The organism is Lysinibacillus sp. GbtcB16, assembly GCF_019091145.1.
In the GTDB taxonomy this organism is placed as follows: Bacteria; Bacillota; Bacilli; order Bacillales_A; family Planococcaceae; genus Lysinibacillus; species Lysinibacillus fusiformis.
Genome location: NZ_JAGXJV010000008.1, coordinates 1 through 57671, shown reverse-complemented (window position 1 = coordinate 57671; position 57671 = coordinate 1). Strand labels below are relative to the sequence as shown.

General features: G+C 37.8%; 55 protein-coding genes, 1 rRNA gene and 1 pseudogene (1 of these 57 running past the window's edge). 18 read left to right on the top strand and 39 right to left on the bottom strand.

The features are described 5' to 3' along the window. A protein-coding gene (locus KVT27_RS19745; RefSeq protein ID WP_036148188.1) for an ATP-binding protein crosses the window boundary here: on the top strand, positions 1-394 show its 3' end. Its footprint begins 2630 nt before the window's first position; 394 of the gene's 3024 nt are visible here — the last part of the coding sequence; its start codon lies beyond the left edge, outside the window; the stop codon is at positions 392-394. 4 nt (positions 395-398) lie between these two features. Further along, entirely contained in the window at positions 399-1103 is a 705-nt protein-coding gene (locus tag KVT27_RS19740; RefSeq protein WP_036122186.1) for a DNA-binding response regulator, read from the top strand. A 47-nt stretch (positions 1104-1150) separates the two neighbouring features. Here the strand turns inward: KVT27_RS19740 and KVT27_RS26760 are convergent, their stop codons facing one another. From KVT27_RS26760 to KVT27_RS27270, 8 genes are all read right to left on the bottom strand, one after another. Further along, complete coding sequence (locus KVT27_RS26760) at positions 1151-5266, bottom strand: InlB B-repeat-containing protein (protein WP_254636207.1); 4116 nt, start codon at positions 5264-5266, stop codon at positions 1151-1153. A gap of 5 nt (positions 5267-5271) precedes the next feature. Further along, a complete protein-coding gene (locus KVT27_RS19695; protein ID WP_036148190.1) occupies positions 5272-5811 on the bottom strand; it encodes a phage tail protein in 540 nt (179 codons plus the stop codon). A 13-nt stretch (positions 5812-5824) separates the two neighbouring features. Continuing rightward, the gene (locus tag KVT27_RS19690) at positions 5825-6325 is read right to left on the bottom strand and encodes a phage tail protein (RefSeq protein ID WP_036122184.1); all 501 of its coding nucleotides are present in this window, start codon (positions 6323-6325) and stop codon (positions 5825-5827) included. Positions 6326-6340: 15 nt separating this feature from the next. Beyond that, positions 6341-6853, bottom strand: a complete 513-nt coding sequence (locus KVT27_RS19685) for a phage tail protein (RefSeq protein WP_036148193.1) — start codon at positions 6851-6853, stop codon at positions 6341-6343. Between the two features lie 20 nt (positions 6854-6873). Beyond that, on the bottom strand, positions 6874-7335 hold the full coding sequence (locus KVT27_RS19680; RefSeq protein ID WP_036122178.1) for a GNAT family N-acetyltransferase: 462 nt from the start codon (positions 7333-7335) through the stop codon (positions 6874-6876). 20 nt (positions 7336-7355) lie between these two features. Next, a complete protein-coding gene (locus tag KVT27_RS19675; protein WP_036122176.1) occupies positions 7356-7751 on the bottom strand; it encodes a hypothetical protein in 396 nt (131 codons plus the stop codon). Position 7752: 1 nt separating this feature from the next. Further along, the gene (locus KVT27_RS19670; RefSeq protein WP_217581792.1) at positions 7753-8889 is read right to left on the bottom strand and encodes a hypothetical protein; all 1137 of its coding nucleotides are present in this window, start codon (positions 8887-8889) and stop codon (positions 7753-7755) included. A gap of 283 nt (positions 8890-9172) precedes the next feature. Next, positions 9173-10219 carry a helix-turn-helix transcriptional regulator gene (locus tag KVT27_RS27270; RefSeq protein WP_217581791.1) on the bottom strand — a complete coding sequence of 349 codons (1047 nt, stop codon included), beginning with the start codon at positions 10217-10219 and terminating at the stop codon, positions 9173-9175. 96 nt (positions 10220-10315) lie between these two features. Between KVT27_RS27270 and KVT27_RS19660 the strand changes: the two genes are divergently transcribed. Next, on the top strand, positions 10316-11017 hold the full coding sequence (locus KVT27_RS19660) for a class I SAM-dependent methyltransferase (protein ID WP_036122169.1): 702 nt from the start codon (positions 10316-10318) through the stop codon (positions 11015-11017). Then, complete coding sequence (locus KVT27_RS19655; RefSeq protein WP_217581790.1) at positions 11014-12078, top strand: saccharopine dehydrogenase family protein; 1065 nt, start codon at positions 11014-11016, stop codon at positions 12076-12078. Before KVT27_RS19660 ends, KVT27_RS19655 begins: the two co-directional genes overlap by 4 nt. Before the next feature lie 81 nt (positions 12079-12159). On the opposite strand, the gene KVT27_RS19650 is transcribed toward KVT27_RS19655, so the two are convergent. From KVT27_RS19650 to KVT27_RS19605, 10 genes are all read right to left on the bottom strand, one after another. After that, positions 12160-12882: an amino acid ABC transporter ATP-binding protein gene (locus tag KVT27_RS19650; protein WP_217581789.1), complete on the bottom strand. Its 723-nt coding sequence runs from the start codon at positions 12880-12882 to the stop codon at positions 12160-12162. Beyond that, the gene (locus KVT27_RS19645; RefSeq protein ID WP_031418079.1) at positions 12875-13534 is read right to left on the bottom strand and encodes an amino acid ABC transporter permease; all 660 of its coding nucleotides are present in this window, start codon (positions 13532-13534) and stop codon (positions 12875-12877) included. The genes KVT27_RS19650 and KVT27_RS19645 overlap by 8 nt, the downstream gene beginning before the upstream one ends. 215 nt (positions 13535-13749) lie before the next feature. Next, the gene (locus tag KVT27_RS19640) at positions 13750-14538 is read right to left on the bottom strand and encodes a transporter substrate-binding domain-containing protein (RefSeq protein WP_036122162.1); all 789 of its coding nucleotides are present in this window, start codon (positions 14536-14538) and stop codon (positions 13750-13752) included. Between the two features lie 312 nt (positions 14539-14850). Then, a complete protein-coding gene (locus tag KVT27_RS19635) occupies positions 14851-15210 on the bottom strand; it encodes a Na+/H+ antiporter subunit G (RefSeq protein WP_036122161.1) in 360 nt (119 codons plus the stop codon). Continuing rightward, positions 15188-15472, bottom strand: a complete 285-nt coding sequence (locus KVT27_RS19630) for a Na(+)/H(+) antiporter subunit F1 (RefSeq protein ID WP_025116881.1) — start codon at positions 15470-15472, stop codon at positions 15188-15190. Before KVT27_RS19630 ends, KVT27_RS19635 begins: the two co-directional genes overlap by 23 nt. Beyond that, positions 15472-15954, bottom strand: a complete 483-nt coding sequence (locus tag KVT27_RS19625; protein WP_012292439.1) for a Na+/H+ antiporter subunit E — start codon at positions 15952-15954, stop codon at positions 15472-15474. The genes KVT27_RS19630 and KVT27_RS19625 overlap by 1 nt, the downstream gene beginning before the upstream one ends. After that, complete coding sequence (locus KVT27_RS19620) at positions 15954-17459, bottom strand: Na+/H+ antiporter subunit D (RefSeq protein ID WP_150908418.1); 1506 nt, start codon at positions 17457-17459, stop codon at positions 15954-15956. Before KVT27_RS19620 ends, KVT27_RS19625 begins: the two co-directional genes overlap by 1 nt. Further along, on the bottom strand, positions 17452-17790 hold the full coding sequence (locus KVT27_RS19615; RefSeq protein WP_036122159.1) for a Na(+)/H(+) antiporter subunit C: 339 nt from the start codon (positions 17788-17790) through the stop codon (positions 17452-17454). Before KVT27_RS19615 ends, KVT27_RS19620 begins: the two co-directional genes overlap by 8 nt. 3 nt (positions 17791-17793) lie before the next feature. Next, positions 17794-18216, bottom strand: a complete 423-nt coding sequence (locus KVT27_RS19610; RefSeq protein WP_036122157.1) for a Na(+)/H(+) antiporter subunit B — start codon at positions 18214-18216, stop codon at positions 17794-17796. Continuing rightward, positions 18206-20617 carry a Na+/H+ antiporter subunit A gene (locus tag KVT27_RS19605; RefSeq protein WP_191967809.1) on the bottom strand — a complete coding sequence of 804 codons (2412 nt, stop codon included), beginning with the start codon at positions 20615-20617 and terminating at the stop codon, positions 18206-18208. Before KVT27_RS19605 ends, KVT27_RS19610 begins: the two co-directional genes overlap by 11 nt. Before the next feature lie 563 nt (positions 20618-21180). On the opposite strand from KVT27_RS19605, the gene KVT27_RS19600 reads away from it, so the two are divergent. Continuing rightward, positions 21181-21867: an adenine nucleotide alpha hydrolase family protein gene (locus KVT27_RS19600; RefSeq protein ID WP_012292434.1), complete on the top strand. Its 687-nt coding sequence runs from the start codon at positions 21181-21183 to the stop codon at positions 21865-21867. 204 nt (positions 21868-22071) lie between these two features. On the opposite strand, the gene KVT27_RS19595 is transcribed toward KVT27_RS19600, so the two are convergent. Next, positions 22072-23277 carry an MFS transporter gene (locus tag KVT27_RS19595; RefSeq protein WP_217581788.1) on the bottom strand — a complete coding sequence of 402 codons (1206 nt, stop codon included), beginning with the start codon at positions 23275-23277 and terminating at the stop codon, positions 22072-22074. Between the two features lie 105 nt (positions 23278-23382). Here KVT27_RS19595 and KVT27_RS19590 point away from each other — a divergent pair, with 105 nt between their 5' ends. Next, entirely contained in the window at positions 23383-24102 is a 720-nt protein-coding gene (locus KVT27_RS19590) for a DUF421 domain-containing protein (RefSeq protein ID WP_025116875.1), read from the top strand. Between the two features lie 18 nt (positions 24103-24120). On the opposite strand, the gene KVT27_RS19585 is transcribed toward KVT27_RS19590, so the two are convergent. Continuing rightward, positions 24121-24825, bottom strand: a complete 705-nt coding sequence (locus KVT27_RS19585) for a CBS domain-containing protein (RefSeq protein ID WP_036148203.1) — start codon at positions 24823-24825, stop codon at positions 24121-24123. Between the two features lie 992 nt (positions 24826-25817). On the opposite strand from KVT27_RS19585, the gene KVT27_RS19580 reads away from it, so the two are divergent. Both KVT27_RS19580 and KVT27_RS19575 read left to right on the top strand, forming a co-directional pair. Then, on the top strand, positions 25818-26537 hold the full coding sequence (locus KVT27_RS19580) for a hypothetical protein (protein ID WP_036122144.1): 720 nt from the start codon (positions 25818-25820) through the stop codon (positions 26535-26537). Positions 26538-27587: 1050 nt separating this feature from the next. Then, positions 27588-28034, top strand: coding sequence for a GNAT family N-acetyltransferase (locus KVT27_RS19575; protein ID WP_217581787.1), 447 nt, complete (start codon positions 27588-27590; stop codon positions 28032-28034). A 250-nt stretch (positions 28035-28284) separates the two neighbouring features. Here KVT27_RS19575 and KVT27_RS19570 read toward each other — a convergent pair whose 3' ends face one another. From KVT27_RS19570 to KVT27_RS19545, 6 genes and pseudogenes are all read right to left on the bottom strand, one after another. Further along, positions 28285-29067 (bottom strand): ABC transporter permease, encoded by a 783-nt coding sequence (locus KVT27_RS19570; RefSeq protein ID WP_036122140.1) that lies wholly within the window; start codon positions 29065-29067, stop codon positions 28285-28287. Continuing rightward, the gene (locus tag KVT27_RS19565) at positions 29064-29948 is read right to left on the bottom strand and encodes an ABC transporter ATP-binding protein (RefSeq protein WP_036122139.1); all 885 of its coding nucleotides are present in this window, start codon (positions 29946-29948) and stop codon (positions 29064-29066) included. Before KVT27_RS19565 ends, KVT27_RS19570 begins: the two co-directional genes overlap by 4 nt. Continuing rightward, complete coding sequence (locus tag KVT27_RS19560) at positions 29945-30148, bottom strand: PLDc N-terminal domain-containing protein (RefSeq protein ID WP_082011573.1); 204 nt, start codon at positions 30146-30148, stop codon at positions 29945-29947. Before KVT27_RS19560 ends, KVT27_RS19565 begins: the two co-directional genes overlap by 4 nt. Before the next feature lie 333 nt (positions 30149-30481). Further along, positions 30482-31574 (bottom strand): annotated as a pseudogene (locus KVT27_RS19555) (transposase). Between the two features lie 298 nt (positions 31575-31872). Then, complete coding sequence (locus KVT27_RS19550; RefSeq protein WP_217581786.1) at positions 31873-32304, bottom strand: protein-tyrosine phosphatase family protein; 432 nt, start codon at positions 32302-32304, stop codon at positions 31873-31875. Positions 32305-32324: 20 nt separating this feature from the next. Next, positions 32325-33272, bottom strand: a complete 948-nt coding sequence (locus tag KVT27_RS19545; protein WP_012292424.1) for a carbohydrate kinase family protein — start codon at positions 33270-33272, stop codon at positions 32325-32327. A 145-nt stretch (positions 33273-33417) separates the two neighbouring features. On the opposite strand from KVT27_RS19545, the gene KVT27_RS19540 reads away from it, so the two are divergent. From KVT27_RS19540 to KVT27_RS19510, 7 genes are all read left to right on the top strand, one after another. After that, positions 33418-33981, top strand: coding sequence for a GNAT family N-acetyltransferase (locus KVT27_RS19540; RefSeq protein ID WP_036148207.1), 564 nt, complete (start codon positions 33418-33420; stop codon positions 33979-33981). An 18-nt stretch (positions 33982-33999) separates the two neighbouring features. Further along, the gene (locus KVT27_RS19535; RefSeq protein ID WP_036127499.1) at positions 34000-34908 is read left to right on the top strand and encodes an EamA family transporter; all 909 of its coding nucleotides are present in this window, start codon (positions 34000-34002) and stop codon (positions 34906-34908) included. A gap of 205 nt (positions 34909-35113) precedes the next feature. Further along, positions 35114-36220 carry an extracellular solute-binding protein gene (locus tag KVT27_RS19530; RefSeq protein WP_036122131.1) on the top strand — a complete coding sequence of 369 codons (1107 nt, stop codon included), beginning with the start codon at positions 35114-35116 and terminating at the stop codon, positions 36218-36220. A gap of 95 nt (positions 36221-36315) precedes the next feature. Continuing rightward, positions 36316-37386, top strand: coding sequence for an ABC transporter ATP-binding protein (locus tag KVT27_RS19525; protein WP_036122129.1), 1071 nt, complete (start codon positions 36316-36318; stop codon positions 37384-37386). Between the two features lie 12 nt (positions 37387-37398). After that, positions 37399-39120, top strand: a complete 1722-nt coding sequence (locus tag KVT27_RS19520; protein WP_217581785.1) for an ABC transporter permease — start codon at positions 37399-37401, stop codon at positions 39118-39120. A gap of 27 nt (positions 39121-39147) precedes the next feature. Further along, positions 39148-40662 carry an argininosuccinate lyase gene (gene argH / locus KVT27_RS19515; protein WP_036148213.1) on the top strand — a complete coding sequence of 505 codons (1515 nt, stop codon included), beginning with the start codon at positions 39148-39150 and terminating at the stop codon, positions 40660-40662. Then, entirely contained in the window at positions 40659-41606 is a 948-nt protein-coding gene (locus tag KVT27_RS19510; protein ID WP_217581784.1) for an N-acetylglucosamine kinase, read from the top strand. The genes argH and KVT27_RS19510 overlap by 4 nt, the downstream gene beginning before the upstream one ends. Positions 41607-41631: 25 nt before the next feature. Here the strand turns inward: KVT27_RS19510 and KVT27_RS19505 are convergent, their stop codons facing one another. The 4 genes from KVT27_RS19505 to KVT27_RS19490 all read right to left on the bottom strand — a co-directional run bounded on the left by KVT27_RS19505 (position 41632) and on the right by KVT27_RS19490 (position 45441). After that, positions 41632-42936 (bottom strand): transglutaminase domain-containing protein, encoded by a 1305-nt coding sequence (locus tag KVT27_RS19505; protein ID WP_233301936.1) that lies wholly within the window; start codon positions 42934-42936, stop codon positions 41632-41634. 85 nt (positions 42937-43021) lie between these two features. Continuing rightward, complete coding sequence (locus tag KVT27_RS19500) at positions 43022-44161, bottom strand: transglutaminase domain-containing protein (protein WP_150908429.1); 1140 nt, start codon at positions 44159-44161, stop codon at positions 43022-43024. A 219-nt stretch (positions 44162-44380) separates the two neighbouring features. After that, positions 44381-44641 (bottom strand): metal-sensitive transcriptional regulator, encoded by a 261-nt coding sequence (locus KVT27_RS19495; RefSeq protein ID WP_004233098.1) that lies wholly within the window; start codon positions 44639-44641, stop codon positions 44381-44383. A gap of 92 nt (positions 44642-44733) precedes the next feature. Beyond that, positions 44734-45441, bottom strand: a complete 708-nt coding sequence (locus tag KVT27_RS19490) for a glycosyltransferase (RefSeq protein ID WP_036122112.1) — start codon at positions 45439-45441, stop codon at positions 44734-44736. 166 nt (positions 45442-45607) lie between these two features. Between KVT27_RS19490 and KVT27_RS19485 the strand changes: the two genes are divergently transcribed. Then, positions 45608-47527 (top strand): SEL1-like repeat protein, encoded by a 1920-nt coding sequence (locus KVT27_RS19485; protein WP_309140239.1) that lies wholly within the window; start codon positions 45608-45610, stop codon positions 47525-47527. Between the two features lie 47 nt (positions 47528-47574). Here the strand turns inward: KVT27_RS19485 and KVT27_RS19480 are convergent, their stop codons facing one another. The 6 genes from KVT27_RS19480 to KVT27_RS19455 form a co-directional block, all read right to left on the bottom strand. Next, a complete protein-coding gene (locus KVT27_RS19480) occupies positions 47575-47979 on the bottom strand; it encodes a hypothetical protein (protein ID WP_025116855.1) in 405 nt (134 codons plus the stop codon). 73 nt (positions 47980-48052) lie between these two features. After that, entirely contained in the window at positions 48053-49426 is a 1374-nt protein-coding gene (locus KVT27_RS19475) for a HAMP domain-containing sensor histidine kinase (protein WP_217581783.1), read from the bottom strand. Next, positions 49423-50094 (bottom strand): response regulator transcription factor, encoded by a 672-nt coding sequence (locus KVT27_RS19470; protein ID WP_036148215.1) that lies wholly within the window; start codon positions 50092-50094, stop codon positions 49423-49425. Before KVT27_RS19470 ends, KVT27_RS19475 begins: the two co-directional genes overlap by 4 nt. A gap of 73 nt (positions 50095-50167) precedes the next feature. Then, positions 50168-51229 (bottom strand): DUF1648 domain-containing protein, encoded by a 1062-nt coding sequence (locus tag KVT27_RS19465; protein WP_235213850.1) that lies wholly within the window; start codon positions 51227-51229, stop codon positions 50168-50170. Between the two features lie 37 nt (positions 51230-51266). Continuing rightward, positions 51267-51662, bottom strand: a complete 396-nt coding sequence (locus KVT27_RS19460) for a GntR family transcriptional regulator (RefSeq protein WP_036148217.1) — start codon at positions 51660-51662, stop codon at positions 51267-51269. 73 nt (positions 51663-51735) lie between these two features. Next, the gene (locus tag KVT27_RS19455; protein ID WP_036122103.1) at positions 51736-52626 is read right to left on the bottom strand and encodes a LysR family transcriptional regulator; all 891 of its coding nucleotides are present in this window, start codon (positions 52624-52626) and stop codon (positions 51736-51738) included. 130 nt (positions 52627-52756) lie between these two features. On the opposite strand from KVT27_RS19455, the gene KVT27_RS19450 reads away from it, so the two are divergent. Next, a complete protein-coding gene (locus tag KVT27_RS19450; protein WP_036122102.1) occupies positions 52757-53422 on the top strand; it encodes an O-methyltransferase in 666 nt (221 codons plus the stop codon). 210 nt (positions 53423-53632) lie between these two features. On the opposite strand, the gene aceB is transcribed toward KVT27_RS19450, so the two are convergent. Next, a complete protein-coding gene (gene aceB / locus KVT27_RS19445) occupies positions 53633-55231 on the bottom strand; it encodes a malate synthase A (RefSeq protein ID WP_036148220.1) in 1599 nt (532 codons plus the stop codon). A gap of 103 nt (positions 55232-55334) precedes the next feature. Then, a complete protein-coding gene (aceA, locus tag KVT27_RS19440) occupies positions 55335-56618 on the bottom strand; it encodes an isocitrate lyase (protein WP_036122096.1) in 1284 nt (427 codons plus the stop codon). Positions 56619-56832: 214 nt separating this feature from the next. Here aceA and KVT27_RS19435 point away from each other — a divergent pair, with 214 nt between their 5' ends. Further along, positions 56833-57504 (top strand): LytTR family DNA-binding domain-containing protein, encoded by a 672-nt coding sequence (locus tag KVT27_RS19435; RefSeq protein WP_036122093.1) that lies wholly within the window; start codon positions 56833-56835, stop codon positions 57502-57504. 91 nt (positions 57505-57595) lie between these two features. Here KVT27_RS19435 and rrf read toward each other — a convergent pair. Further along, positions 57596-57671 (bottom strand): 5S ribosomal RNA (gene rrf, locus KVT27_RS27550); the annotation flags it as partial.

Below are 57671 nucleotides of genomic sequence, written 5' to 3'. Positions count from 1 at the left end.
CCAGACGAGATATCCTGATCAACTTGAATGGGAAATTCAGATGGAGGAGCCATTACGTATACTGATTCCCCCTCTGCTACTTCAACCGTTAGTAGAAAACGCTCTTTTTCACGGTTTAAAAAACAAGCGAGCAAATGGAAAAGTAATAATGACTATTAAGAAAGATCAACAAATGATTGATATTCAAATTGAGGATAACGGTAACGGAATGACACAAGATTTAGTTGAAAAAATTTTATCGGAGGAGCCCTCCGTTCACCAGAGCGTCGGAATCCGCAATATTACCAAACGTCTAAGAAAATATGAAAATACCACTTTCCATATCGAAAGTATTGTCAATAAAGGAACGACTGTAAAATTAAGATTCCCACTATTTTTGGATGAAAAGAGGTGAAAGAATGTTAAAAGCAATCATTGTAGACGATGAAATATTAGCAATCAATTTATTAGAAGCTATGTTAAAGGACAATGGAGCGATTGATGTGATTGGAAAATTTCTCAATCCTTTAGAAGCTATCGCAAACATTCCTACGCTCAAACCCGATATTCTTTTTCTAGATATTGAAATGGCTGAGATGAGTGGTATTGATTTGGCTAGTAAGATAGAAGAATTAACGCATGTTTTGGACATCGTGTTTGTGACTGCCTACGAGCATTATGCGATTGAGGCGTTTTCTGTTCAAGCTATTGACTATATTTTAAAGCCTATTGAAAAAGACCGTTTAATGAAAACAATAGAAAGGATCTCTATACGAAGGGGGAAAATTCAGCAACTATCAGATGGAAGTATACGAAATGAAGATGTTCAAGTCATCGAAAATTTTCACTTCCACCTACACTCAGGAAAGATGTACATCGATGGAATGGCTTTAACCTTATCCACTAAAGAGTTTCATATTCTATACTTTCTAGCACAGCGACCAGGGCAAATTTTCCATCCATCTGACCTGTATAAGCTCATTTGGGCAGAAGATAGTTTAGGACAAACACAGGCATTAAAAGTTCACATAAGCAATTTACGAAAAAAGCTAGAGTCCATCCCTGGCCATCAAGCTAACATTGTAACGGTAAGAGGTTCTGGTTATCAATTCCTCTTTACATAAAGACAAAAAGGCACGACGATTAGTTAATAAAATCGTCGTGCCTCGTTTTATCTTTTTGCCGCTTCTTGAATCTCATTAAATGCCCAATGATTACTTGGAACATCTTTAAATATTGGAATTTGATTTTCCGTTGTTACTTGACGTTCAAATAAGTGATTAAGTATCTTCACTGCTTGTGCCCGTGTTAAATAACCCTCGGGGTCAAATGTGTCTGTCGTTGTACCAGCCATAATACCCCTCGCATTAACAGTATGAATGGCTTGAACAGCCCAATAATTATTACTAACATCCTTGAAAACGTTACTTTGTGAAGTTGGTTTACAAAAATCTGCGTTTGGATTGTTTACACAATGCTTTTCTATCCAACGAGCCGCTACTACAGCCATTTGGGCACGTGAAATAAAACCATTTGGTTGAAAGCTTGCCTCCGTAACACCGTTAAATAAACCTGTATGTTTCACAAATTCAATTGCATCTTTGGCATCATGCTGAACAATATCTGTAAATGTTGCCTTCGAAGTAGGAATTGCATTAACTGTTAATTGTCTAGCAAACATACTTGCCATTTGGGCGCGGGTTACAAAAGCATTCGGTCTGAATGTCCCGTCTGCATTGCCACGAATATAGGCTATATGTGTTGTTGGTTCCATCACATTTTCAGGCAAATAGAGCATAGAGAAGGTAGAGAATTTCTGAACTTCAAATTGCAAACCTTGTATATCTTTTTGATAATCTACCACTTCCCCACGCACTAACTCTTTTGTACCATCGCTATGCTCGATAAAAATAGCTAAATGATCAAGTTGTTCTTGAGTGATATTTTTTGGTAATGGCAGTGTTAAAGTAACAGGACGATTTTGCATATTCGTTTCAATTGTCATCGGACGACCAATTAAATGCACTTTGTCACCTTGTATGGAATTCTTAATTATATCTGCTTCTACTATTCTTTCTTCCACTCGGTGTTGCAGTTCCGATGACTTAATAGGAACTAAGCGGAAGTATAAATCATCGTAAAAGTTCAATAAATTTGGGATAGAAATCACCACATTCACAGTAGCCATTTCTAACTTTATGTTTCCAGAACTTAATTGCGCTATTGAAGATTTGGGAATCTCAATGACAATTTCACTAACTTTATCATTTGTATCAGGAATAATAATCCGAGCAATATCATTACGCAATTGTTTCGCTTTTTCTATTGTTTCCTTAGCAATATCCTCTGACATGGAAACATGATCCTTTATAACTCCATCTGGCATCGTTGTACGAGTAATCGGTGTTTTAGATAAATTTATCCCATCTTCTCCTTCAACCTCTACAACAATACGTTCTGTGTTTGTTGTAGGTGTAGAGCTACCACTAGTACTACTACTATTATTGCTGGTAGGTGGTGATACATTACTGATCCACTTGGCGTAAATAGTCATGTTTCTTGTAATAAAACTACTTTCGAAGTCAAATAGTTTTTCCAGTGTATTGCTTGAGTACCAACCTCCAAATGTGTAGTCTGCTTTCGTTGGCACTGACGTTGGTTTATTTGCTTTTCCTCCATGGGCTACGGATTGATGGGATACCGTACTTCCTCCATCCGTGTTAAAACTCACGGTATACGTCTGTGCTTTCCACTTAGCGTAAATTGTCGTGTTTTCTGTAATAACATTAGTAAAATCATAGGCTTGTGTATGACCAGCATCTTTATACCAGCCTCCAAATGTGTAGCCTGCTTTTGTCGGTGCTGGGGTTGGCGCACTCGCTTTTTCACCATAGGCTAAGGATTGGTCGGATACTGCACTTCCTCCATCCGTGTTAAAACTCACGGTATACGTCTGTGCTTTCCACTTGGCGTATATTGTCGTGTTTTCTGTGATGACATTAGTAAAATCATAGACTTGTGTATGACCAGCATCTGTATACCAGCCTTCAAATGTATAGCCTGCTTTTGTTGGCTCTACCTGCGGCATCGTTGCTTTTCCACCGTGCGCAACGGATTGATTGGCTATTGCACTTCCTCCGTCCACTTCAAAGCTAACCGTATAATTCAGTGGTTTCCACTTCGCATAAATTGTCGTATTGGCTGCAATTTCTTTGTTGAAATCATAGATTTCTGTATACGTTACGTCTGTATACCAGCCTCCAAATGTGTAACCCGCTTTTGTCGGTGCTGGGGTTGGGGCACTCGCTTTTTCACCATAGGCTACGGATTGGTCGGATACTGCACTTCCTCCATCCGTGTTAAAACTCACGGTATACGTCTGTGCATTCCACTTGGCGTAAATTGTCGTAGCCTCAGTGATAACACTAGTAAAATCATAGGCTTGTGTGCGACCAGCATCTTTATACCAGCCTTCAAATGTGTAGCCTGCTTTTGTTGGTACTGGAGTTGGTTCACTTGCCTTTTCTCCATGGGCTACGGATTGATTGGATACTGTACTTCCTCCATCCATTTCAAAACTAACCGTATATTTCAGTGGTTCCCACTTCGCATAAATTGTCGTATTGGCTGTAATTTCTTTGTTGAAATCATAGATATCTGTATGCGTTACATCTGTATACCAGCCTTCAAACGTATAGCCTGCTTTCGTTGGCTCTACCTGCGGCATCGTTGCCTTTCCACCGTGGGCTACGGATTGATGGGATATGGCATTTCCTCCATCCACTTCAAAGCTAACCGTATAATTCAGTGGTTTCCACTTCGCATAAATTGTCGTATTGGCTGCAATTTCATTGTTGAAATCATAGATTTCTGTATGCGTTACGTCTGTATACCAACCTTCAAATGTGTAGCCTGCTTTTGTTGGTGCTGGGGTTGGGGCACTCGCTTTTTCACCATAGGCTACGGATTGGTCGGATACTGCACTTCCTCCATCCGTGTTAAAACTCACGGTATACGTCTGTGCTTTCCACTTGGCGTATATTGTCGTGTTTTCTGTGATGACATTAGTAAAATCATAGACTTGTGTATGACCAGCATCTTTATACCAGCCTCCAAATGTGTAACCTGCTTTTGTCGGTGCTGGGGTTGGCGCACTCGCTTTTCCACCATAGGCTACGGATTGGTCGGATACTGCACTTCCCCCATCCGTATTAAAACTCACGGTATACGTCTGTGCATTCCACTTGGCGTATATTGTCGTAGCCTCAGTGATAACACTAGTAAAATCATAGGCTTGTGTGCGACCAACATCTGTATACCAACCTTCAAATGTATAGCCCGCTTTCGTCGGCTCTATCTCTGGCATCATTGCCTTTCCACCGTGCGCTACGGATTGATTGGATACTGCACTTCCTCCGTCCACTTCAAAACTCACGGTATGCATCTGCGCATTCCACTTGGCGTAAATTGTCGTAGCCTCAGTGATAACACTATTAAAATCATAGGTCTGTGTATAACCAGCATCTGTATACCAGCCTTCAAACGTATAGCCTGCTTTCGTTGGCTCTACCTGCGGCATCTTTGCCATACCGCCATTAATAACCGATTGACTTGGTACCGCACTTCCTCCATCTGTTTCAAAACTGACTGTATGTTTCACTTGAGGTGAGGTATTAAAATCAACTAATGAAATGCTTCCAAAAACAGCATAGTCATCTTTCATATTAGGTGAGGAAAGAATTAGTGTAATAATATTATTACTACCAATATCATTAATATTTTGTTCGGTGAGTAAATCACCGATAGGTAATAAAATAGGGAAATCGAAATTATTAAAACTATAAGCTGGTTTTGAAAAAGCCTTCTCAATCCCTACATTACTTGGTAAGGTAGATAGAGGATATGTACTTCCGTCAGTAACTATCCAATCGTCCGAGCTACCAATATTAATTGTTAAAGATGTTATATCTCCATCACCATCGGAAAATTGCAATGGCGTTAGGCTTAGCTTTGCATTGGAGTAATCATAGTTAGCTGGTAAGTTAAATTTTAGATATGCAGTGTATATCATATCACCTGAATCCCAGCCACCAACCCCAGCCACTTCACCTAGCATAATATCAACTATATTTGGTGTAACTTGAGAAACAGTTCCCGTTACAATCTCATTAGGTTCAATAGTTGTAGTTGCTGCCCTCGCTACTTGTAATTCTAAAAACGGTTGTACAATTATGAGCAACATTGCAATCAACATAAGTACAACATATACTTGTTGACGTTTTTTCATTGACATCACTCCCCATTCACTGGGTATTCACCATACAAACAAATAATAAAGTTTAATGCTACATAAGGCTGCATGTTATTATGCGGCAAATTCCCACCGGTTGTACCAATCGCTTGCTGATGAATATTTACTTTTGTATTTGCTGTAAATTCTTTATATATTTTTTTGGGATTAAATCCTCCTATAGCACTCCAAACAGCACCTTCTGGACTACTATCTCCACCAGTTGTTTTCGAGCTTCCTTGTAATACATGTTTATGGACAGGAAGCTGCTCATTACTTAATGTCACATTTTCTACCCCTACATCTTTGGCAAATTCTCTTGTTGTAAGTCCTGTGCCAGTTCCGTAGTGCATGGGCGCTTTACCTCTTAAATCTGGTAACTTAAAATCTGTTTTCCCATCCCCACCAAATCTATTACCAATAACCGAATATAACACGGCATGCTGCTGAATAAGTAATGTACTACCATCACAAAAAGCCCAATCTCTTGGTGCATAATTTCCAGCAAATATTCGAATCTCTCCTGTATAGGCATCTGCCATTTTTTGTCCCTCCTTAGCTTCTAGGTGGAAAAATCCCATTTATTGCAATACAAAACGATACTACTAGATATGGTTGCATATTATTATGTGCCTGATTTTGTCCTGTAACTGTCATCGCTGTTGAACTCATTTGAGTATTTACATTACTAGAAAACATAGGATTTCCATCAAATTTTCCCCATACGTTATTCATTGGGGATGGTTTATTTGTTACGCCTTCATCAGCATAAACTTCATGCGTGTGAGTAGGCATTTCATTTATTGTCAATGTATGGGTTGCCTCACCGCCTATGGAACCATAGGTAATTTGATCACTTTTATGAAGTGGTACTCTTCCTTGCAAATCAGGTAACGCAAAAGTCGTTTTACCATCTCCCCCATAGCGGTTTCCTATTAAAGAATAAAGTGCTGTATGCTGTCTTATTTGTAATAGTCGGCCATCACACGGTAACCAATTTTGAGGTATTTTTTCGAAACTAAATAGCCGTACTTCTCCTAAGAACGGTTCTGCCAATATACTCTCCCCCTTTTAAGTAAAATCAGGGTAAAGACCCTGCGTTGCAATAATAAAATTAATGGCCAATGAAGGCATCATATTCTCATGAGGTTGATTGCCACCCACAGACGTCACTAAATCTGCATTCATCTGCACAATATCACTAGCTACATTTGTTTGATAATTCTTTAAATCAGCTTTTCCCCACACATTATTAGCTGGAGAGCTTGCTGTAGTATCCGTTTTTTCTTTATTTGCTGAAACTATATGAGTATGGGCTGGTAAATTCGTTTCTGTTAGTGTTACTTTTTCCGTTCCGCCATTACTCGCGATAGGATATTGCGAGCTTAAATGAATAGGGATTCTTCCACGTAAGTCTGGTAAAGCAAAATTTGTTATTCCATCCCCACCATATTTATTTCCTATTAATGAATAAAGAGCCTGATACTGATTAATCAATAACAGTTGTCCATTACAAAGAGCCCAACCTATTGGAGCAAACTTACCACTAAACATACGAATCTCACCTAGATACGCCTCTGACATGCCAACACTCTCCTTTTCTTTTATTTCCATAGCATTTTCATATAAATCTCATCTTCTTGAATAACTTGAAATCCTAGTTTTTCATAAAGGTCTCTTGCAGAATTAATTTTAAGAACCTGTAATACAACTGCTTTGCGTTGTTCCTTCGCCTTTTTCTGAAGCTGAACAATCAGAAGTGTTCCTATGCCTCTCCCTTGGTAATTTGGCAATAAAGCTATATCTATAAGATGATGGTATTCAGGTTGCTCTTCCGTGAGAAACCTGCCAACGCCCTCAGCATCTACGACAATTTTCCAATGACTCGCTCTTGGGAATTGCTGATTGTAGGAAGCTTGCTGTGCACGCCATTGCATATCTAAAAAAAGTATCTTTTGTTCAGACGACCATCCCCATGAATCTATTTCTTCATTTCTTGTAGAGGCATAGATTTCATAGAGAAGTGCTTCATCTTCCTTTGCTATAGATTTAAGCTCTATTTTCATGATGTTTGTTCCACTTTCTTCTAAACATTCTTATTAGTCACAATGATAGATCTTACAAAGTTATGTCCTTTTTCAGGCAAGTCTTCCCAACTATCTACGTGCAATTGATGGTCAGCTAAACATTCAGATCGATTCTTACTTTTTTGAGGTACGTCCAGAAAAAGCGAGATGGTGCCATAGGATTTTTCACCTGGCTGTACCTTATCACGCCACGAACAAGAGCATTCATAGCCATTTGGACCAGTGGATGCTTTTATGCCCAATGCTTGTAATGTTGTATTTGGTGGGATACTAATCGGCTCCTTGTCCTCCTCATCTTGGGTGTTCCAGATTCCCCATTCCAACTGTGATTGAAACACTTCAAGCTCACGGTCTGTTGCATTTGTAATCATTAATGAAAATGTCCAAGTCGCCATTTTAATACGCTCCTCCTGTCGGTACTTTTTTCTTCGCGTTATCCATCACATCGTAAACATGCGTACGGTGTAAAACTGCATAGTCCCATTCAGATGCGCCAATGAGTGTTGTGATATTATTATTGTCTGTTCGGTAAAGAAGAACCATTTTACTAAAAATCCATGGCACAACGTCCATATCCTTATCAGAGGGAGCTTCAAAAACCCTTGTCTTTGAATTTTTCTCTGTTTGATGTTGCTCTTTTGTCACAGCGTTTAATATATTGAATTTCGCCTTTAATTCTGCCTGTAGTTCCTGTGCTACACTCGCTTTCACTACTTTTTCATCTGATACAGATACCTTCTCAGTAAATTTAAGGGCAGTTTCAATCGTACAAACCTTTTCCTCCACTGCCTTACTAGCAGTAGACAATCCATACTCATCTATGACTGTAATTTTTCCCTTTTTAGTAACAGTTTCAATTTTAGAAGCATCTCCTCTTAAGCAAGTTACCTCTACAGAAAAATACTGTTGTGCCTCTCGCTGCTTTAAATAAAGGCTATCAATTTCTACATCATTGACCCCGTCCCATAATTGTTTAGAAATGTTGAAGAGAGGCGTTCGAAATAATGGCATTTTTTCAAAATGAACACCACTTGGAATGGATTGGTTTAAATCAATTTCTCGAACATCTTCAATTTCGTTTAATGTTTTGATTTTGGACCAGTCCGTAAATAAATTATTTCTTATTTCTTTTTGTTTCAATTTATCCATTTTATTAGAGATCCGTATATTTCGAACAAAGTTATGACCATCGTGTGGAATGTCTTTCCACTCTGTTACTTCAAAATATCCATTTGCTAGACATCTAGCTTCATTTGGGTCATTATAGGGAACATTTACATAAAGACTTACTACCCCATATGGTGATTGTGTTGTATTATTTTGATCTTTCCAGGAGCAAGAAAATTCATAGCCATTTGGTCCAAATGCTGATTTGGCTCCAATAGCTTGAATCGTTTCACCTGCCTTAATCGTTTGAGGTTTTTTATCCTCTTCACCATCTGTATTCCAATAACCCCAGTGTAACTGCGATTCTACTAACTCTAAATCTCGGTCTGTGTCATTTGTAACATTTAAATAAAAAGTCCACGTCATCATTGCTTCCTCCTTTTTAACTGAATTTTCAGAACACTTAAAACAGATGTATTCTATTTTCTATTTCTTACTACCTAAAACCGGTGTCGAGTATTGTATTTTTCTTAGGACTCTCTTACTGGTTTTTATTATATTACAACTCACCTATTTTCTTCTACGAAATAATTCCATTTTTTAGGTTAATTTTTCTTAACCTTTCGACCTATAATTTTGTCAGAAAGCAAAAAAATCTGCTCATGCTCCCTTTTATGAACATAAACAGATTTACGTAAGGCTTATTTATTCAATTAAAACGAGTAAAGAGCTTCCATACTAATTCATTCCGATCGGCAACATCTACCTTTTGAAAAATTAGCTTTAAATGATCTTGAACAGTATAACTAGAAATCCCAAGGTTTTGTGCAATAATTTTTGTCGGTATCCCCTTCATTACTTCAACTACTACTTCCTTTTCTCTAGGTGTAAGATGATAGGCTTTCAGTAAATAGGCTAACATTGCTTTAGGAGATGCTTCATTTAGTAGTATAGCTATTTGCTGCTGTGAATCTGTTGTCATGAGAACTGATGCTTGGACTGTTACATAACCCGTGTTATTAATTGGAACTAATAACGAAGATTGGCTGTTCAATTTGTTAGCCTGTAGCTTTGCACAAAATGCCTGAATTGGTTTGGGTATTTGCCAATCAAGCAAGCCTTCATTGTTTCTTAAAAGTGTTAACAATTGAGCCGCCTTTGTATTGGTGGAAATAATACGATGCTCTTTATTCAAAATAATGATGCCACTCTGTTCCTCTTCGATAAAGAGTCGCTCTTCTATAATCGTATGGTAGAACTCCATTAATGCCTCAGCCATAACAGGCATGAGGATTTTCACTTGATTTACATCAGCATCTTGGAAATGAGGCTGTCCATTTTCTATCCTTTTAAACAGTGTTAAAAACCCATAGCATTGCCCCTGAAACATCATTGCAGCTCGAATTTCATCACTAAATCCATGGGGCTCTAACACCTCTCGATAACGTTTACTCTGACTACTCACATCGCTAAGTTTACCGATGAATTTGCCACTTTCTACAAGATATACATAGCTATTTATATCTTGTGAGTCGTATTCCAAAGACATTATTTGCTGATGGATATCCTCTATTGATTGCTCTGTAACAGCTCCTATAGAAAAAAGGGTTTGAGTATCTGTCATGGTACAACAATATGCGTCAAAACTAATAAAATCACGCAATTCTTCTATCATCTTTTGTCGGTATTTAGCTGAATTCTGATTATCTTTTAAGTGGACTTCTGACCGTCTCTTCCAATAATGAATATCTTGCACAAAATTCCTCCCCCAGAATTATGGGATAGCACATTTTCCATAAGTATTTATAATTGAGAATAATTCTTAATTAAATTGTACAACAAGGAGGTAAAAATGAAAAATCCACAACATGACTGGCACAAACCTTATGTCTCTAACTACCAAAATACTATTCGACAAAAAATTAGTGGTTATGACCTTATCTATGACATGATGACCGATATTCTTCAAAGTTACCCGACTGATAACATGCTAATAGTTGGAGCTGGTGGCGGTCAGGAACTCTTTTCACTAGGGCAAGCTTTCCCATTCTCTCACTTTACAGCAATTGATACTTCTAAAATTATGCTACAGGCTGCCCGTAAACATATAGAGAAATTGGAACCCCCTCTTCATATTGACTGGTATGAAGAGGATTTACTTGCGTTAGTGTTTGACCATTCGTTTGAAGTGGCTTCCTGTCACTTAGTTTTACATTTTATTGAGGAACATGAGCAAAAAAAAGCTCTACTACAAAAATTGGCGGATAGCTTACAGGAGAGCGGAATTTTATTTATATCATCCATTAATGCAGACATGTCAGCCGTATCATTCCAACTCCAACTCAAGTATTGGCGAAGCTCTATGCTGCAAAATGATTTATCTGAGGAACACTGGCTACGCTTTGAGCAATCCTTTGGCTCCTCTACCTATCCAATTACACTTGAATTGCTAACGGACCTATTGCATGAAGTCGGTTTTTCAACGGTAATTCCATATTTTAAATCACATATGGTTGATGCCTTATTAGCCATTAAAGAAGAGGTAAACAAATGACAAGAGACAATATATTAATCGTGGGCGGATATGGTGAAGTTGGTCGTAAAATTGCAAAAATACTGCTCTCTAGCTACCCAAATAAGGTACGTATCGCCGGAAGGAATTTAGAAAAAGCCAGACAGTTTTGTGCACAGCATAATGGTCTCGTGGCACCTTTACAAATGGATGCATCTAAAACTGTACATCCACAGCAATTAGCCAATGTAGCCTTGGTCATTATGTGTTTGGAGCAACAAGATACTGCATTTGCAGAGCTCTGCTTGAAAGAAGGGATTAAGTATATTGATATTACTGCTAGCCATACCTTCCTCAAACAACTAAAAAATCTTCATTCGACAGCTTTAGAGTATCGTTCAACTGCCATATTCAGTGTCGGTATGGCTCCTGGACTAACTAATATAATGGCCATGCATACGACCAAGCCATTAACCACTATGGAGAAGCTCCATATTTCTATTTTACTTGGAGCAGGAGATACGCATGGCACTGCCGCTATTCTTTGGATTTTGCAACAATTAAATATTCCGTATTCCCATTACGAAAATCAGATTATTACTAATTTCACTAGTAAGAGATCTGTGCAATTTAGGGATATTGGAAAACGTAGTGTGTACCAATTCAACTTTTCAGATCAGCACACATTAGCTCATCATTTTCCTAGTGTTCCCATTGTGACGAGATTAGGCTTTGACGTAGAATCACTTAATTGGTTTGTCGCCTTTTTACAAAAAAGTCGTATTTCCTATTTATTAAAATTTAAAGGAATACAATCCATGCTTGCCTCCCTCGTTCAAAAAATAAAAATGGGTACAGATGTATGCTCCATACAAATTGAAGCTATTGGTAAGATACAACATAAAGAAGCGACTGTGACACTAGACTTTAAAGGTCGTGATGAATCACTTGTGACAGCAAAGGTTGCAGCTGCCATTGCTAGAGAACTTCTAGATAACAAATATCCAGCAGGGACTTATCATATTGAAGAATTATTTACATTGGAAGAATTACAAAACCAATTTGATGCATCTTCTTTCTCTCAACTAATTACATCACAATAGGGGCATAACCTTATATTTTACGTTCTGAATAAAAAACGCAGTAAGTTCCCCTCTCAAAGAGAACTTACTGCGTTTAATTATTTATAAAACTTTTTCTAAGAAATCCTTTGCTCGCTGTGTAGAAGGCGCTGTAAAAAACTGCTCGGGAGGAGCATCCTCAATGAGCTTTCCACCATCTAAGAAGAGTATACGATCAGCAACTTCACGTGCAAAGCCCATCTCATGTGTCACAATTAACATTGTCATACCACTGTCCGCTAGGTTTTTCATAACAGCCAATACTTCTTTAACCATTTCTGGATCAAGTGCTGACGTTGGTTCATCAAATAATATAACCTTTGGATCCATCGCAAGCGCTCGGGCAATGGCAACACGTTGTTTTTGTCCACCAGAGAGACGGTTTGGATACTCTTGGCGCTTTTCAAAGAGCCCTACTTTCTTAAGTAACTCTTCTGCATTTTTTATCGCAACCGCTTTATCCATTCCCTTTACATTAATTGGAGCGTACGTTAAATTTTCTAACACTGTTTTATGTGGGAAAAGATGAAAATGCTGAAATACCATCCCAACTTCTTCCCGTATTTTCATAATATTTGTCCCTTTATCTGTAAGAACATCCCCAGCAATCGTTACCTTTCCACTCGTAGGGGTTTCTAATAAGTTTAGGCAACGAAGGAATGTTGATTTGCCAGATCCTGAAGGTCCGATAATAGCAATTACTTCTTTTTCTTTAACTTCGGTTGAAATACCTTTTAGTACTTCATTCTGACCATATGATTTGTGTAGATCTTCAATTTTAATCACTTTTTCTCATTCCCTTCTCGATTCGTTTACCAAGGAACGTTAAAACAAGTGTCATGAGGTAATAGATAATACCGGCAAATAGTAAAGGCTCAAGATATCGATATGTCGAACCACCGACGATATAAGCACGACGCATTATATCAAGGGCACTAATTACTGTGACAACTGCTGTTTCTTTATTTAGTGTAATAAATTCATTAACTAGAGAGGGCAAAATATTTTTTACTGCCTGCGGGATAATTATATCCTTCATCATCTTTGCATATGGAATGCCAAGAGCTTGTGCGGCCTCCATTTGCCCTTTATCCACTGCATTAATACCTGCACGAATAATTTCCGAAATATAAGCACCTGAATTTAAACCAAATGCAATAATGGCCGTTGGAATAGGCTCGATTTGAATATCTAATAATTGTGGTACTGCATAATAAATAATTAATAATTGTAATACTAGTGGTGTTCCACGGAAAATTGACGTATAAAAGTCAGCAAACCAGCGTAAAACTTTTACCTTTCCAATTTTACATAAGGCTAGTAATATACCGACGATAAACCCAATGATGGATGCACCAATTGCAATTTGAAGTGTAACACCTATCCCTTTTAAAATATAAGGAATAGAGGGAACGATAGCTGTAAAATCTAAATTCACAGCGCTCCCTCCTTTCTTTTTCATCTTGATTCAGCAATTCTTTTTTTCACTGAAAGCGAAACAACCAATACAGAAGCTTCTGGCGGATGTCACAGATATGGGAGTGGACCTTTTCTAGCACACTCGAAAAATTTAGACGTAATCATTCCGAAGCACATTAGATTGAACTGAAAAGTATAAGCGATAGCCCAACTAAGAGCTATCGCATGCATGTATTATTCAACTTTTTCTAACCATTTTTCTTCTAGCTCTTGGATTTTTCCTTCTTCAGCTAGTTCTTTTAATGCCTTGTTAATTTTGTCTTTTAAATCACTGCCTTTTGGCACAGCAATTGCTTTGAAATCCTCGGGCTGTTCTTCTACAGGGAAGGAAGCTAATTGATCATTTGTTTTTAAATACCCCTTCGCAACGCCACCCTCTAAAATGCCTGCGTCTAAGCGCTTAGACATCATATCTTGAATAATTTCAGGAATTCGTGTACGTCCTTCAACTGAAACATCCACTTTTTTAGCAATTTCATTACCTAAATTTTCTTGAATAGAGGCTGTTTGCACACCAACTTTTTTACCAGCTAAATCAGCTTCCTTTTTAATACCGCTATCCTTTTTAACAATGATTACTTGCTCTGTTTCATTGTATTGATCAGAAAAATCTACTACCTTTTCACGTTCAGGGTTTGGTGTCATACCAGAAATGACTACATCAATTTTTCCTGCTTGTAACGCTGGTACAAGACTGTTGAAGTCCATATCTTGCACTTGCATGTCCACACCTATTTTTTCCCCAACCAATTTAATTAAATCAATATCAAATCCAATAATTTCTTCACCTTTTGCAGCGTCAACATATTCAAATGGCGCATAGTCTGCTGAAGTACCAACTTTTAATACTTGTTTGTCTGTACTACCATCAGCATTATTATTTGCATTATCCTCTTTAGCGCCACAAGCTGTTAGTACGCCAATAGCTAGGACAAGAATTATCATAAAAAACTTATTCTTCATTTTTAAGCATCTCCTTTTATTTATAATGTATTGTGTATGAGAATACATTTCTCAAAAATAGTCGACTGGATATTTATTCATGTTTGAGAATAAAAAAACTATCTGCTAATTAAGATATACTCTTTTGAAATAATAATCAAGATAAACTAGATAATTTTTAGCGAATTATTATATGCGAAATTTTCAGATAAGTCAATTTATTTTTTTCAAGTTTTCTTTCCTTACTATTTTCCGAAAGCTTAATAATTATCCCTTCATTTTTAGCAAAATTTCCGCGGAAATAAAAAAGACCCCCATTTGGAGGTCTCTTGCTTATTTGTCTTCTGTAAATAATTTATCTTTTAATTCGTCCTCGCCAGAGCCTTCCGCTAATGGAACATGAGAACGATAAGCCGCACGACAGATTAAATGTCCGGCAACTGGAGCTGTAACAAAGACGAATAGAATACCTAAAATTAATCGGACACTGACATAACCATCGTGCACCCAAAAGTATATAAATGCACCTAATAAGCAAGTTAACACGGATAATGTGGAGCTTTTCGTAGCAGCATGTGATCGCGTATAGACATCTGGTAAACGGATCATGCCAAATGCACTAATAACACTCACAATCGAACCGATTAGAATGAGGATGACTGCCGCCCATTCAATCATTTGATTTACGTTCAACAATCACACCTCTTTCAATATATTTTGTAAAGGCAATGGTCCCAATAAACGCTAAAATACCTAGTATAAGAATGGCTTCTAAATAAGCCTTTGTTTTTAATATAATCGAAACAATCGCAATAGCGGATAAAAGATTTACACCAATTGTATCGAGAGCAATGGCTCGGTCAGGCATAGATGGGCCTCGGATAACCCGATACAACGACAGCGCGATGGAAATACTAAAGAAGGCGAGAGCCAGAAGTAAAATATTCTCTATCATTAACGCGTCACCTCCATTATTGCTTGTTCAAACTTTCCTATAGAGCGAATAACAGCATCCTTAGACTGCTCAATGTCCATTGCATGAATATAAAAGACATCGCCCTCTTCAGAAACTTCCATGACGACAGAGCCAGGTGTTAATGTTAGCAATAATGCTAGCGCCGTAATTTCCCAATCACCCTTGAGTGCGGTTTTATAAGTAAAAATACCTGGCGTAATGTTTAGCTTTGGTGTAGTAATTTGCTTTAATACACTATAGCTTGATAAAAATAGCTCCCAATTAAATAGCCATAATAACTTGATAATCGAAAAGACTCGTCGCAAGTAAAATTGGGTCCCATAAAAGCGGTGCATCGCATATAATATGCCCATTCCTACGATAAACCCCATTAAAAACGTTGAAAATTGTGGTGTCACTTCATCTTGCAAGAGTAACCAAAGTGCTGCGATAAATAAATTTAAAATAAACTGCATCGCCATTATTTATTCACCTCACCTTGCCATTGTTCACCATCTAGAACAGCGTCTATATAGATAGATGGTGTATATAACGTTTCTGCTGCATCGGTGACAAAGGGAGCCAATTTCTCCGCTCCTATTCCTAAACTAATTGTACAAGCAGCCAATAAAGTTAACGGCAGTATTACACGTTTGGGTAAAGGCTTTTCATCCTCTAAACTAATAATGGTCTCGCCAAAAAAGGAGGAAAGAAATATCCGCAGTAATGAATACAAAACAATTAAACTAGAGAAAAACCCTAGACCTAATAGAACAAAATTGCCGCCCTCTATCGCACCTTGTCCAATTAATACCTTCCCTAAAAAGCCACTCAATGGCGGGATACCCGCTAATGAACACATGGCTACAAAGAATAGCCATCCAAAGAACGGATAGTTGCGAATAAGCCCACTCATTTTATCTATGACTGTTTCCCCAGTTACATAAATCATCATGCCGACAGCTAAAAATAACATAGCCTTTGCCACCATATCATGCATTAAATAATAGACAACGCCCTGTAAGGCAGACTCTGTACCAATCGCTAGACCAGCTACTATAAACCCAACACCAATCAATACATTATAAGAAGCGATTGTTCTAACATCACGCCCTGAAAGAGCACCGATACAGCCAGCTATAATTGTAATACCCGCCATAATGCCAAGTGCCGTATGCGTGACTTCGGTATTATTTGGGAAAAGCAATGTAAAGGTTCTTACGAGTGCATAAATCCCAACCTTTGTTAATAGTGCTGCGAATAAAGCGGCAATGGCAGTGGGAGGTACACTATAAGAGCCAGGCAGCCAGAAGAATAATAGCAGTCCCGCCTTTAAGCTAAAGACAATTAAGAAAATGAGTGCCACTGTTGTAATAAGTGGATTAGCACCGGCTTCCATCACACGCATAGAAATATGGGCCATATTTAATGTACCGACTGTTCCATAAAGAAAGGCCAATGCGACTAAGAAAATCCAAGATGCGACAATATTAATCAGCACGTATTTCAATGCTTCACGCAGCTGAACCTTTTCCCCACCTATACTAATAAGTGCATATGAAGCCAGCAACATCACCTCAAAACATACAAATAAGTTAAAGATATCTCCTGTCAAAAATGAACCATTAACTCCAGCTACCATTAGTAAGGTAAATGGATAAAAATACATTTTTTCATACCTTAACTCCATTGTGAATATTGCATAGAGCATACAAATAACTGCTACAATATTTGCTATTAACACGAGTAGCGTTGCGAAGGAATCTGCCACAAATGAGATACCAAAAGGAGGTGCCCAACCACTAAAGTCAATGCGCAATATCCCTTGTTCTTGAATTTCTACTAATAAAATCACGCTAATAATAACGATAAAGCTTAATGTCAGTAAACTAATAATCCTTTGTAAAACGACATGCTCTTTTAAAAACACCAGTAAAATAGCTGTAATTACCGGTACTATTAATGGTAAAACAATCATATTACTCATCCGGCGTACCCCTCAATTCATCAAAATTCCCTGAACCATTTGTTTTGTACGCTCGATAGCCTAAAACGAGAACAAACGCAGTCACAGCAAAACTAATAACAATAGCTGTTAGAATTAGGGCCTGTGGCAATGCATCTGTATAAGGACCCTCTGATTCACCTAATAATGGTACATCCCCCTTTTTAAGACCTCCCATTGTTAGAATCAGCAAGTGGGCAGCATGTGATAAAACAGCAGTGCCTAAAATAACACGTAATAACTGTTTAGAGAGGATTAAGTACGTCGCAACAGCTACTAATATACCTACTAAAATAAGTATTAAAGATTCCATCGGCTACTCATCCTCACTTATGCTTAAAATAATTGTCACGACAACACCCACCACCGTCAAAGCTACTCCTGCTTCAAAAATGGTTACGGTTGAAAAACCCATTTTCCCGAAAATCGGGACATTTATATACGTATAAGCCTGCGTTAGAAATGGTACATCGAAAAACAAAGAACCAATTGCCGTACCTGTTGCCAGCAATACACCAAGAGCTGCAACCTTTTTAAAGTCAAACGGCATTCCCTTATGCACAGTCTCTATATCGTAAGCAAGATACAATAATACAATGCCAGAAGCTAACACGAGGCCACCAATAAAGCCACCACCTGGAGCGTGGTGTCCTGCAAAGAACAAATACACGCCAAGTGTTAAAATAATGAAGACGACTGCCTTAGTGACTGTCCGTAATATCACATCATTAATTTTCATGATCTGCTTCCTCCTTCCGAGGCTTAAGCTTTGTTAGTGTATAAACCCCTAAGCCAGCAATCAGAAGCACTACAACCTCAAGCATTGTATCAAAGGCACGAAAATCCCCTAGAATTGTATTAACTATGTTGGAGCCACCCGCTAGCTCATAGGCATCATTAAAATAAGTGGATACTGGCTCAAACTGCTCGTAGTGCACTACAGCTAGACCAACCATTGTGACTGTTGCACCGACAAAAATAGAGATCATCGCTTTCGACCATTGCACCCTTTTGCGAGGTGCCTCAGGCATTAAGTCTGGTAAATACTTAAAGCATAAAAGGAATAATGCAGTTGTTACTGACTCTACAACCAATTGTGTTAACGCTAAATCTGGTGCGCGGAAAATGACAAAGAAGAAGGCAATTGAATAGCCTAGTACGCCATTTAATAGCATGGCTGTAACGCGACCCTTTGCAAAGATCATCCAAACTGCAGCGAATACCATAACAAATACAAGAATTAATTCGTATGACTCAATCGTGGAGTCCATATCAAAATTAAAGGTCATTGCGTCTGAATAAATAAAATAACCAGCGATAAGGGCCACGAAAAATACATATATATAAACAAAATAATGGGTTAAATTACCTGTCATATATTTGCGAGTAACCTTCTCTGAACCACTTTCACTTATTTCTATCATTCGATTATAGTAAGTATTAAATGTATATTTTTGTGAAAAAATGCGATACATCGGCTTCCAGCTTTTCAATGTTTTGAATAAGATGATCCCGAGTATTATGACTCCTAACGTCATTAATAATTCCGCATTAATTCCATGCCAAGCAGAAATATGTGGTGTTAATTCATTGGCTGTTGGGAATGTAGGATAAATACTTGCCATGGCTGGCTCCAAAATATAATGACCTAACACGTTCGGGAAGAAAAAGATACCGACTACTAACAGACATAAAATAATGGGTGATATTAGCATGCCCAATGGAGCTTCATGTGGTTTTCTATCTATCTTCTCAGGCTGTAGTTTACCCAAAAATGTTCGACTAATTAAAATTAAACTGTAGACAAAGGTAAAGATACTCGCTACCCATGCTACTAATGGGAAAAATAACCCTACATCAGCAATAGAAAAGGCCTCTACATCCCGAATAGCCAAGACCGCTGCAAAAAACATTTCTTTACTCAAGAAACCATTAAATGGTGGTAATCCTGCCATAGAAAAGCTACCAATGACTGCGATTGTAAATGTAATAGGCATTAAGGACATTAAGCCACCTAAACGGCGAATATCCCGAGTTCCCACTTCATGGTCGACAATCCCAACCATCATGAATAAGGCTCCTTTAAATGTGGAGTGGTTGATGAGATGAAACAGAGCAGCAAAACTTGCTTGTGTATATATAATAGAGTCTTTAGTGTAGCCATAGTAATGACCTACAGACCCTAGACCGAATAGGCTCATAATTAAGCCTAGCTGACTTATCGTTGAAAAGGCTAAGAGCGCCTTTAAATCCGTTTGGCGAACCGCATTAAATGATCCCCAGAAAAGTGTAACAAGACCAATAACACTTACGAGCCAGAACCAAATTGCTTCTCCCCCAAAAACTGGTGAAAAGCGGGCAACTAAATAAATCCCTGCCTTTACCATTGTGGCTGAGTGTAAGTATGCACTAACGGGTGTTGGTGCTTCCATGGCGTCCGGTAGCCAAATATGAAATGGAAATTGTGCAGATTTTGTAAAAGCCCCTAGCAAAATTAAGATTAATGCTGGAGTAAATAGAGCATGATCACGAATAACCTCTACATGAGCTACAATTTCACGAATACTAAATGTATCAGCAGCTACATAGAGCATCAGGAAACCAGCTAACATAGAGAGACCGCCAAAGACTGTAATCATCATTGCTTTTTTAGCACCTGCACGTGATGCCTTTCTATGATGCCAAAATGCAATTAATAGGAATGATGACACACTCGTTAATTCCCAAAATGTGTATAATACCATTAGGTTATCTGAAAAGACAACGCCAAGCATAGCGCCCATGAATAGTAATAAATAGCAGTAAAAATGGTGAAGAGATTCTTTCGTTGACAAATAAAAAATAGAATATAAAATGACTAAACTACCTACACCTGTAATCAGTAAGCCAAAAATCATACTGAGCCCATCTAGGTAAGTTGTAATATTTATATTAAAAGAGGGAATCCACTCATATGTATGGATAAATGTTTTACCTCCGGCAATTTGAGGAATATAGCGCGCAAGTAAAAGAAACAAGATGAATGGAACAGAAAAAACAAACCAGCCAAGATGTGTTACACGCCTTAGTCGCCTATACAGCAATGGGATAAGTGCAGCACAGACAAATGGCAAAAGTATCGCGATAAGAACTGTAACCAAATGAAAACCTCCTACTATCAAAATCATCAAGCAAATTTTTGTGGTGATTGGAATGGTAAGTGCTAAAACTATAGCAATTTGTTTAAGCTAAGTAACATATCAGATATATTCTTGAAATTTTGCAAATGGAAAGTGATGGGGTTTTAAAGTGTCTTGTCATTCATTGAAAATGGTATGTTTAGTTATTTAGTCACCTCTAACCCGATGCAAGCCTAAATAACTTGTGGAAAATCAGATAATTTATACAGTTACAACTCAATTATATCAGCATTATAAAGACACTTGACTATCTATTTAACACACTGCATAATAGTGTGGCATATGAAATCAATTTAGCTTTGATACACGCAATGCATAAATTAAATAACTTTAAATTATAGATATAAGCTTATTCCTTCAAGGGTTTTCCAATACATTTCCGTTAACTTTTATACATTTTTAAGTATACAATATAAATGAGCATAATGCACTGTAACAGCATCGATTTTAGCTGTTTTAGGATAATTTTTCGAAATCAACAGTGAAATTAACAAAATACCAACAGATAAGAGGTGTACATTTTTATGAGGCATGTAAAAGGGCGTTTAGACGAAAGTATATTAGTTTGTGTTTACTATGGCTTAAATGGTGAACGTTTGATACGTAGAGGGCACAAAATGGCAACAATGCTAGATTGCCCACTCTATATTCTTTCAGTTGATTCGCAACCCCTTGATGCATTTGACGCTGAAAAATCTAGTTATATTGAGCAATGGGAAAAGTTATCAGACGAACTGGAGGTCGAAAAATTCATTTTGCAAGATAATGAAAAACGTCCCATTCAGAAAGTCATTGCAGAAGTGGCGAAAAACTACGGCATTTCACAAATTATTGTAGGACAAAGCGCACAAAGTCGCTGGGAAGAGATTACTAAAGGATCGTTCCTTAACGTACTGTTAAAAGAAGTTCCATTTGTAGATTTTCATATTGTAGCTGTTCAACGTCCTACTGATGATGATGCTAACGAGACATATGAAAAAGGTGTTCGTGCTTACTTAATTAAAGAACAGGAGAACTTTAAAGTAGCATTTACATGTCCGAAATATGTATCCATCGAAGGTATCTTCTTCAAGGAAATCGGCACGGATTTTGACAACGGTGTCTTTAAATTTACTTACAACGATAAAATGCATGAGGTTCATATTTCAGAGGGATATGTGATCGATCAAGAGAAGCTTCCTGCAGAATTTTTATCCCCATTAAGACAATAAAAAACGCGCTCTCTTTTTTAAAGGAGCGTTCAGACTGTTGATAAAAGTCATCGGGAAGTTTCTCTCGATGGCTTTTGTCATTTCATTTTAACTCTCTGAACTGGTAGCAACTGAACTCCGACCGTAGTTAAAAACTTTAGTTCATTGTAAAAAAATTGTAGGCAAACCCATTTTTAGTTTGCCTACAGTCCAGATGCGTTTTTTCTAAGCCGCCGAAGTTGCTGGTTTATCCTTCGGTAGGAAAAAGGCAATTAGCAATAATAACGGCAATAAAGAAACGACCATCATTGTAAAATCAATACCTTTATGGTCAATTAAAACACCAATAACCATTGCTCCAATGGCCCCCATACCAAAAGCAAAGCCAGTTGTTAAGCCGGCCATTGTACCAATTTTAGATGGAACTAGCTCTTGCGCGTATACCACGGTTACAGAGAAGCTAATCATAATCAAAGTACCAATGATCACTAAAAATATCATAGCCGCCCATAGCGGTACATAAGGCAATGCAAGGCAAAATGGCATTGGTACTACAACGGAAAGAATAATAACATTTTTTCTTCCAATTCGGTCTGACAGAGAGCCTCCGAAAAATGTTCCCACTACCCCAAACGCCATGAATAGGAAAATAAGAATTTGTCCTAGACGGAGATTTACATCATAATGATCCATTAAATAAAATACATAAAAGCTAGTTATATTGGTAGTATAAAATGATCGTGCAAAAATGATGGTAAATAGTAAGGTTAATGCTACGCCTACCTGCTTCTTTGTTAATGGTGGCAATGTCGAAACTAACACACGTTTTTTCTTCGCTACACGCTCCTGCTCTAATTGCTTTTTATACCATTTTGCGATCTTAGTTAATAGAATAATACCAAATGTTGCCGCTACTAATACAATTGCTGCACCACGCTGGCCGAAAATATCAAAAATATAGGCACTAATTAATGGGGCAAGCGCTTGTCCTGAGTTCCCCCCCACTTGATAAATGGATTGAGCAAGCCCTCTTTTAGAGCCTGCTGCCATAAAGGATACTCTAGAACCTTCAGGGTGAAATATTGCTGAACCGAAGCCTAAAAATAATACCGCAATAAGAATAATCCAATATTGAGTAGTAAAAGCAATAATTGTTATAGCAATAAAAGAACTTATCATCCCTATTGGTAATGCATAGGGCATTGGCTTTTTATCACTGACAAAACCAACAATAGGCTGTAATGCAGACGCAACTATATTTAAGACAAATGATATGAGGCCAATTTGTGTGAAGGTTAATCCTAGCTCACTTTTGAAGATTGGAAACATAGCTGGAATAACAGCTTGCATCGTATCATTGATTAGGTGAGCAACACCTATTAAAATCATGATGGGATAAATTGGATTTGCGACGTTTATTTGATTATTCATGCTGCCACCTCGCTCTTTTAGTTTTTGTTATTGACGATTGTCGCATACTATCAACCATTTTGCACAAGCTATGTTTCGACAGCTGTAAAAGGAGTTGATGTATGCATGGAAAGCTTTATTCATGCTCATTTTTGGGAAATGATTCTTCGAACAACACTTTCATTCTTCATCTTACTTATTTTGGCGCGTATTCTTGGAAAGAAACAATTAGGCCAACTAACATTTTTCCATTATATTACTGGTATTACATTTGGATCGATTGCTTCAGAAATTGCCTCGCAGGAGGAAACACCCTTTTTAGACGGCGTAATATCCCTTATCTGGTGGAGTGCCTTAACCTACTTAATGACCATTCTTACGATTAAATCAAAAAAAGCTCGCGTACTTATTGATGATAAACCTACGATTGTCGTACAAAATGGTCTTATTTTAGAATCTGCCTTAAGAAAAAATCGTTTGCATATGGACGAGCTGACAATGATGCTACGTGAGCAAGCCATCTTTTCTGTACAAGATATTCAATATGCGTTACTTGAAACAAACGGAAAACTAAGTGTCCTTCAAAAAACCTCCGAGCAAGTTGCCACGAAGCAGGATGTTAAAGCTGATGTTTCCCCACCTACTTATTTGCCTACAGAGGTTGTGTCAGATGGGCAACTCATCAAAGAAAATATTGTTGAGCTCGAATTAACAGAGGACTGGGTAATGAAGAAGCTGAAAAAACAAAATGTGCATTCCGTTGAAGATGTCTTTTTTGCACAGGTTCAAACAAATGGGTCCTTATACATTAGCCTAAAAGATAAAGCGAGACATTCAAGCCCGTAAATGCTTGTCTCGTTTTTTTTAATCAATTTTTACAATATCTAACGGTGTAATAATTCCTATTAATTTTTGGTGTGGTTTGCCATGCTCTGTTATTAGTAATGCCTCAAAACGCCTACCTCTTTCCACTCCCTGTTTAAAAATCTCTTCGGCTTCATATATCGTTATGTATCTGCTAACAAACTTGTAATTCACCCTATTTTTCTCATGCATCAAAATATCATGCAACGTAGGAATTCCTTTAGGTAAATGGTCGCCACCCATTTTAGAGGCCAGCCAATTGGTAATTCCTACAGTTGTAATTAGCCCTCTAAATTGTTTATTAAAATAGACGGGGAACTGCGTATATTTTCGCTGGTGAATAACCTTTAACACATGCTTGAGGGAATCATTCTCTTGAAAAACAAGTACTCTCTTTCGGAACATTTGACCGACAAGCATAGGCTTAGCAAGCGTAGCATCTATGTATTCAATTCTTTCGACTACATCGGTATGTGGTTCTGCAATTACATAGTTAATAGAAGTACGATGATGGACAATTGCATTTCGCAAATCGGCGTATGACCGTAAATCATCTTCGTATTTTTTCACCAATACCTCTTTTTTCTTCGCTTGATCAATGAGCCGATAAAAGGGCGTAAAATCCTTATTGCCTACAATATCTCGTAATCTATGGTCTATTCGATTAAATGCTGTCAGGAAACGATCGGAATTTTCAGTCTCCACCTTTACGTACCTTCTTTCTCTATTAACTTTATGTATTTTCCGTGTTATTTGACAAATTTCGAGTTACACCACCATTATATTCCTAAGTAATGGATATTCCAAGAATGTAATGTTGGCTGTCATTTATTTTTACATTCTCCCTTGAAAGTTACGTTATTATGAGGAATTGGACTATTTTTCCCTGCAAGTAAGACAAATGATGGACATAGGATTTACAGTGAGAATGAATTAAATTTAAACATTAGAATTCAAATTAAAGGAAATAAGGAAATTCAAGCGCTTCTTAATAATACATGGGAGTGGGAGGCAAGCTTAGATCAACATGTTACTTTTCTTGTAGTGGAGCAAAGGAAAAGAATTAAGTGCACTCATAGAAACTGTCTTTGACTTTGATGATGTATTCAAGTATGTAAATTTGAATGACGAAGAAAATCGAGAAAAAGCGATTACTATTATCAAAAGGTTTGAAGAATATAGAAAATTTACCATAGTTCCAATCTGTATTACGAAAGAACGGGCTGACTCTTTAATTCAGCAAGCTAAATTTCATTTGAGCTAGAGCGTTTATTCGAGCTTAATCAAAAAACAACAGTTCCTTTTTATAATTGGTTAGAGGATAGGGCCAAAATATTAAGTTACAATGTTACATTGTTCAAAAAATAGTTATTTGAGGAGGGAATTTACATTCTTGAATTTCAAGAAAAAGTTAAAAAATTAGTAGAAAATGTGGATAGCATTCAAAGTAAAGCATCCTTTCGGTTGCTTTTTTTTATATAAAAAATGTATATCCTCTTTCCTCAGTGCTTTCCCTCTCCTCATAAAATAATAGTTTTTTTGCAAAAAAAATATATTAGATAATAATTTCAAATCAGTTATTAGTTACAAAGTTTCATTTATAGTTAATTTATGGTTTATTCTACTTTTTATTGTTATTATTTATATTAGTTATCCATTTATGTGGTAACAAACCCAATTATTAGGAGTTATTTGTTTTGAATATGATTAAGTATTTTAAGAAACCTATGTTGATAGCTTGTTGTTCTACATTTTTATTAGGAACGTCTGTTTTAGCTGTAAATCCAAGTACTGCAAATGCACAAGATACTAGTTATAGTAATTTAACAAATGAAACCACACTATTTTCAAATGAAATGAGTATACATAATGAAGTAAGTATACATAATGAAGTTTATAATTTCTTTTTGGCTCTTGAAAAGCTCCCTTACGATATAGAAATACAAGGAGCTAAAAAATCTGCTGAATGGTTATCTGCAGAATCTGGTGTTGAAATTTTAGTTGATGAATATGATAATTTCATATTTCCTTCTATTCAAAAAGAAATGTCTTTATTAATAGACAATACTAGTTCGTCAGAAACATCACTTGTGCTTGCCAGAGCTTCGGTGGGTGAAGTTGCAACTTGCATTGGAACGGCTGGATTGGCAGCCTTGCCTTTCTCGAAAGTTACAAAACTAAAGACTATTTTTAATGCATTAGGTGGAATAACTAGAACTGTAGACATGACTTATACAAATTATAAATATCACCGAGCTTTACTAAACTCTGTTAAAAATTCGTTATCTAAAGCTATTAAGGATGTTGTAGACAAAGAGAAACTTGCTTCAGAAGCAAATGATTTATTAAAAGAAATTTTTGGTGTTACTGCTACAGTTGGTGCATGTAAACCTGTAATAGATGATCTTTTCGATTAAAGTCTATTATAAAGCATCACTGCAAAAACGTTTAAAGACTAAGAGACTGCCTTAAAGACAGTCTCTTAGTCTTTAGCTCTTCTAATCATATATTTCGTGTGTCAATCAGTTACATAAAAATTAACAGTACAGAGAGATTTTTTGTTAGATACCTGTTTTTTTAAATAAATTTTTAAATATTTTAGTATTAAAGAACATGAAATTGATATGGTAAGGTAAAAGGAGGTTGAGATTAAAATGAAAATTTTTAAACTACCTTATTATTATTTAGTAATGTGTTTAGTCATATTAATAGCAATAATAATTAATTATAAGTCAACTACATCATTAATATTGTTACTAATTAGCTTTGTAGGTTTCTTCTTTTTATTTTATTTGGAGAAAAAGAAATCTGAAAAAAATAATTAAAAGGCAAAAAATAAGTATAGCAAACTAGAGGTATGGTTTTTACCATTCCTCAATTGAATTAAAGTTCGCGTAACTTCGCTACGATTTGCTCACACTCTTGTGCAAAATAGGCTTTCTTTTCTTCGGTTACTACTTCTTCTTGCTGACGAGTCGCAATTATAAAACCAACAGAAAAGAAGAAAAAATAGGTTCAAAGATCTAAAGACAGTAGGGACAATCTGTTGTCCCTACTGTCTTTGTGCTTGGTTCTTTTCATGCACTTAATTTTCCAATAAAGGGAATTTTTTATAATGCCTATAGCTGCTTAGAGAGCGTCTTTTTGCTCACATAACAGTTGTTAGCATCGTAAATCATTCCATCAATTTTACGCTTAGATCTTCAGCTCATAATCGGAGTAATGTAATAATCAAAAATTTATTAAGTTAGAGTGGAGGCTGGTAAGGGGTGTGAGGCTTCCCCCATATAGCGTATCTGAATTATGAGTAAGAGAGATTATTCGATCGGATGAATTGGCAGTTTTGTACTTTTAAGGAGGCGTTGTCGATGAGAAATTATTTATACTTGATTGGGCATAAAAACAAGGGGATAGCGTTTCAATAGCCCATAAACTACGTGTTTCCCCTTCAAAGGGAGAGTACCAAATTGAAGGAAATTTATTTAAAGCCTATTGACAAAAGTAATTGGGAAGAAGCAATTAGATTATCTGTTAAAGAGGAACAACAAGCATTTATTGCATCCAACCTTTATTCTATCGCAGAAGTTCAGTTTCTAGATAATTTCTTTGCAAAAGGTATTTATCTTAATAATAAAATGATAGGATTTACTATGTTTGGAATAGACCCTGATGACAATAATTATTGGATTTATAGACTAATGATTGACGAAGAATTTCAAGGTAAAGGTATAGGCAAACAAGCTATATATCTGGTTATAGAAGAGATAAGGAATAGTAATCATGCAAACATTCCTTTTATCATGATTGGATATGATCCTAAAAATCTTACAGCAAAATTTGCCTATAAAAGAGCAGGATTTATTGAGACTGAATTATCATCTTGGGGAGAACAATTAGCTAAGTATTCCTTGTAAGCACTTGAATTTACCACAATGACTAATAGTCTTTTTAAAGTAAATTTGATCAATCATTTTTCAAAATACGCTCTTTTCTATGATCTTTATCAACGTTATTAGTATCATTTGATTAAACTTTATTTAAAAACAACCAGCCCTTTCGTGGATCATGCTCTTTGCTGGGCTCATCCTGCTTATCAATGGCGGAATGCTTTAAAACAAAAGGACGGAAGAATCTATACGTATTAGATTTTCCGTCCTATACTTTTTAAATTTTGGTCATAGCCGCGTTTCTTTTCATCATTATGATTCCAATACAAATACAAAGAATTATCAGCACTATTGTCATGATTAAACTCCACCAATAATCAGACATCTCCATTGTTCCACGAACTAGTAAAGGTCCATAGCTTGCTAGCTTCCAAGGGGAAATAGTCCAGAATAGACCTACTACCATATCGACGATTTGCCCGACAAAAATAACCGTAAAGGCACATGTAGTAGCTATAATCGTTTTAAAACTAGCACTCATCATTAATGTGACAGCAATTACAAATATTAGCCAAACATAATACGTACAAAAGCTCGCAAGCAGTGGTCCAATTTCTAAAGTTCCATATAGAATACTAGTGTAATACACACTTGCTGCAAAGCCTGCTAAAATACTCACAAAACAAACTGCACTCATCACAATAAATTTACTCATAAAATAGGCTCCAAAAGATATAGGTCTTACATATAATAAAGTAGCCATACCATTTGCACGTTCTTTACTTATAATCCCCACAAAAGAAGCCATTATCACCAATAACCCTATCGTTTGAAATTGCCCTATAGAGGCCTGTAATAGGTCAACTGGCATTAATTCGGGCATCAACATTTCAAAGCCTTCTGGCACATTTCCAACAGCATTTAAGATATCCATAATATAATAATTTATCAGGGGATCATTCATTCCCAGCAAGGCAAACACAAGAGGTATCCACAAAAATTTCCAGCTTCGCCATGCCTCTCTAAATTCTTTTTGTAGAAGTACGTTGAATCCTCTCATGCTTTTTTCGCCACCTTCATGAAAATTTCTTCCAACGATGCTGTTTGTCGTTCTACTTTTCTTATTGTATAAGGACAATTACTTAAACGATGAAGCAGCTCCTTCATCGTTGGCTCCTCATTTAATATCTCGATATATACATAACAACCTATTACATGATCAATCGAGCTTGCAAAAAGCTTTGCCTCTTCTTCACTAGAAAACTCGACTATATAATTTTGCTCATCAAAACGTTGTCGTACCTCTCGTAATGTTCCTTGCTCTACTAGTTTTCCATTTTGTAAGAATAATAACTGATCCGTCATTTCTTCCGCATCGTTTAAAATATGGGTTGAATATAAAATAGTTGTCTCTTGTTGTAAACCCTTTAATAAATCAAGAACCTCCCTACGACCAACAGGGTCTAATGCTGAAACAGGTTCGTCTAATAACAGTAGTTTTGGCTTATGCACAATTGCCTGGGAAATACCAAGTCGTTGCCTCATCCCACCAGAAAAAGTATCAATTTTTTTATGTTGGGCATTTCCTAACCCCACAAACTCTAATGTTTTTTGCGCCTCTAATTTAGCAGTTTTTGCTGATACACCATTTAGCCGCGCAGCCATCTCAGTAAATTCTAACGCGCTTAGCCAAGGATGAAACTGTGGATATTGGGGTAAAAACCCTATATTTTCTCGTAAATTCCCATTTAGCATTTTTACACTTCCGGCTGTCGGTGTTAAGAGCCCTGTTAACATGGATAATGTTGTTGTCTTACCCGCGCCATTTGGCCCTATTAATGCCGTTGAAGTCTTTTCCTCCAAAATAAATTGAACATTATCTACAACATTGTGCTCTGCAAATCGTTTGGTCAAACCAGTTACTTGAAGTAATGTTGTCATGACTGCTTTCTCCCAACTATAAAGTACGCAATTGACCCTATTATATTTGTAAATAAAATAATAAATACCCATAAAATTTTAGGCCCATTCGTTGTATGTGTTTTACGTAAATCAATAAGTGCTACGATCATTAATATCAATTGAACGACGATGAGCGGTGCTATCACTGCCCATGGAACTTTTGCTAATTCCTCCATCATACAGATCACCCCATTAGTTGTTATACATTAACTATAACAATTTTGTTCTAACATGTATAGAACAAAATTGTTGTTTTTTTCAAATCGCAAAATAGCTCTCCCAAATAATCTGCGCCATTTCCATAGGAGGTAGTCCCCTCTTTCATCTTCTATACGTCCTACTTCTTTTATAAAAACAAAAAAGATGTACCTTAATCGGTACATCTCAGACTGTCGACAAAAGGAATCGAGAAGTTCACACTCGATTCCTTTTGTCCTTTTTCTTCTATGAATATGTTTAAAAATGGTGATTTTCTACCCGTTTAAACATACTCATCAAGCATAAAAACTCTTTTAAGTCGCCTGCCACACCCAAGTAGCCAGTTTCTTTAAATTCATGGCAGCAAAAGTAAGCATCGCCTGCATGGACAATTTTTTTAAGACCTCTTAAGGTTGTCCATCGCATTCCATGCTTTTCCTTCGCATCCGCAAAGACACGCTCAATGGTTTCTTTACGCTTTGCATAGATTTGTTTGATGTCATAGGCATGTCGTAAATGTTCGGCTTCCTCCACATAAGATTCCCAAATATGGCGTTGAATGAGCTTTTGGTGATTCTTACTTTCTGTACATTGTGATAGGCTTGGACACTTAGCACAAATTAAAGGATTCGATTTATATTGACGATATCCTTCCCTCGTCGTTGTCGTATACCTCAATATTTGCCCTTCTGGGCAAAGGTAACAATTATAGTGCTCGTCATACATATACTCATGCTTTCGGAAAAATCCATCTTTGGTTTTAGGACGAGTATATGGTAAAACAGGCAACATTTGATTCTCTAACAAATAGTTCGTAATCGCTGGTGTTTTATAAGCTGTATCTGCTGCAACGGCTAATGGTTTTTGAACGTTTTGAATGACCTTTTCAACAAATGACTGTAATACATGGCTATCATGCACATTTCCCGGAGTCACAATGGCGCCCTTTTCATCTGTCGCAGCATGGAAGGAATACGATAGATGGCCTGCATGAGGGAGTCCTTGATGCATAATTTCTTTTAATATACGATAGAAAATCTGTTCAAACACATCCGTGTCTTGATAGCGGCGAACATAATTTTTACCGAAGGTAGAGAAATGCGGGACTTCTGTATGGAAACCAAATCCTAAAAACTATCGACACGCCATATTCGTTTCGATTTCTTTGATGGTTTGACGCATGGAGCGAATGCCAAAGACATATTGAATAAACGTCATTTTAAAGAGAACAACAGGATCAAAACTTGGACGTCCATAAGCTGAATAGAAGTTTTCTACTAATGGATATATATAAGAAAAATCAATAGCAGCCTCTAGTTTTCGTACTAAATGATCTTCAGGTACCAATTGATTAATCGTTAACATTTCTAATTGTTCACGTTCATTGATTTGATTCTTCGTCATCATGGTTAAACACCTCGAAAGTTTACTTTTCATCAACATATGAATATGGAGTTCTTTATGTAGGAGTTGATTGGAACGAAGGGCGGCGACTCCTGCGGGAAAAGCGGGAAAGTCGAGATCCTGGACTGAGCGGAGCGAGGGAAGCAGCTCGACCCCGCCCGCGGAAAGCGTCCGCCCGTAGTGGAAATCAACGGCTTTACTTTATTTCATTGTAAAAGAAAAAAGACTATAGGCAAACTCTCAAATTTTTTGAGTTTGTCTACAGTCTGAAAGATGTACCTTAATCGGTACATCTTTTCCTTTATTTATAAAGTTGTTGTAGAGCGTTTTCCATTTTAGGACGAATCGTTACTTGTGGACGAGCCTTTTTAACCGCTGCCTCCGCTTCCTCTAGGGAATTAGCAAGCCCTAACTCTATTAACACCGCAGTAGCTGCTACACCAGCACGACCACCGCCACTCCCACAGTGAACATATACCTTCTGTCCTGCCTCATAGGACGAAGCAATTTCCTTAGCTACATGCTGAATAGATGATGCTACCGCAATATCTTCATCTGCAATTGGAATATGCTTATACGAATAAGAAACGACCTCTTGCTCTTTCGAAGTAAGTCCCTGGACACGAACATCTATTACAACATCTACAGCTTCTTGCTCAAAAGCTGCCTCCGCATCTTTTGCGCCGCCAAAGAATATTTGATCCTTTACTAAAACATCATAGTTTTTATCCATATTGGTCACACTCCATAAGATTATTTCAGTAAATGCTTAATATCCTCGTAATATGGTAAAGCCGTTAAAGCACCTGCTTTTGTTGCTGCAAATGCTCCTAATTTATTGCCAAAGCTTGTACAGCGAACAAGCTCTTCTTTTGTTGTAGGTAAGCCATTGTAATGAACATCGCGTAATACCCCTGCCATAAATGCATCCCCTGCACCAGTAGTATCTACAGGTATTACCTTTTCAGTTGGTACGTGGATGACCTCTCCATTCAACACGGCATAAGTGCCATTTTCTCCTACTGTTACTAAAATAATAGGCACTAAATAGCTACTTAGTTGTTCAATTCCTTCTTCTAAACTAGTCGTTTCCGTCAGGAAGAATAACTCATCATCTGTTACCTTTAAAATATCTACATCCTCAAAAAAGGACGTAATCGTTTCTCGACAAATTTCTTCACTACTCCAGCGTAATGGACGAATATTTGCATCCATCGCAATGATCGCACCTTTGTCCTTGGCCATTTCTACGGCAGCTCGAGTTGTAGCTAGAGCCGTCGGATGGAACATGGTCCCTGAACATACCGTTAAAGCAGAGGCATGTTTAAATGCTGCTTCATTTAACTGTAGTGGCTCCACTTGTAAATCAGGTGTTTCATCCACATAATCTTTAAAAATTCGTTCACAGGCTTCTGTCAGATGCACGTAAACACCACTTACTCGTTTAGCTGGGTCGAATATGGCATAGTCAAGCTTGACACCTTCCTCTACAAGCCCATCACGCACAAACTGAGAACCCTCATCATCCCCTGTAATTGTAATCAGGGCAGATGGTGCCCCAATTCGGCTAATACCTGCTGCAACATTTACTGTTGCACCACCCATATATTTTGTAAATGATGTGTTTGTTACATCATCAGCAATATAGTCAATAAATGCGTCTCCATAGACTAAAATAAAATCCTTATCTTGCTTCGTCATGATTGTCCTCCTGAAAGTCTAGTCATTATAGATTAACACGAAAATTGTCATTCTATAAAGGTTTAACTTGTGAGAGTATGCCTGAAAATTTGTGTCATCCACTAACTTTGTTATACTTGCCTATAGAAAGGTAGGGATTTTCAAGATGAGTATTACAATTCGACAAGCGCAACCACAAGATGCCCATGCCGTTGTGCCTTTAATTATTGATGCGATTGGTGAGATTGCTAATCGTTTAACTGGCGAGCAATCTACCGAAGCTGTTCGTCAAGAACTGACAACCCTTTTTCAGCGTGACGACAATCGACATTCTTATTTAAATACCTTTGTCGCTACGGAGGATGGGCAAATAGTAGGAATTCTCGTTTATTATTATGGCGCACATGCCATTGCTATGGATGCTAACCTTGTGAAATGGTTAGAGGCTAAAAATGCTCCATCAATCATCATCGATCAAGAGGCCCACGAAGATGAGGCTTATATCGATACAGTTTGTGTAACACCAGAAGCGCGCGGTAAAGGAATTGGTACATTGCTTTTACAATATGCCGAAGACCTGACAAAGCAGCATGGCTATACGAAGTTATCCTTAAATGTAGAAACTCAAAAAGAAGATGCTCGTCGTCTTTATGAACGTTTAGGCTTTGTTATTACTGAGCCTTGGTCCATAATCGATGAACCATTTCATCATATGGTGAAGCAATTTTAGGAAGTGAAGATGGTATTCATGAAAACAAATTTAATTTACCCTCTTTTGATCGTCATTGCCTCTAGTAGCTACGGAATTTTGTCGACTATTGTCAAAGTAGCGATGCAGCATGGCTTTACATCTGCAGAGGCTGTATCGAGCCAATATATTATTGGCTTTATACTCGTTTTAGTTATTTTTATGTTGACAGATAGAAAATTACCTAAGCCATCCAATAAAGGCATCCTTATATTATTATGTGCCGGTATTTTTACCGGAACGACTGGAATAGTGTACGGAGAATCTCTCAAGTATTTACCCGCTTCCCTTGCGGTAGTGATGCTGTTCCAATTTACATGGATTGGCTTGTTAATTGATTGCGCTTTACATAAAAGATTACCAAGTCGACCTGAAGTAATTTCTATTATCATCTTATTTGTAGGAACAATTTTAGCTGCAGGTGTTTTAAATGTGGATTTAAGTGGAATCCCTCTCCAAGGATGGTTATTTGGCTTTGCTGCTGCCGTTACCTTTGCCTGCTTCATTCAATTTAACTCTCGACCAGTGGAGGGTGTTACAACCACTTCAAGGGTATTTATCGTTTCCTTTGTAGCCCTTATAATGATCAGTATTTTCTTAAGTCCTGAAGTGATTTGGAACGGCAAATTGTTTACGGAAGGCTTATGGCAGTATGGATTAGCCCTCGGTCTATTCGGTATCATTTTACCTATATACTTATTCTCCATTGCTATTCCGAAAATTGGTGGTGCACTCGCTTCCATCTTAAGCGCTATTGAATTACCTGTTGCAGTTACCGTTTCCGTTATTGTCCTACATGAACCCTTAACTGCATTGCAAATTATGGGCATTTTTCTAGTGATAGTCGGTATGTTATTGCCGACAATTATTGCACAACGCCGACAAACTGATAGCCTATTGGATGTATAAACTTAAATTGATAGAAAACTCCTTAAAAATGGAAATATTCCTTTTTAAGGAGTTTTTTTGAACTTCATTGAAATGCCGTTGCTAATGGATTGGCACTTCGCTATGATGAAGGAAAATGTAATTTTTTAATAATTCTAACATGAATGTTACCCCTTCGTATTATACTGCAATATGTAAGTACCTTACTTTAAGAAAGGGGAAGTTGATGAAAAAAACACGTATTCTTAGTTTTTTCCTTGTGTTCATACTGTTTGTTTTAACTGCATGTAGTGGAAACGATGACCAAAAAACTACAAATGATGCTGCCAAGAACGATAAAACGACAGATGGCGACAAAACGGAAGTAGCGGCAACAACGCCATCCGGTAAGCTTGTTATTTACACAGGGCGTGACGAAGAAATGGTGCAAAGTGTAATCGACCAGTTTAATAAAAAGTATCCAGACATTGAAGTAGAGTTTTTAACAATGGGAGCTCAGCAAATTTTAGAACGTTTACGTGGAGAAAAGGCTAATCCTCAGGCAGACTTTTGGTGGGGCGGCACACAATCAGCGCTCATTGTTGGGGCGAATGAAGACTTATTACATGCCTGGCAACCTAGCTTTATTGACTCTATTAATGGTACACATAAAGATGTAGATGGTCGCTGGTTTGGAGAGATGCTGCTACCAGAAGTCATTATGATCAATAGTGATTTATTAACAAAAGAAAATGGGCCACAGGATTGGGATGAACTTCTTGACCCTAAATGGAAGGATCAAATTTTAATTCGGGGTGTGCTGGCTTCAGGAACAATGCGCACCATATATTCCTCTATGATTGTACGACAAGATGCGAACTCTCCTGATAAAGGCTATGAATGGCTATTACAATTAGACGCTAATACGAAGGAATATACGCAAGATCCTAATGCTTTGTACTTAAAGCTAACACGACAAGAAGGCAGTGTCTCCTTATGGAATCTACAAGATATTTTATTAAAGAAATATACAACTGACTATCCCTTTGATTATATTTATCCAAAAAGCGGAGCACCTATTTTGGTAGATGGTGTTGCAGTTGTCAACAATGCGAAAAATCTAGAGAATGCCAAACTATTTGTCGAATTTTTATTCGAAAAAGAGATGGTGACACAGTTGGCAAATGATTATTATCAAATTCCTACACGATCTGATATCGATAAGGCCTCCATGCCAGAGTGGTATCAAGAATTAGATTTAAAAACTTTCGATATAGACTGGCAGCAAATGTCTGACAAAGAGGCAGAATGGATGGAATACTGGGATAACAATATTAAAGGCCGCGGTAAGTAGTATCCGGGTGAAAATCCAGCTTTTTTAGTGGATTTTTACCTTACTACTTCATCCCCTATATAGCTATGAATCCTTTGTTGGAGAGGAGTTTTTTGTTGAAAAGAGTCACAATCGAAAATGTCTCGAAGCAATTTGGTCAGTTGTATGGCGTGAAAAATGTAGATCTCGAAATAAAGGCTGGTGAATTCTTCACTTTTCTTGGACCTAGTGGCTGTGGCAAGACAACTACTTTGAGAATGATTGCCGGTTTTTATTACCCTACTAAAGGTAAGATTCTATTTGATGAACAAGATGTCACTCGGCTTCAGCCAAATAAACGCAATATCGGTATGGTATTTCAAAACTATGCCCTTTTCCCCCATATGACAGTAGATGAAAACATCGCATTTGGTTTACAGGTTCGTAAATTTTCTAAAACTGAGATTCAGCGCAAGGTTGATCGAATTAGAGGACAAGTACATCTATCAAATTACGGAAACAGAAAAATAAATGAGCTTTCTGGTGGGCAACAGCAACGCGTGGCTTTGGCTCGAGCACTAGTAATTGAGCCAGATATTTTATTACTTGATGAACCATTATCCAATCTAGATGCAAAGTTACGTGAAGAAACACGTATTGAAATCAAACGGATTCAATCTGAGCTTGGTGTCACGACGATTTATGTTACCCATGATCAAATGGAGGCTATGGCGATGTCTGACCGAATCATGGTCATGGAAAACGGCTATATCAAGCAAATTGGGACTCCTCAGGAAATATATCACCGACCTGTAGATCGCTTTGTAGCTAACTTTATTGGCGAAACCAATTTAATTGAGGGCATATTAGAAGCAATTGAAGGCGAAGAAATACAAGTGAAAACAGCAAATGGACATATTTTTACTGGGCGAAAGCAACAGAGCTCTCCAGCATTAACGCATATGATTGGAGACAAAGTATTTATTTCAATACGTCCAGAATCTATTCATTTGGGGACTGGGGATAATACATTAACAGGAAAAATAACCTTTGTTGAATTCACAGGCATTAGCGTCAATTATATTATAGATTGTAACGCCTTTTCACTTAAAGTAATGCTTATTAATTCTTATGACCAAATAAAAAAGATTGGCGAGGATATTACCGTTCATATAACGCATGACTCGCTGTATTTTTTAGGGGAATAGGAGGAAGCCAATATGGAAAAGCAAACTGTCAATGCTTCTCAAGAAAGTATATGGACACGAATCTTTCATTCCAATTGGTTCATCTATATATTAATATCGCCATTATTTTTAGTGTTGTTCGCCTATGTCGTTTATCCCTTCTATCAAACATTTACTCAAAGCTTTGCTGGTGATGAACCATTCCTTCACTATAAAAAATTTTTCAATCTAGCAAGCCCAGCAAATTTAGAAGCTTTGTGGACCAGTATTTATATTTCCATTATTAGCGTCCTTTGCTGCGCTATCGTTGGAGTAACTATGGCTTTTTTACTCGAACGCTATAACTTCCCTGGGAGACGAATACTTTCTATTTTAGTATTGGTCCCTATGGCACTTCCCCCTCTAGTCGGTGTGCTATCCTTTTCTTTTTTGTACGGAGATAGTGGTATTTTCCCTCGAATCTTTCAGCATTTATTTGGTTTAGATCATGTACCCTTCTCATTGAAAGGGATTTGGGGAGTCATCGTTGTTCATACTTTCACCATGTATACTTATTTTTATTTAACTGCATCAGCAGCCATCAAGGGGCTAGATCCAGCTCTAGAAGAAGCGGCAACTAGTTTAGGTGCAGGGCGTATTCGCGTGTGGACAAAGGTTATTTTACCCATGCTGACCCCTTCCATTGTTGCTTCCTCCTTACTAGTATTTATGATCTCTATGGCCTCTTACACGGCACCCTTAATGTTTGGTGTAGAACGAACTATGACCATGCAAATCTACTTATCGCGGACTAATGGCAATCTTGAGATGGCCGCAACTCAGTCGATGATACTGTCCTTTGTCTCTATTACATTTTTAGTGATGATGCGTTGGTATCAAAATCGCAGAAATTATCAAAATCTCAGTAAAGGGATAAGTGTCCATCGCTCGGAGGTATCCTCCAAGAAAATAAAAATAGCGGCAACTATTGCCTCTTTTATCGGCACATTGATTTTGATTTTACCGATATTAGTGCTGATAGTAATATCCTTTTCTGTTGATGGGGCATGGAAGACTCAAATACTCCCTACAGACTATACACTGGATCATTATATGGCTCTCTTTACTGATGAGCGTACATGGCGACCTATTTGGAATTCTATACAGATGGGGATCGTCGCAACATTTGGCAATATTATCTTTGGTGTTGCCGCAGCATATGCGATGGTCCGTTTAAATTTTAAAGGAAAAACATTACTCGACATTTTAATAATGGTACCTTGGGCTCTACCTGGTACAGTGGTAGCAGTCAATTTAATCGCCGCCTTTAGCACGGAAAACATCTTTGCCTTTAATCAAGTATTAATCGGGACATTTTGGATTTTACCATTAGCCTATTTCATCCGACATTTGCCACTTGTTTTCCGATCAACCTCTGCCTCTCTCGTACAACTAGATCCGTCAATTGAAGAGGCATCACGTGGATTAGGCGCCAATTGGTGGTATACATTTAGACGCATCGTCGTACCTTTAACATTCACCGGAATATTAGCGGGAACACTATTAGCCCTAGTACAAAGCTTTGGTGAATTTGTTGCATCCATTCTTATATACAGTACATCTACGATTCCATTGTCTGTCGCCATATTCCAAAAATTGTATGCATTTAAATTTGGGACTGCGTGTGCCTACGGTGTCTTACAAATTTGCTTAATTTTAGTTGTCCTTATTATTTCTGAAAAACTATCAAAAGGCAGTGCTGGTACAGCTATTTAACTGCTAATCTATTAGGAGGCCATGATAATGTTTGAAGATTTTCGCAACAAAACGCAGCAGGAAGATGGGATGATTTTCCCTTCTAACATCTATCGGAAAATTGTGTTACAGCCAGCTTATGAAGAGGCAAAGAAAAATTTTCTAACTATTATGCTACAAATTAATATAGCTCATTTAAAAATGTTAGAAGAACAAGGACTTGTAAAAAAAGAGGAAGCGAAACAAATTGGGGCAGCACTAAAGAAAATAGATTTAAATTATTATCGTTTAGAAGATTATAGCCCCCAATACGAAGATTTATTTTTCCGCATTGAAAATAAATTAATAGAACTTGCTGGCGACGTTGCTGGAAATCTTCATATTGGACGCAGTCGTAATGATATGGGTATCGCCATTTATCGTATGACACTAAGGCAAAAATTACTGTTATTAATGCGAGAGCTACTAACATTGCGAGATGATTTAATTGCAGCTGCTGAGGAGCATGTAGATACTATTATGATTGGCTACACGCATACGCAACAGGCACAGCCTACAACCTTTGCCCATTATTTAAAGGCTGTCATTGACCAACTTGAACGAGATTTTGAGCGCATGCAGCATGTCTATAAAACTGTTAATCGTAGCAGTATGGGAGCTGCAGCCTTAACTACAACAGGATTTAATATAAATCGAGAACGAATGCGTCATTTGTTGGCATTCGACGATATTATCGAAAATGCGTGGGATGCAGTGGCTGGAGCTGACTATATTGCTGAAGCAGCAAGTATTGTACAGCTGGCTGCACTCAATCTTGGTCGTACCTCTCAAGATTTTTTATTATGGGCTACCCAGGAGTTCAATGCCTTCACACTCGCAAGTCCATATGTTCAAATAAGCTCTATTATGCCCCAAAAGCGTAACCCTGTTTCAATTGAACATACGCGTTCATTACTATCGGCTGTTGTTGGAGATGCAAGCACCGTGTTACAGATGGTACATAATACACCATTCGGAGATATCGTCGATACTGAGGATGATATGCAACCCTATTTATGGCGTGCCATCGACCGCTTAGTTGGGATTTATAAATTATTTGGCTCACTTGTTGTCACAATGGATGTGAACAAGAAAAAACTAAGAAACCGTGCAGAGAATAGCTTTGCCAATGTTACTGAGCTGGCCGATACATTAGTACGATCAGAGGATATTTCCTTCCGCCAAGCACATAGCATTGTTAGTAAATGCATAAAAGTACTACTTGCTCATAGTGAGGAATCACTAGCAAGCCTTACATGGGGACTCGTGAATACTCAATCTAAATTGATTACGGGAAAAGAATTAAATATTTCAGAAGAGGATTTTTATAAAACCTTACAGCCAGAGTCTTTTGTTGGTGTTCGAACACTACCAGGTGGCCCAGCTCCCGCCACAATGAAAGTAGCACTTGAACATGCCAAAATGAATACGAAAAGTCTTTATGAATGGATTCAATTAAAGGAAAGCTCCATTATTGAAGCGGAGAAAGAATTAACGATTTTTCTTGAGGAATGGAGCCAATGATGAAATGGCTTCTAGTTATTGATGGCGGTGCGACAAAAACGGCATGCGCAGTCGTTCATGCGGAAACTGGTGTTATGAAATATTCAGCTTCAACAAAGGGCTCCAACTATCAAGCCATTGGTATGGAAGCAGCTACAGTGATATTACATGAGCTTTTAGCAAAGGTAGAAATTTTTTTGCAAAAGTATCCCTGCTCTCAAATTGCTGTAGCTACCTTTGCCTTAGCAGGGATTGATTCTCCAAAAGACAAAGAAACGGTTACAGCCATTGTTCAAAATGCCCTATCAGCCACACAGCTTTCTATTGCTACTCTTATTATTGAAAATGACGCTGAAGCCACACTACTTGGTGTGACTGCTGGACAGGCAGGTGCATTACTCATTGCTGGAACAGGAGCCATCGCTTACGCCTATGATGGACAGCAATTCGTTCGAGCTGGAGGCTGGGGACACCGAGCTGGAGATGAAGGTAGTGGTTATTGGCTAGGGCAAGAGGTGGTAAGAGCTATCTTTAAAATGGAAGATGGTCGAGGTGAGGCCACTATTTTGAAAGAGGCTGTCTATCATTCCTTAGGTATACAAAATGTAACCGAGCTCGCTGAATGGTTATTTCAGCCATCCTATACAAATGCACAGTTAGCCAAAATGGGGTCATTTGTTGCTCAAGCAGTTGAACAACAAGATGCTTGTGCCATTCAAATATCACAACAGGCAGCTCAAGAATTGGCTCTTTTAGCAAGAGCCGTGTTAACAAAGATAGGCTATCAGAATGGACTGTTTCCTCTTTATTGTAATGGTGGTGCCATCAAGTATAATCCACTTATTTTAAAAACATTTACAAATATATTAGCAGTAACGCATCCGCAGATTTCCATTTCTCTTTGTGAGCAGCAACCAATTGATTATTTAATTGAACGAACAAAAAGGGCCTATGACTGTTTATAAGTCATGCCCTTTTTGTTGTCCCCATTTATAGGGCCATTTTCTTCAACTCATTCGTTGTGAAATAAAGATAGCCATCTTTCACAAATAAATCCTTCGTATCTTCTCGGTTTAGGGACTGTTCCCCGCTACCATCTGGACGAATTTTTGTTAAATAAGCACCTCGGGAATAATTACTATAATAGAGCCATCCATCTGCATAAACGACGTATTGTACACGGGAATTTGTTACTCGTTTCGTTTTACCCGTCTTCATATCAAGCACATACAGCTTATTGTCATCAGAGATGTTGCTAAAATATAATTGATTGTCAACCTGCGCTGGGAAGTCTATATCATGATAGTAGCTATAGAGTGTACTCGTTGCTTTAGGATAATCTTCAGCAATCCATGAGTGGTCTTTTGCCATTGTGCGGTCATCAACTAAAAAGTATTGGTAGCGAATGGCCCCCTTACGATCTGGGACTGGATCATTCCACGTTGTATCAAGGTGATACCATTGTCCACCTAACTTCACTAAATTCCACGCATGTCCTTCTTGACCTACATATCCCACAATATATTTCGTTTCAATCCCTAGCTTTTGTAACATGGAGTGAGCAAGTAAAGCATAGCCCTGACATACCCCTCCCCGCTCTGCAAGAACGGTATAGGCGCTATGGGGACTAGAATTTGTTTGATCGGTATAGGCCGTATTTGCCACAATATAATCATTAACGGCTCGTACCTTTTCTACGTCTGACATAGATGTATTACTGATTTTGGCAATGATTTCTTGGACATTCATCTCCACGTAGGCAGCCTGTTCTGGGGTCATTAAATAGCTTTGCTCCCCAAATATTGTTGCCTGGTTTCTTCCATATTCAAAACGAATTGAATGTTTACTAATATGGCCATACACATAATCGTCTCTTTCGATGGCATTGTTATAGGCCTCTTCTACAATTTGTTCAATTCGTTGTGTATTCCCTTTATACTGAATTTCAAATTTCGGTGAGAAACTACTATAATACGCATACATTGCATCAGTCATTTCCTTAACGTTTGTCACAACTAACTTTGTCTCTGGCTTCTGAATTGCTTGAGCAGTAGGTGCTACCTCCATATCATGCATGTCTTCTATAGGTATGGCCGTTTCTATTGAGGCATTGTCTGAAAGTCTAGCGGTTACATCAACGATTTTTTCCTTTGTTGAAAGAAGCATTGTTTCTATCTCATCATTATTTGTCCATTCCGCTACCTGCCGGACAACTGCTTTACCTGCCGTATAAATGGGGTCAATGAAAATAATGATGATCATAATAATGGCTAATTTCTTCCACAAACTCCTCACCTCCAACCGTCTTCTTCTATTCATTATATACAAAAACAAGCACAAAGAACCCGTTCAGAGTCCTTTTATGCCTGTTAATAATTGTTTATTGACTTAATGTAAGTTTATGCTCTTTGGCATTCATGTTATAGATTAGATAATTGTCACTAATCTTTAGATTCGTTACTGGCTGTTTGACCAACACTTCAGCCTTTAAAGTTTTCAGATTTAGCTTTGTTAAATAACCACTGTTGCTATAATCACTATAATATAGATTTTGGCCCACTCCAGTAATATACAACGCTCGTTTATCCAACACTTTTGTTTTTTTACCAGTTGCCATTTCTAGCTTATATAATTTATCGTGATCAGCCGTATTACTAAAATAGACGACATTATTTAATGGATACGCAAAATGAACATTGCGCATAAAGCTATATTTAGTGCTTGTGGCAGCAGGGTAATCTGCCTGAATCCAAGAATGATCCTTCTTAAGCACTTCATCCGTCACCAAAAAGTAATCATATGATGCAGCACCAATGCGATTTGGTAGTGGATCATTCCATGTTGTATCCAAATGATACCATTTACCATCTACCTTTACCAAGTTCCAAGCATGGGCTTCATTTCCATTTACAAATCCCACCACATATTTTGTTTCAATTCCACTCTGTGATAACATTGCCTGTGCAGCTAAGGCATAACCTTGGCAAACAGCTTGTCCTTCAAATAGCAAAGCATAGGCACTATGGGGACTTGCCTTTGTTTTAGTACCATAACTAGTATTCGATACAATATAATCATTAATAGCTTTTACTTTATCGAATTCAGTCATAGTAGGTTTTATAATATTTTTCAATACTTGACCCATCTTTTTTTGTACAGCTGCTTCTTGTGTTTGATTTGTCAGGTACTTTATTTTATAGGATACGTTCCCTAAAGAATCTGCGGAAATTGTTGTGCTTTCCATATGTCCGCTTGCGTATACAGCCTGCTTTTTAGCTTGATCAAAAGCAGCCATAATCTCTTTTTTGAAATCATCCATCGGCCCAGTATATGTAATGTTAATATCCGTTTCAAAACTATTAATTTTCTTTATTAGTTCTTTTGTAAACTGCTCCCAAGTTGTGACTGTTGAATTTGCTACAACAGGATTTATTACAGACTTAGTTTCCTCATGTTGTGCATAAGCCGCAGTCGGACTTAACATAAGTAAAGTAGCGCCACATAATAACCATTTCTTCATAACACGATCACCTTCCCTTTTACGCTATCATTATTAGTTAGCATAACAAAGAAAGTGACTACTAGGCTATGAGACAAGCGCCCCAACTAAGACTTTCAACTAAAAAAATAAAATAATCCTTATACTATAAATTACCTAAAATTTGAATATAGGCGTCGATTATAACTATTAAATTGTAAAAAAATAAAACTCACTACATTCCAGTGAGTTTTACGACAATTAACGACTTTTTACTACTAAGTTAACCGCTTCCTGAATGGCCTCATTCATCTTTTCGCCATCCCCTTCCGCATTTTGCACACATTCCAATAAATTTGTACTAACAATCACACCAACTGTTCGGTCTACTGCCGAGCGGACGGCTGATAGCTGCGTAATCACTGCCTTACAGTCTTTTTCCTCCTCCATCATCTTCAAAATACCACGTAGCTGACCTTCCATCCGTTTCACACGATTTTTTACTTGATCTGAATATTCCATAAACATGCTCCTTCTTTCTATACTCGCTACGTTCTATTGAGTAATTGTTATCCTTTATCCTAGCTCTTTATTTCAATTTTAAACCTTAATTATCATTGTTTTCTTGGTCGTAAATAATTCATAAGCATTCTCGTTATAATGGAGCCTGCATTTGTTATTTCATCATACTGAATAATGGAGTTCTTTTTTATTCGTAATTGCCCAATCTCTATCTCGAAAATAGGGCACTTTCGTTTAAGTGCAGCGATTAGCATATTTGTATCATAATCATAATGTTCACCTTTTACCTTCATTAGCCATGGTAATTCATTCATCGAAATATAGCGTAAACCAGTTTGAGTATCCATCAATTTCCGGTGATAGAGCAGTTCAAATAAGAGACTTGTTGCACGATTTCCCCAATACGAAAGAAAGGTACTATCGACCGAATGGAAGTTTCGCACGCCTAGCACAATACCTTCTGAAAAGACCTTCGTCATCGTTAAAACAAGCTTTACATCTTGTAATGTATGCTGACCATGTGCCCCTACTGTGAGTACCCCATGAAATATTCTTTTTTGCTCTCGTATATATGTAAAGGCTGTTTTTAGGGCACCACCTTTTCCAATATTGTCTCGATGCTGAAGGACTTGGCAACCTTCAATTTTTTTTAGGTCGTCAAAAATCCCTTTATATTTCTGATCACTTCCATCATTGACAATAATAATTTGTGTAATGGTCGTTGCTAGTAATTGATGTACATAGGTAATGAGTGATTGTTGCGGATTATATGCTGGAATAATAGCTGCAATATTTTTCATGTCTATCCTCCACCTATAGGCTGTCAGGCTCTTCATATTGATGAATTCCCCTTATATCAAATAGTATCATGTAACAGCAACAATTCAACTGATGAATCCCATGAAAACATATCAATAATATCGATATTTCTCCGATATATGAAAAAAGAGAATACCACGAAAGAGGGTGAGTACTATCGTCGTACATTATGAAATTCTTGAAGAACAATGTCATAAGTTAAGGCAATTTTCCTTCGCAACATTAGCTAAAAATTTACAGGAAGCTAGTTTTTTCGCCATTTCAAACCCTCTAGTTTCTTTACAAAAATCACTGCTCGTATTAGAGGAGATTTTATTTGAGGTTTATCAATTGGAAATGCATACTACGCCCAAATTAAAAAATGTTCGCATGCTGTTAAATAATCGTAGTTTTACAGCCCAGATTCATCCTCGTCGAATTTTCCTATTAATGAATCTCGTCTATAAAATGACAAGCCATACTAGTAATGAACTTGTGGAGGCAAAGGCGGCCAAAATTGTTCTTGATTATATAACTGATATTGTTGAATGGTTTATGAAGCGCTATGATCGTAGCTTTAAATCGAATGTCGCTGATGAGAATATTTTCTTGTCGGAAAACAACCTATATCAGCAGGACCATTCAACAGATGCTTATAAACATGCAGCTGATTGGTTCGAAATTGCGGCACAAAATGGTGATGCAAGTGCGCAATATAATTTAGGGGCGCTTTACAACCATGGGCAAGGCGTTAAAAAGGATTATACGCTTGCGAAAATGTGGTATGAACGAGCCGCAGCTCAAAACGATCCCAATGCACACTATAGTCTCGGTGTCCTCTTTCATCTAGGACAAGGTACGGAACAAAATTATGGGGAGGCCGCTCATCACTACCAAATAGCGGCTGATTTAGGAAATGCAGATGCTCAGTATAATCTGGGTGTGCTTTATAATCAAGGGTTGGGCATATCACAAGATTTCAATGAGGCAGCCAAATGGTACACCTTAGCCGCGGATCAAGGGAATACCAGTGCACAAAACAATTTAGGATTTCTTTATCATAATGGGACAGGTGTAGAGCAAAGTTATGTGATGGCCAGCACTTATTTTGAAATGGCCGCCTTAGCCGGAGATGCAAGTGCGCAATATAATCTAGGCTATATGCATTTGAAAGGTCGTGGCATTCAACAAAATTTTGCAGAGGCAGCTAAATGGTTGCACATGGCCGCTTTACAAGACCATATGAATGCAGAATTTCAAATTGCCATGCTCTACAATACTGGCCAAGGAATAGACAAGGACCCTATTGAGGCTTTGAAGTGGTTTAAGCTAGCGGCACATAAAGGACATTTACATGCACAATATTACCTTGGTCTTCTCTATGAAAAAGAACAGGATATCGTATTAGCTGAGAAATGGCTACTCCTAGCTGCTAAAGAAGGACATATTAGTGCTGGCTTCGAGCTTGGGCGTCTATATGTTTATCAACTTCAACAACCAGATAAAGCTCTGCCCTATCTAAAGGCTGCAGCTGAAAAGGGTTATGTGGATGCTCAATATGAGCTCGGACTTTTATTAACTTCAGGAGCTGGTGTTCCTGTTAATTATCCAGAAGCCGTGCAATGGTGGAGAGCTGCAACTGATCAGTCTCATATTCAGGCTGAGTATCAATTAGGCCTATTATATGAGCAAGGATTAGGGGTTTCTGTGGATCTTGAAGAGGCACGTCGCTGCTATCGATTAGCTGCGATTCAAGGGCATGCGGGTGCTCAATACCAGCTCGGAAATTTATTTGATAAAGGCAAGGGTGTTATTCAGGATTATACTGAAGCTGCCAAATGGATTGAGCAAGCTGCGGCTCAAGGACATATAAAAGCACAATACCAATTAGCACAAATGCACAGTCATGGGCAAGGCGTTCCAAAGGATTTTGCTAAAGCAGCCCAGCTCTATCGATTGGCTGCGAATCAGGGGCATCAGAAGGCACAATTCCAACTCGGTCTGATCTATAAAAAAGGGCAGGGTGTTGCCCAAGATTATCAAGAAGCCACAAAATGGCTGAAAAAATCACTTCAAGATATCCAATAACATGAAAACCTACCGCGTCACGAGCTTATGTAACACGGTAGGTTTTTCTAATTTTTCATATCTTCCTGTTGTTTAATCATAAATGTTACTACAATGAACAAAGCAAAGCTAATTAATAACGTAGTTCCACCTACAATAAAGAACACTAAAGTAAAGGTGCTACCAAAATTAAATGGATTGATATTGTAAAACCACATCCCTAATGTTAAGCCAAAAACACCAAGAATAGCTGTCCAACCATGTATATTCACTAATTTTTGTGATTTGACTTTAAAAGCTCTATAAAAAATACCCCACGCAAACATACTCAGCCAACCAACAAGTAAAATATGTGCATGTATCGGTCTATATTCGTAACTACCTGAACCGGACATATGTGAACCTAGATAGGTTCCAATTAAAGCAAAAATGGCAGCCAATCGAATAAGGCGTATGCTCCACTTCTGTTCCATACGAAAACTCCCCCTTAGTTTGTTTCAACTAAGTAGCAGTTTACCGGGAGAACATGAACTTTATATGAACTCCTCATGACAAAATGGGGAGATCTATATATACCTTTGTCCCCGCATTGACTGCGCTTTCTATATGGACAGTGCCTCCATGTAGCTCTACGATTTGCTTGACAATTGCTAGTCCCAATCCTGTCCCTTGCTTCGTTCTAGAAGTGTCTGCTCGATAAAAACGGTCATAAACTTTTGCTAATTGATCTGCAGTCATACCTATTCCATTATCCTCAACAAGTATTGCAAGCGAAGCAGGTTTTTGCTGTAAATCTAGATGTATTTGACCTCCCTCCACATTGTACTTAATCGCATTTGTCAGCAAGTTGTCCCACACATTTTGTAGAAGCCCTGCATCCCCATTAAAAATAACTTGCTCCATTTTGTAAGTGATTTGGAGCTGAGCCTCTTCCATTTGCCAGCGATATTTTCGTACGCTTTCCTTTAGCTGTTCATCTAATCGGTAACGCTCACGTTTGACTATTCGTGTCGATTGATCAAGCGATGTTAATAACAATAACTGCTTCGTTAAAGTTGATAAGCGTTTTGTTTCCAATTCGATAATGGCTGCGTACTCCCGTCTTTCCTTTTCCTTCAGCAAAGGATTTTTTAGTAAGTCAACATATCCTTGAATATTTAATAAGGGGGATTGAAAATCATGCGATACATTACTTATGAATTCCTTTCGTACGCGATCATTCTCCTGTAATTTTTCTGTCATTATATTAAAACTAGTAGCTAATTGGCCTAATTCATCATTACGGTCAATATCCAAAACAGTATCAAATTTTTCATGTGCAAGCTGTTGAGTTGCAGCTGTTAGCTTTGTAATGGGACGAATTAGTGCCTTAGCAAATAGTAGCATGGCAAGTAAACTGAGCACTATCATGACGAGCATTAATCCACCAAGCAATGTATGTACCTCCGAAAACAATAAGCGAATATCCGGTCTTACGAACAATGCATAGGATTTATTTTCATACGTAAATGGCACACCAATTGTATTAATTAACTCATTTGCAAAAAAGCCTGTTACAAACGTTTCTTTTGGGAAATCTCGCATCCCATGATAGACCTCACCATTTAAAACATGCTTTACAACGGATTCTGATAAATTCTTATCCCGATAATCGCCACCAAAAAAGTGCCCTTCCTCGCCAGCGGTTACATATATTTGATAGCCAATTTCGCCAAGTGTCATGAAATAATTATTTAAATCCTCTGGCTTTGCAATCTCAATATATTGCGCAATCCCCTGTGCGATGACAACGTTTTTTGTATCATTTTTTTCTTTTACGACTTGATGATAATATGTATTCGTCGCTAAAAAACCAATACACAAGCTCCCAATCATCACTAGCAATGTGGTCATTACAAATTTACTATATAAAGTCTTCATGACGTTGCCTCTAGCTTATAGCCAACGCCTCGTACCGTGATGATTTCAACAGCCGTATCAAAACGATTTAATCTTTCTCGAACCCGCTTCACATGCGTATTCAATGTTTGCTCGTCTCCATCATAGTCATAGCCCCATACTTGCTCCATTATATAGCTCCTTGTAAATACCTGGTTAGGACGTGATGCCAATAACGCCAGCAATTCAAATTCCTTTAAAGGTAAGATAAGTGTCTCTTCTCCAATAATAACCTCGAAGCTACGACGATCGATTACTAGATGGCCCACTTGGATGGTTATTTGATTTTTCTTATCCAATCTCCGCAAGATAGCGGCTATACGAAATAATAATTCCTTTGGCTCAAAGGGCTTCACAACATAATCATCTGAGCCTGCTAAAAAGCCTCGCTCTTTATCTTCAAGCTCGCCCTTTGCTGTTAATAATAAAACAGGGATATCATAATCTTGTGTTAAAGTCTCGGTCAGTGTGAATCCATCCATCCCTGGCATCATCACATCTACGACTGCTAAATCGGGTAGATTCCCGTTAAGTAATGCTAGTGCCTGCTGAGCATTTTCCGCACGTAACACTTGATAGCCCTCTTTTGTTAAATAAATATTTACTAGCTGTAAAATATGCACATCGTCATCGACAACAAGAATTTTCATCTGCTTACCTCCAGTCAATATGAAAAAAATTCGCTCACTTGGAACGAATTTTTCATCATAGATCCTTATTATTTTATAACGAAAATATAGAAATCAACAGCAATAAGAGAAAAGGTAACCCAATGACAATATATCCTCTTGGATTGGCAAGGTTCATCGTCCACCCTACCCCAAAACGTTTCTCTACAAAAATGGAAGGATCCTGGCGATTCATATAAATTAAGCCGCCCTTCCAATAACGATCTTCATCCACATCCATGACCTGTGAATCAATATTTTTTTCATAGCGAACTCTATATTTGCGCTTTTTCACAACATAAATTAAAAGAGAACCGACTACAACAACTAAAAATAAAACAAATAGCGGTAATAGCTTATAGCCTACAGTCATGGCAGGATAAATATTACTAAGTTGTAGTACCGTTAATAACACTGTTATAGCATAGCTTACTAATAAAATTTGCCAGCTCATAAATTTTCGAGTTTTTAGCTGATCCTCTAGCGATTCCTCCTTGCGATTTACTGCTATTTTAATGGCAGAACGCTTTATCGAATCAGTAATGCCCCACATCATGAATTGCATCATTAGCATAATAAGAGGCAATGAAATGGCTGTTAAATACGTCTTGCTTTTCCAAGCATCTGCCTCTCCACTCGGTCCCCAATGTACAGCTATATTAGCTGGCATTTGATCGTAATGAAGGATTGTATAAATAATTAAAAATCCTGATATCACTAAGGGCACAGCAAAGAATGACCAAGGCAGCATCTCATCACGGCTTCTTGCTGTAAGATCGACTGCACGTACCTGTTTTAGATTTACGCCCCACTGCTCCTGCCTTTTTAAGGCTGATATCTTTTGGTGATATACCCAGTATAGCCCCATACTCACTGTAAGCAGGCTCCATAAACAACCGAGTAAAAACATGCCTTGAATGGATTCAGAAGTAAGCAAGTTGTAACTAATAATCATAACAATTAAAAACACCACGCCAGTGCCTCCGACTATTTGGGCGTAACGTTTTTTAACATCAGCTAGGGCAGGATGCTTAATATGTTGATCTGGCACAGTGACCCCAAAAACAATGGTCTCACGTACGATAAAAGGAACGATCATTTGTAAAACTAATGTCATGATGTAAATAGATATAAAAACACCAAGTAGCATTTTGCTACACTCCCTCTGCTGGAATATGCAAGTCTGCGAACACCTTTTTCATCATGTGCTCAATTTGTTCTACTGTTGCGCCGAGCACCATACCTTCTGCCACAACAGGCTTTAAATTCTTTTCAATTTGTCGTAGTTGTTCTGGCGTCAAAGCCCTCTCCTCTGTTGAACATATAATGGCTCCTGATTTCGCGCGTATAGCTATTATGCCTTTAGCCTCTAATTCATGATAGCTTTTATTTACAGTATGCATATTAACGCCTAAATCAGCAGCTAAACTCCGAACAGATGGCAAGGTCTCTCCTTGCTTCATATCGCCTCTTGCTATCCCTTCAATGATTTGACGTGTCACCTGCTCATAGATGGGAACGTCAGATTGCGGCTCTATTTGAATAAACATGTTTATCAGCTCCATATTTGTTATATGTTTAGTATAACAAATATTTTTTAAATGTACATGAAGGACAAACTATTTATAGTGAGCGCTTAATCGTCTCGATAAAATTTTGCACCAGCAAATTTTGCTTTTCATTTTTTCTCGTACAAATGGAAATTTTATGTTTAACGGGATGTATATCTTTTATATAGACCCTTGCCAATTGCCCACTCTCGACATATTCTCTAACTGCCAGGGATGAAATAAAATTGGCACCATATCCAGCTATAACAGAACGTATTGATTCATTGATCCCATTAAATTGTAACGCAATTTTTGGTGGCTCTACTTGGTACGTTTGACATAAGGAAAAAAGATGCTCTCTCATCGAGCTTCCTTTCTCTCTCATAATAAATGGCTCCTGAAACATTTCAATTAATGTAATAGTTTGATGAGCATACCTATGATGGGGTGACACCACAAACCATAATTCATCCTCATATAATTCCTCCCACCATATTTCTTTAGGTCTCTCAGAAATTCCTCCGCCATAAATGGCAAGGTCGGCTTTATAGTGTATTAGTTGCTCAAAGGCATCCTTGGTATTCGTAGTTGTAATCATTAAATTTACATGTTCATTGGCTGCCTTAAAAATAGCTGCCCATTTAGGAATTAAAAAATTGGCTGGTAGGTAAGTAGCTACTATATGTAAATCCCCTGCTTTGGCAAGGCGATACTCTTCTACAAATGTTTCTATATGCTGTTCAAGGGCCATCAAATGTTGAGCTTTCTCCGCTAGAGCTATGCCAAACTCCGTAAGTACGACCCCTCGCCCCTGCTGCTGAAAAAGTTGCACACCTAGTTCATGCTCAAATCGTTTAATTTGGCTCGAAACAGCAGGCTGGCTTATACATAATAATTCTGCCGCTTTTGTGAAACTACCAGTCGTAGCAACATGATAAAACAATTTTAAGCCATGAATATTCATCATTTTCTCCTATCCATAACATTTAGTTATATATGAATAATTATAATATATTTTTTTTATGATTTATTTTATCATACACTCTATATGCAAGCTTGCACTTTTTAAACGACATAGAAATGAGGGCTGTACGATGACAGAGTTACATGTTTGGCATAATGTAGATAATTATTTTACAGATAAGCTTCTACCAGATAACAGCTGTCTTACCGCTGCACTACTGGCAAATAAAGCTGCAGGTATACCTGAAATTGATGTATCTCCAACCCAAGGGAGATTTTTGTATTTACTAACTAAATTAAAAGGAGCCGTTAATGTATTAGAGATTGGCACACTTGGTGGGTATAGCAGCATATGCTTAGCTCAAGCTCTTTCAAAAGAAGGCAAAGTAGTGACTTTAGAAATTAATGAAGACTATGCCTCTGTCGCTCGCAAAAATATACGACATGCAGGCTTAGAGGAAAAGATTGAAATTATCATCGGTCCAGCGTTGGATACATTGCCAGACTTGAAAAAAAGGGGGCAATTTTTTGATGTCATTTTTATTGATGCAGATAAGCCAAATAATCCTGAATATTTAAAGTGGGCAGTAAGGCTAGCGAATTCAGGTGCCGTTATTATTGCGGATAATGTAGTGCGGAATGGTGCTGTCACAGATATAAATAGTATGGACGAACGTGTTAGCGGCGTACAGCAATTTATAGATCTGCTAAAAGAGGAACCCCGTATTGAAGCAACAGCTATACAGACGGTTGGCGTCAAAGGCTATGATGGATTTGTCCTAGCCATAGTCAATTAAGATAGAAAAAATCCGCGTAGCCTGGAAGAACAGTTACGCGGATTAATAAAAAAAGATGTCTTATAAGCTCCCCATCTAAGCTCGTAGGACATCTTTTCTATAAGTAGACCCCTTTAATACAATTGTGCTCATCTCATTAGTAACGGGGGAACAGACCCCGTTATATTTTATTTTGTAGGAAAGCTGAATATGTTTTTAGTAGATTTTCATTTACGCTAATTTTTCATAGCCTGGAAGTGTCAAGAATTCCGCGAATTCATCTTGCTCAATTAAGGATTTAAACAGTTCAGCGGCTTCTTCAAAGCGACCACTGTTATAGGCTTGTTCCCCAACAGCCTCCTTAATTTTGACAAGCTCTTCTTCCAGAATTTCAAGGACAAACGCTAATGTAATGCCGCGCCCATCATCTAAAATACCTTTTGGATGTCGAACCCACTGCCACACTTGTGTACGAGAGATCTCTGCTGTCGCAGCATCCTCCATTAAATTGTTAATTGGTGCAGCACCATTACCACGAAGCCATGAAGCAATATATTGTACACCAACACTACAGTTAACACGAAGTCCCTCAAGGGTAATTGTGCCCTCAGGTACAGCTACTAAATCATCTGCAGTAACTTGTACATCCTCACGCTTTTTATGAATTTGGTTGGGGGTCGTCATAATGGCATCAAATTGCTCCATTGCTGTTGCCACCATACCTGGGTGCGCTACCCAAGTACCATCATGCCCCTCTGTTGCTTCACGCCGCTTATCTTCAGCAACCTTTGCAAATGCCACCGCATTCGCTTCATCGTCATTTTTAACAGGAATTTGTGCAGCCATCCCACCCATTGCTGGTGCGTTCCGCTTATGACAAGTTTGAATACATAAAGATGTATAAGCCTTCATGAATGGGACGGTCATTGTAACTTGACCTCGGTCTGGTAAAATAACATCCGCTTGATTACGAAGGCGTTTAATATAACTAAAAATATAGTCCCAACGTCCACAATTCAGACCAGCTGAATGTTCACGTAGCTCATACAAAATTTCATCCATTTCAAATGCCGCCAAAATGGTTTCGATCAATACAGTAGCTTTTATAGTGCCCTGTGGAATGCCAATATAATCTTGGGCAAATACGAAGACATCATTCCATAGACGAGCCTCTAAATGGCTTTCAAGCTTCGGCAGATAAAAGTACGGCCCCGTTCCTTTTGCCAGTGCATTTTTTGCATTATGGAATAGATACAAACCAAAGTCGAAGAAACTTCCAGAAATCGGTTCATCATGAACAAGTACATGCTTTTCAAGCAGGTGTAAGCCTCTAGGACGAACTAGTAACACGGCTGTTTCAGCATTTAGTTTATACGTTTTTCCATTGGATGCTTGTGTAAACTCAATCGTCTTATTAATAGCATCACGCATATTAATTTGACCACCAATCATATTTTCCCATGTTGGAGAAGAAGCATCCTCAAAGCAAGCCATAAACATCTTTGCTCCAGAGTTTAACGCATTAATAACCATTTTACGGTCAACCGGCCCTGTAATTTCAACACGCCGATCCTGCAAATCTTGTGGAAGAGGTGCAATTGACCAATCACCTTCACGAATATGCTTTGTTTCAGGTAAGAAATCTAGTTTCTCTCCAGCATCTAGACGCTTTTGGCGTTTCTGACGAGCATTCAATAACTCTTTACGGCGAGCATCAAATTTCTCGTGCAGGGCAAGAACAAACTCAAGAGCTTCAGGCGTTAAAATTTCGTTTGTATGCTCATTTTGTTCTCCAACAATTTTAAGCTTACCTGTCGTTGCTTGTTTCATTAGTTGTTTACCCACCTTTGCGATTTTAGTTTTGTCTTCCTCCGCTTTAGGAGAAGCGGAGGAGACTACTCTATGATTATGAATTTAGGAAAACACGAATTTTTTATACGAACTGTTCAGTTTCTGTCGATCCGGCCATTGCCGTTGTTGAAGAAGTACCACCTGAAATAACTTGAGAAATTTCATCAAAGTATCCAGTACCTACCTCACGTTGATGGCGTGTCGCTGTATAGCCTTTAGATTCCGAAGCAAACTCAGCTTGCTGTAGCTTAGAATATGCAGCCATACCATTATCTTTATAATCATGTGCCAACTCAAACATAGAGTGGTTTAATGCATGGAACCCTGCTAAAGTAACAAACTGGAATTTATAACCTAGCTTACCAAGCTCACGCTGATACTCTGCAATTTCCTCTTCTGAAAGATTTGCTTTCCAGTTAAATGAAGGTGAACAGTTGTATGCAAGCATTTTACCTGGGAATTCTGCATGAATAGCTTCTGCAAATTCACGAGCTTCCTCAAGAGATGGTTTAGAAGTTTCACACCAAATTAAATCAGCGTATGGTGCGTAAGCTAAGCCCCGAGCAATTGCTTGTTTGATGCCAGCCTTTGTACGGAAGAAACCTTCAGGAGTACGTTCACCAGTAATAAACTCTGCATCACGTGGGTCGATATCTGAAGTAACCATATCTGCAGCATCAGCATCTGTACGAGCGATTAGAATTGTATCAACACCCATAACGTCAGCGGCTAATCTCGCAGCTACTAAATTACGAACAGCGTTTTGTGTTGGAAGTAAAACTTTACCACCTAGATGACCACATTTCTTCTCTGAAGCTAACTGATCTTCAAGGTGAACACCAGCTGCCCCTGCTTCCACCATGCCTTTAACAAGCTCAAATACATTAAGAGGTCCTCCGAAACCTGCCTCTGCATCTGCTACAATTGGAGCAAACCAGTCAAATTGATCGACACGTCCTTCAGCATAATCAATTTGATCTGCACGTTGAAGTGCTTGATTAATTCGTTTAACTACTGCTGGTACAGAATTAGCTGGGTATAGTGATTGATCTGGATACATTTGACCTGAAAGGTTTGCATCCGCAGCTACTTGCCAGCCTGATAGATAGATAGCTTTGAGTCCAGCTTTAACTTGCTGTACCGCCTGATTCCCCGTTAATGCCCCCAATGCATTAATAAACGGCTCCTCATGTAATGAATTCCATAGTCGAGTAGCGCCTTTTTTTGCCAAGGTTTGTTCAATTACTACAGTACCTTGTAGTTTAATAACCTCTTCAGCCGAATATGTGCGTTCAATACCAGCCCAGCGAGGGTTTTCAGCCCATTGTTTCTCTAAAGCTCCGATTCTTTCTTGACGAGTTGACATATTGAAATTCCACCTTCCCCTTTGTATACAATATACTCTGTTAAAAAACTTTTAAATCACTGTTCCATAACAGGTTTATTTGTTGTAAATTAATATATAACAGAGTATTTGAATTTTCATTATTTTTTGATAAAAGACCAAATTTTCATGACAAAGCTATTCTTTTTTGCGATGAAATTTGGATGGTTATTTACAAACAAGGGGGATATTCACAATGAACAATGAGTTAAAATCTTGTGCAAAAGATATTTCAGAACAATATATTTCAATGTTGAGCGATTGGATTCCTACTGATTCATCCATTGCAATTGCTGTTGATAATTCTTATATCTTTATTCAACCAGGGCATCCAAGTATCCATTTAGAAAGGAATCAACAAGTGTTACCTGGAAGTATTGCCGATCAAGTCTTGCGCACACAGAAAAAAACAGAAACAATTTTAGATAATTTGTCATGCGATACACCCTTTTACGGTATCGGCTATCCGATACTCATTCAGGATGAACCAGCTGCTCTAGTAGTTATACTGCCATCTACTTTCACTACTAAAAAGACAGAACCATTTGAGTTTATAACAGGAAAACAAGATGAAGAATGGAATCCTGTAGCCATTAATAAAGTATCACATATTGAAAGTCTTCAAAAAAAGACATGGTTTTATGTAGAGCGCGAACAATTTAAAACGAACATTACCCTTAAAGAACTTCAAATAAGATTACCATCATACTTTATTCGTATTCATAGATCCTATATCGTAAATATTTATTTCATAAAAAAAATGGCGCGTGATTTGACATCAAACTTTATTATTACATTAATGGATGGTAGTGAGTTACCAGTGAGTCAATCATATATCAATAACTTGAGAAGTGCGCTTGAGTTTTAAATATATTAGCTGTCTTGCTCTAGAGACAGCTTTAATTTTTTCTGTTGAAAACGAAAAAAGACCAGAGAAAAAATTCTCTGGTCTTTCTAGTGCCTAGCGACGTCCTACTCTCACAGGGGGAAGCCCCCAACTACCATCGGCGCTAAAGAGCTTAACTTCCGTGTTCG

Bases quoted from the DNA above. Each gene is read 5' to 3' on its own strand.
- KVT27_RS19740 (WP_036122186.1), top strand. From the start codon at position 399: ATGTTAAAAGCAATCATTGTAGACGATGAAATATTAGCAATCAATTTA.
- KVT27_RS26760 (WP_254636207.1), bottom strand. From the start codon at position 5,266: ATGAAAAAACGTCAACAAGTATATGTTGTACTTATGTTGATTGCAATG.
- KVT27_RS19695 (WP_036148190.1), bottom strand. From the start codon at position 5,811: ATGGCAGATGCCTATACAGGAGAGATTCGAATATTTGCTGGAAATTAT.
- KVT27_RS19685 (WP_036148193.1), bottom strand. From the start codon at position 6,853: ATGTCAGAGGCGTATCTAGGTGAGATTCGTATGTTTAGTGGTAAGTTT.
- KVT27_RS19680 (WP_036122178.1), bottom strand. From the start codon at position 7,335: ATGAAAATAGAGCTTAAATCTATAGCAAAGGAAGATGAAGCACTTCTC.
- KVT27_RS19675 (WP_036122176.1), bottom strand. From the start codon at position 7,751: ATGGCGACTTGGACATTTTCATTAATGATTACAAATGCAACAGACCGT.
- KVT27_RS19670 (WP_217581792.1), bottom strand. From the start codon at position 8,889: ATGACGTGGACTTTTTATTTAAATGTTACAAATGACACAGACCGAGAT.
- KVT27_RS19660 (WP_036122169.1), top strand. From the start codon at position 10,316: ATGAAAAATCCACAACATGACTGGCACAAACCTTATGTCTCTAACTAC.
- KVT27_RS19655 (WP_217581790.1), top strand. From the start codon at position 11,014: ATGACAAGAGACAATATATTAATCGTGGGCGGATATGGTGAAGTTGGT.
- KVT27_RS19640 (WP_036122162.1), bottom strand. From the start codon at position 14,538: ATGAAGAATAAGTTTTTTATGATAATTCTTGTCCTAGCTATTGGCGTA.
- KVT27_RS19630 (WP_025116881.1), bottom strand. From the start codon at position 15,472: ATGATAGAGAATATTTTACTTCTGGCTCTCGCCTTCTTTAGTATTTCC.
- KVT27_RS19625 (WP_012292439.1), bottom strand. From the start codon at position 15,954: ATGGCGATGCAGTTTATTTTAAATTTATTTATCGCAGCACTTTGGTTA.
- KVT27_RS19620 (WP_150908418.1), bottom strand. From the start codon at position 17,459: ATGAGTAATATGATTGTTTTACCATTAATAGTACCGGTAATTACAGCT.
- KVT27_RS19615 (WP_036122159.1), bottom strand. From the start codon at position 17,790: ATGGAATCTTTAATACTTATTTTAGTAGGTATATTAGTAGCTGTTGCG.
- KVT27_RS19610 (WP_036122157.1), bottom strand. From the start codon at position 18,216: ATGAAAATTAATGATGTGATATTACGGACAGTCACTAAGGCAGTCGTC.
- KVT27_RS19600 (WP_012292434.1), top strand. From the start codon at position 21,181: ATGAGGCATGTAAAAGGGCGTTTAGACGAAAGTATATTAGTTTGTGTT.
- KVT27_RS19595 (WP_217581788.1), bottom strand. From the start codon at position 23,277: ATGAATAATCAAATAAACGTCGCAAATCCAATTTATCCCATCATGATT.
- KVT27_RS19590 (WP_025116875.1), top strand. From the start codon at position 23,383: ATGGAAAGCTTTATTCATGCTCATTTTTGGGAAATGATTCTTCGAACA.
- KVT27_RS19570 (WP_036122140.1), bottom strand. From the start codon at position 29,067: ATGAGAGGATTCAACGTACTTCTACAAAAAGAATTTAGAGAGGCATGG.
- KVT27_RS19565 (WP_036122139.1), bottom strand. From the start codon at position 29,948: ATGACAACATTACTTCAAGTAACTGGTTTGACCAAACGATTTGCAGAG.
- KVT27_RS19560 (WP_082011573.1), bottom strand. From the start codon at position 30,148: ATGATGGAGGAATTAGCAAAAGTTCCATGGGCAGTGATAGCACCGCTC.
- KVT27_RS19550 (WP_217581786.1), bottom strand. From the start codon at position 32,304: ATGGATAAAAACTATGATGTTTTAGTAAAGGATCAAATATTCTTTGGC.
- KVT27_RS19545 (WP_012292424.1), bottom strand. From the start codon at position 33,272: ATGACGAAGCAAGATAAGGATTTTATTTTAGTCTATGGAGACGCATTT.
- KVT27_RS19540 (WP_036148207.1), top strand. From the start codon at position 33,418: ATGAGTATTACAATTCGACAAGCGCAACCACAAGATGCCCATGCCGTT.
- KVT27_RS19535 (WP_036127499.1), top strand. From the start codon at position 34,000: ATGAAAACAAATTTAATTTACCCTCTTTTGATCGTCATTGCCTCTAGT.
- KVT27_RS19530 (WP_036122131.1), top strand. From the start codon at position 35,114: ATGAAAAAAACACGTATTCTTAGTTTTTTCCTTGTGTTCATACTGTTT.
- KVT27_RS19520 (WP_217581785.1), top strand. From the start codon at position 37,399: ATGGAAAAGCAAACTGTCAATGCTTCTCAAGAAAGTATATGGACACGA.
- argH (WP_036148213.1), top strand. From the start codon at position 39,148: ATGTTTGAAGATTTTCGCAACAAAACGCAGCAGGAAGATGGGATGATT.
- KVT27_RS19510 (WP_217581784.1), top strand. From the start codon at position 40,659: ATGATGAAATGGCTTCTAGTTATTGATGGCGGTGCGACAAAAACGGCA.
- KVT27_RS19500 (WP_150908429.1), bottom strand. From the start codon at position 44,161: ATGAAGAAATGGTTATTATGTGGCGCTACTTTACTTATGTTAAGTCCG.
- KVT27_RS19495 (WP_004233098.1), bottom strand. From the start codon at position 44,641: ATGGAATATTCAGATCAAGTAAAAAATCGTGTGAAACGGATGGAAGGT.
- KVT27_RS19490 (WP_036122112.1), bottom strand. From the start codon at position 45,441: ATGAAAAATATTGCAGCTATTATTCCAGCATATAATCCGCAACAATCA.
- KVT27_RS19480 (WP_025116855.1), bottom strand. From the start codon at position 47,979: ATGGAACAGAAGTGGAGCATACGCCTTATTCGATTGGCTGCCATTTTT.
- KVT27_RS19475 (WP_217581783.1), bottom strand. From the start codon at position 49,426: ATGAAGACTTTATATAGTAAATTTGTAATGACCACATTGCTAGTGATG.
- KVT27_RS19470 (WP_036148215.1), bottom strand. From the start codon at position 50,094: ATGAAAATTCTTGTTGTCGATGACGATGTGCATATTTTACAGCTAGTA.
- KVT27_RS19465 (WP_235213850.1), bottom strand. From the start codon at position 51,229: ATGACATTAGTTTTACAAATGATCGTTCCTTTTATCGTACGTGAGACC.
- KVT27_RS19460 (WP_036148217.1), bottom strand. From the start codon at position 51,662: ATGTTTATTCAAATAGAGCCGCAATCTGACGTTCCCATCTATGAGCAG.
- KVT27_RS19455 (WP_036122103.1), bottom strand. From the start codon at position 52,626: ATGAATATTCATGGCTTAAAATTGTTTTATCATGTTGCTACGACTGGT.
- KVT27_RS19450 (WP_036122102.1), top strand. From the start codon at position 52,757: ATGACAGAGTTACATGTTTGGCATAATGTAGATAATTATTTTACAGAT.
- aceB (WP_036148220.1), bottom strand. From the start codon at position 55,231: ATGAAACAAGCAACGACAGGTAAGCTTAAAATTGTTGGAGAACAAAAT.
- aceA (WP_036122096.1), bottom strand. From the start codon at position 56,618: ATGTCAACTCGTCAAGAAAGAATCGGAGCTTTAGAGAAACAATGGGCT.
- KVT27_RS19435 (WP_036122093.1), top strand. From the start codon at position 56,833: ATGAACAATGAGTTAAAATCTTGTGCAAAAGATATTTCAGAACAATAT.